The 56,592-nt window shown below is 65.7% G+C and carries 52 protein-coding genes; 27 read left to right on the plus strand and 25 right to left on the minus strand.

Annotation, left to right across the window (positions count from 1 at the left end):
• Positions 1 to 281 precede the first annotated feature (281 nt).
• Positions 282 to 866, plus strand: a complete 585-nt coding sequence (locus HBF26_RS18275) for a hypothetical protein (RefSeq protein ID WP_167129507.1) — start codon at positions 282 to 284, stop codon at positions 864 to 866.
• Between the two features lie 111 nt (positions 867 to 977).
• Here the strand turns inward: HBF26_RS18275 and HBF26_RS18280 are convergent, their stop codons facing one another.
• Both HBF26_RS18280 and HBF26_RS18285 read right to left on the minus strand, forming a co-directional pair.
• Positions 978 to 1,310: a hypothetical protein gene (locus HBF26_RS18280; protein WP_167022930.1), complete on the minus strand. Its 333-nt coding sequence runs from the start codon at positions 1,308 to 1,310 to the stop codon at positions 978 to 980.
• A 69-nt stretch (positions 1,311 to 1,379) separates the two neighbouring features.
• Positions 1,380 to 1,886 carry a hypothetical protein gene (locus HBF26_RS18285; protein WP_167129509.1) on the minus strand — a complete coding sequence of 169 codons (507 nt, stop codon included), beginning with the start codon at positions 1,884 to 1,886 and terminating at the stop codon, positions 1,380 to 1,382.
• Between the two features lie 272 nt (positions 1,887 to 2,158).
• Here HBF26_RS18285 and HBF26_RS18290 point away from each other — a divergent pair, with 272 nt between their 5' ends.
• Positions 2,159 to 2,953 carry an alpha/beta fold hydrolase gene (locus HBF26_RS18290; RefSeq protein ID WP_167129511.1) on the plus strand — a complete coding sequence of 265 codons (795 nt, stop codon included), beginning with the start codon at positions 2,159 to 2,161 and terminating at the stop codon, positions 2,951 to 2,953.
• A 50-nt stretch (positions 2,954 to 3,003) separates the two neighbouring features.
• On the opposite strand, the gene HBF26_RS18295 is transcribed toward HBF26_RS18290, so the two are convergent.
• Positions 3,004 to 3,357 (minus strand): hypothetical protein, encoded by a 354-nt coding sequence (locus tag HBF26_RS18295; protein ID WP_167129512.1) that lies wholly within the window; start codon positions 3,355 to 3,357, stop codon positions 3,004 to 3,006.
• Positions 3,358 to 3,520: 163 nt separating this feature from the next.
• On the opposite strand from HBF26_RS18295, the gene HBF26_RS18300 reads away from it, so the two are divergent.
• The 5 genes from HBF26_RS18300 (at position 3,521) to HBF26_RS18320 (ending at position 10,197) form a co-directional block, all read left to right on the plus strand.
• On the plus strand, positions 3,521 to 4,234 hold the full coding sequence (locus HBF26_RS18300; RefSeq protein WP_338039704.1) for a FadR/GntR family transcriptional regulator: 714 nt from the start codon (positions 3,521 to 3,523) through the stop codon (positions 4,232 to 4,234).
• Positions 4,235 to 4,408: 174 nt separating this feature from the next.
• The gene (locus tag HBF26_RS18305) at positions 4,409 to 5,311 is read left to right on the plus strand and encodes an aldose 1-epimerase (protein WP_193569969.1); all 903 of its coding nucleotides are present in this window, start codon (positions 4,409 to 4,411) and stop codon (positions 5,309 to 5,311) included.
• Positions 5,312 to 5,333: 22 nt separating this feature from the next.
• Complete coding sequence (locus tag HBF26_RS18310; RefSeq protein ID WP_338039705.1) at positions 5,334 to 7,565, plus strand: alpha-galactosidase; 2,232 nt, start codon at positions 5,334 to 5,336, stop codon at positions 7,563 to 7,565.
• A gap of 195 nt (positions 7,566 to 7,760) precedes the next feature.
• A complete protein-coding gene (locus HBF26_RS18315; RefSeq protein WP_205287672.1) occupies positions 7,761 to 9,884 on the plus strand; it encodes a CBM35 domain-containing protein in 2,124 nt (707 codons plus the stop codon).
• Positions 9,885 to 9,987: 103 nt separating this feature from the next.
• A complete protein-coding gene (locus HBF26_RS18320; protein WP_167129516.1) occupies positions 9,988 to 10,197 on the plus strand; it encodes a hypothetical protein in 210 nt (69 codons plus the stop codon).
• A 3-nt stretch (positions 10,198 to 10,200) separates the two neighbouring features.
• Here the strand turns inward: HBF26_RS18320 and HBF26_RS18325 are convergent, their stop codons facing one another.
• Entirely contained in the window at positions 10,201 to 10,344 is a 144-nt protein-coding gene (locus HBF26_RS18325; RefSeq protein ID WP_167129517.1) for a hypothetical protein, read from the minus strand.
• Between the two features lie 84 nt (positions 10,345 to 10,428).
• Complete coding sequence (locus HBF26_RS18330) at positions 10,429 to 10,719, minus strand: hypothetical protein (RefSeq protein ID WP_167129518.1); 291 nt, start codon at positions 10,717 to 10,719, stop codon at positions 10,429 to 10,431.
• Positions 10,720 to 11,043: 324 nt separating this feature from the next.
• On the opposite strand from HBF26_RS18330, the gene HBF26_RS18335 reads away from it, so the two are divergent.
• On the plus strand, positions 11,044 to 11,697 hold the full coding sequence (locus tag HBF26_RS18335) for a response regulator (protein ID WP_167129519.1): 654 nt from the start codon (positions 11,044 to 11,046) through the stop codon (positions 11,695 to 11,697).
• Positions 11,698 to 11,753: 56 nt separating this feature from the next.
• Here the strand turns inward: HBF26_RS18335 and HBF26_RS18340 are convergent, their stop codons facing one another.
• Positions 11,754 to 15,026: a ribonuclease E/G gene (locus HBF26_RS18340; protein ID WP_167129521.1), complete on the minus strand. Its 3,273-nt coding sequence runs from the start codon at positions 15,024 to 15,026 to the stop codon at positions 11,754 to 11,756.
• Positions 15,027 to 15,375: 349 nt separating this feature from the next.
• Here HBF26_RS18340 and HBF26_RS18345 point away from each other — a divergent pair, with 349 nt between their 5' ends.
• A complete protein-coding gene (locus HBF26_RS18345) occupies positions 15,376 to 16,323 on the plus strand; it encodes an RluA family pseudouridine synthase (RefSeq protein ID WP_167129522.1) in 948 nt (315 codons plus the stop codon).
• A 9-nt stretch (positions 16,324 to 16,332) separates the two neighbouring features.
• On the opposite strand, the gene HBF26_RS18350 is transcribed toward HBF26_RS18345, so the two are convergent.
• Both HBF26_RS18350 and HBF26_RS18355 read right to left on the minus strand, forming a co-directional pair.
• Positions 16,333 to 17,742 carry a CPBP family glutamic-type intramembrane protease gene (locus tag HBF26_RS18350; protein WP_167129523.1) on the minus strand — a complete coding sequence of 470 codons (1,410 nt, stop codon included), beginning with the start codon at positions 17,740 to 17,742 and terminating at the stop codon, positions 16,333 to 16,335.
• Between the two features lies 1 nt (position 17,743).
• Entirely contained in the window at positions 17,744 to 18,085 is a 342-nt protein-coding gene (locus HBF26_RS18355; RefSeq protein WP_167129525.1) for a 4a-hydroxytetrahydrobiopterin dehydratase, read from the minus strand.
• Positions 18,086 to 18,225: 140 nt separating this feature from the next.
• On the opposite strand from HBF26_RS18355, the gene HBF26_RS18360 reads away from it, so the two are divergent.
• Positions 18,226 to 18,816 carry an NfuA family Fe-S biogenesis protein gene (locus tag HBF26_RS18360; protein ID WP_167129527.1) on the plus strand — a complete coding sequence of 197 codons (591 nt, stop codon included), beginning with the start codon at positions 18,226 to 18,228 and terminating at the stop codon, positions 18,814 to 18,816.
• A gap of 101 nt (positions 18,817 to 18,917) precedes the next feature.
• On the opposite strand, the gene HBF26_RS18365 is transcribed toward HBF26_RS18360, so the two are convergent.
• From HBF26_RS18365 to HBF26_RS18390, 6 genes are all read right to left on the minus strand, one after another.
• Positions 18,918 to 19,268, minus strand: coding sequence for a c-type cytochrome (locus HBF26_RS18365; RefSeq protein ID WP_167022970.1), 351 nt, complete (start codon positions 19,266 to 19,268; stop codon positions 18,918 to 18,920).
• Positions 19,269 to 19,285: 17 nt separating this feature from the next.
• A complete protein-coding gene (locus HBF26_RS18370; RefSeq protein WP_167129529.1) occupies positions 19,286 to 19,606 on the minus strand; it encodes a c-type cytochrome in 321 nt (106 codons plus the stop codon).
• A gap of 85 nt (positions 19,607 to 19,691) precedes the next feature.
• Positions 19,692 to 20,924, minus strand: coding sequence for a TraB/GumN family protein (locus tag HBF26_RS18375; protein WP_167129530.1), 1,233 nt, complete (start codon positions 20,922 to 20,924; stop codon positions 19,692 to 19,694).
• Between the two features lie 22 nt (positions 20,925 to 20,946).
• Positions 20,947 to 21,837: a carbon-nitrogen hydrolase gene (locus HBF26_RS18380; RefSeq protein ID WP_167129531.1), complete on the minus strand. Its 891-nt coding sequence runs from the start codon at positions 21,835 to 21,837 to the stop codon at positions 20,947 to 20,949.
• 46 nt (positions 21,838 to 21,883) lie between these two features.
• Complete coding sequence (locus HBF26_RS18385; RefSeq protein ID WP_167129533.1) at positions 21,884 to 22,921, minus strand: agmatine deiminase family protein; 1,038 nt, start codon at positions 22,919 to 22,921, stop codon at positions 21,884 to 21,886.
• 80 nt (positions 22,922 to 23,001) lie between these two features.
• Entirely contained in the window at positions 23,002 to 23,343 is a 342-nt protein-coding gene (locus tag HBF26_RS18390; protein WP_167129534.1) for a hypothetical protein, read from the minus strand.
• A gap of 174 nt (positions 23,344 to 23,517) precedes the next feature.
• On the opposite strand from HBF26_RS18390, the gene HBF26_RS18395 reads away from it, so the two are divergent.
• The 6 genes from HBF26_RS18395 (at position 23,518) to HBF26_RS18420 (ending at position 33,019) form a co-directional block, all read left to right on the plus strand.
• Complete coding sequence (locus HBF26_RS18395) at positions 23,518 to 25,407, plus strand: ATP-binding cassette domain-containing protein (protein ID WP_167129535.1); 1,890 nt, start codon at positions 23,518 to 23,520, stop codon at positions 25,405 to 25,407.
• A gap of 2 nt (positions 25,408 to 25,409) precedes the next feature.
• The gene (locus HBF26_RS18400; protein ID WP_167129537.1) at positions 25,410 to 26,357 is read left to right on the plus strand and encodes a phosphoglycerate mutase; all 948 of its coding nucleotides are present in this window, start codon (positions 25,410 to 25,412) and stop codon (positions 26,355 to 26,357) included.
• Positions 26,354 to 28,066: a single-stranded-DNA-specific exonuclease RecJ gene (gene recJ, locus HBF26_RS18405; protein WP_167129538.1), complete on the plus strand. Its 1,713-nt coding sequence runs from the start codon at positions 26,354 to 26,356 to the stop codon at positions 28,064 to 28,066. Before HBF26_RS18400 ends, recJ begins: the two co-directional genes overlap by 4 nt.
• Before the next feature lie 75 nt (positions 28,067 to 28,141).
• Entirely contained in the window at positions 28,142 to 28,597 is a 456-nt protein-coding gene (locus tag HBF26_RS18410; protein WP_167129540.1) for a hypothetical protein, read from the plus strand.
• A 160-nt stretch (positions 28,598 to 28,757) separates the two neighbouring features.
• Positions 28,758 to 31,382 carry a dermonecrotic toxin domain-containing protein gene (locus tag HBF26_RS18415; RefSeq protein WP_167129541.1) on the plus strand — a complete coding sequence of 875 codons (2,625 nt, stop codon included), beginning with the start codon at positions 28,758 to 28,760 and terminating at the stop codon, positions 31,380 to 31,382.
• Between the two features lie 104 nt (positions 31,383 to 31,486).
• Positions 31,487 to 33,019: an MFS transporter gene (locus HBF26_RS18420; protein ID WP_167129543.1), complete on the plus strand. Its 1,533-nt coding sequence runs from the start codon at positions 31,487 to 31,489 to the stop codon at positions 33,017 to 33,019.
• A 7-nt stretch (positions 33,020 to 33,026) separates the two neighbouring features.
• Here HBF26_RS18420 and tesB read toward each other — a convergent pair whose 3' ends face one another.
• On the minus strand, positions 33,027 to 33,893 hold the full coding sequence (gene tesB / locus HBF26_RS18425; protein ID WP_167129545.1) for an acyl-CoA thioesterase II: 867 nt from the start codon (positions 33,891 to 33,893) through the stop codon (positions 33,027 to 33,029).
• A 49-nt stretch (positions 33,894 to 33,942) separates the two neighbouring features.
• Positions 33,943 to 34,497 (minus strand): N-acetylmuramoyl-L-alanine amidase, encoded by a 555-nt coding sequence (locus HBF26_RS18430; protein WP_167129546.1) that lies wholly within the window; start codon positions 34,495 to 34,497, stop codon positions 33,943 to 33,945.
• A 45-nt stretch (positions 34,498 to 34,542) separates the two neighbouring features.
• Here HBF26_RS18430 and HBF26_RS18435 point away from each other — a divergent pair, with 45 nt between their 5' ends.
• The 3 genes from HBF26_RS18435 (at position 34,543) to HBF26_RS18445 (ending at position 37,687) form a co-directional block, all read left to right on the plus strand.
• Positions 34,543 to 35,061 (plus strand): alpha/beta hydrolase, encoded by a 519-nt coding sequence (locus HBF26_RS18435; protein WP_167129547.1) that lies wholly within the window; start codon positions 34,543 to 34,545, stop codon positions 35,059 to 35,061.
• Entirely contained in the window at positions 35,058 to 37,202 is a 2,145-nt protein-coding gene (rlmKL, locus tag HBF26_RS18440) for a bifunctional 23S rRNA (guanine(2069)-N(7))-methyltransferase RlmK/23S rRNA (guanine(2445)-N(2))-methyltransferase RlmL (RefSeq protein WP_167129548.1), read from the plus strand. Before HBF26_RS18435 ends, rlmKL begins: the two co-directional genes overlap by 4 nt.
• A gap of 77 nt (positions 37,203 to 37,279) precedes the next feature.
• Positions 37,280 to 37,687 (plus strand): hypothetical protein, encoded by a 408-nt coding sequence (locus HBF26_RS18445; RefSeq protein WP_167129550.1) that lies wholly within the window; start codon positions 37,280 to 37,282, stop codon positions 37,685 to 37,687.
• Positions 37,688 to 38,322: 635 nt separating this feature from the next.
• On the opposite strand, the gene pdxR is transcribed toward HBF26_RS18445, so the two are convergent.
• A complete protein-coding gene (gene pdxR / locus HBF26_RS18450; RefSeq protein WP_167129551.1) occupies positions 38,323 to 39,753 on the minus strand; it encodes a MocR-like pyridoxine biosynthesis transcription factor PdxR in 1,431 nt (476 codons plus the stop codon).
• Positions 39,754 to 39,826: 73 nt separating this feature from the next.
• On the opposite strand from pdxR, the gene HBF26_RS18455 reads away from it, so the two are divergent.
• Together HBF26_RS18455 and HBF26_RS18460 are read left to right on the plus strand one after the other, a co-directional pair.
• Positions 39,827 to 40,507 carry a pyridoxamine 5'-phosphate oxidase family protein gene (locus HBF26_RS18455; protein WP_167129552.1) on the plus strand — a complete coding sequence of 227 codons (681 nt, stop codon included), beginning with the start codon at positions 39,827 to 39,829 and terminating at the stop codon, positions 40,505 to 40,507.
• Positions 40,504 to 41,067, plus strand: coding sequence for a hypothetical protein (locus HBF26_RS18460; protein ID WP_338039706.1), 564 nt, complete (start codon positions 40,504 to 40,506; stop codon positions 41,065 to 41,067). The genes HBF26_RS18455 and HBF26_RS18460 overlap by 4 nt, the downstream gene beginning before the upstream one ends.
• A 6-nt stretch (positions 41,068 to 41,073) precedes the next feature.
• Here HBF26_RS18460 and HBF26_RS18465 read toward each other — a convergent pair whose 3' ends face one another.
• A complete protein-coding gene (locus HBF26_RS18465; protein WP_167129554.1) occupies positions 41,074 to 41,508 on the minus strand; it encodes a DUF6491 family protein in 435 nt (144 codons plus the stop codon).
• 181 nt (positions 41,509 to 41,689) lie between these two features.
• On the opposite strand from HBF26_RS18465, the gene egtB reads away from it, so the two are divergent.
• Together egtB and egtD are read left to right on the plus strand one after the other, a co-directional pair.
• Complete coding sequence (gene egtB / locus HBF26_RS18470; protein WP_167129555.1) at positions 41,690 to 42,958, plus strand: ergothioneine biosynthesis protein EgtB; 1,269 nt, start codon at positions 41,690 to 41,692, stop codon at positions 42,956 to 42,958.
• On the plus strand, positions 42,955 to 43,938 hold the full coding sequence (egtD, locus tag HBF26_RS18475) for an L-histidine N(alpha)-methyltransferase (RefSeq protein ID WP_167129556.1): 984 nt from the start codon (positions 42,955 to 42,957) through the stop codon (positions 43,936 to 43,938). Before egtB ends, egtD begins: the two co-directional genes overlap by 4 nt.
• A gap of 105 nt (positions 43,939 to 44,043) precedes the next feature.
• Here egtD and mfd read toward each other — a convergent pair whose 3' ends face one another.
• The 5 genes from mfd to HBF26_RS18500 all read right to left on the minus strand — a co-directional run bounded on the left by mfd (position 44,044) and on the right by HBF26_RS18500 (position 50,653).
• Positions 44,044 to 47,493 carry a transcription-repair coupling factor gene (gene mfd / locus HBF26_RS18480; protein ID WP_167129558.1) on the minus strand — a complete coding sequence of 1,150 codons (3,450 nt, stop codon included), beginning with the start codon at positions 47,491 to 47,493 and terminating at the stop codon, positions 44,044 to 44,046.
• 69 nt (positions 47,494 to 47,562) lie between these two features.
• Positions 47,563 to 48,471, minus strand: coding sequence for a cation diffusion facilitator family transporter (locus tag HBF26_RS18485; protein ID WP_167129559.1), 909 nt, complete (start codon positions 48,469 to 48,471; stop codon positions 47,563 to 47,565).
• A gap of 71 nt (positions 48,472 to 48,542) precedes the next feature.
• Entirely contained in the window at positions 48,543 to 49,046 is a 504-nt protein-coding gene (locus tag HBF26_RS18490; protein WP_167129561.1) for a Slp family lipoprotein, read from the minus strand.
• A 29-nt stretch (positions 49,047 to 49,075) separates the two neighbouring features.
• Complete coding sequence (locus HBF26_RS18495; protein ID WP_167129563.1) at positions 49,076 to 49,978, minus strand: 23S rRNA (adenine(2030)-N(6))-methyltransferase RlmJ; 903 nt, start codon at positions 49,976 to 49,978, stop codon at positions 49,076 to 49,078.
• 57 nt (positions 49,979 to 50,035) lie between these two features.
• A complete protein-coding gene (locus tag HBF26_RS18500; protein WP_167129565.1) occupies positions 50,036 to 50,653 on the minus strand; it encodes an NAD(P)-dependent oxidoreductase in 618 nt (205 codons plus the stop codon).
• A 116-nt stretch (positions 50,654 to 50,769) separates the two neighbouring features.
• On the opposite strand from HBF26_RS18500, the gene HBF26_RS18505 reads away from it, so the two are divergent.
• Positions 50,770 to 51,708, plus strand: coding sequence for a LysR family transcriptional regulator (locus tag HBF26_RS18505; RefSeq protein WP_167129567.1), 939 nt, complete (start codon positions 50,770 to 50,772; stop codon positions 51,706 to 51,708).
• Here the strand turns inward: HBF26_RS18505 and HBF26_RS18510 are convergent.
• The gene (locus HBF26_RS18510; RefSeq protein WP_167129569.1) at positions 51,677 to 52,210 is read right to left on the minus strand and encodes a DUF6630 family protein; all 534 of its coding nucleotides are present in this window, start codon (positions 52,208 to 52,210) and stop codon (positions 51,677 to 51,679) included. The genes HBF26_RS18505 and HBF26_RS18510 overlap by 32 nt on opposite strands.
• A gap of 187 nt (positions 52,211 to 52,397) precedes the next feature.
• Between HBF26_RS18510 and HBF26_RS18515 the strand changes: the two genes are divergently transcribed.
• From HBF26_RS18515 to HBF26_RS18525, 3 genes are all read left to right on the plus strand, one after another.
• A complete protein-coding gene (locus HBF26_RS18515; RefSeq protein WP_167129570.1) occupies positions 52,398 to 52,817 on the plus strand; it encodes a hypothetical protein in 420 nt (139 codons plus the stop codon).
• A 94-nt stretch (positions 52,818 to 52,911) separates the two neighbouring features.
• The gene (locus HBF26_RS18520; protein WP_240151421.1) at positions 52,912 to 55,146 is read left to right on the plus strand and encodes a M1 family metallopeptidase; all 2,235 of its coding nucleotides are present in this window, start codon (positions 52,912 to 52,914) and stop codon (positions 55,144 to 55,146) included.
• The gene (locus HBF26_RS18525) at positions 55,143 to 56,051 is read left to right on the plus strand and encodes a hypothetical protein (RefSeq protein WP_167129572.1); all 909 of its coding nucleotides are present in this window, start codon (positions 55,143 to 55,145) and stop codon (positions 56,049 to 56,051) included. The genes HBF26_RS18520 and HBF26_RS18525 overlap by 4 nt, the downstream gene beginning before the upstream one ends.
• Before the next feature lie 3 nt (positions 56,052 to 56,054).
• On the opposite strand, the gene HBF26_RS18530 is transcribed toward HBF26_RS18525, so the two are convergent.
• On the minus strand, positions 56,055 to 56,591 hold the full coding sequence (locus tag HBF26_RS18530) for a GNAT family N-acetyltransferase (RefSeq protein WP_167023051.1): 537 nt from the start codon (positions 56,589 to 56,591) through the stop codon (positions 56,055 to 56,057).
• Position 56,592 lies beyond the last annotated feature (1 nt).

Below are 56,592 nucleotides of genomic sequence, written 5' to 3' on the forward strand. Positions count from 1 at the left end.
AATACAACGAGGAGCGGCCGAAGAAGGCGTTGGGCGGACTGACTCCCGCCGCCTACGCCGAGCAGCTAAAGTAACCCCCCGGACTCTAATTCGCTCCGCTACTGAAAGCGGGGGGACGTCGGCGACAATCGCCGCGTTGATATCCAGAAACTTGCCGATCGAGTGCTGGATTTGTGGGATGGATTTTTCGATCAGCACGGGCTTTAGGCCACGTAACAATTAGTTCAAGGCGGGCGATTTGCCGCCGCCTAAATCTAGCGCTAGGCCAGAGAACCAATCACATGGAACTTCCGACTCTCATCTCCACATGCATTGCACTCGCAGCACTGCTGGCAGTCGCCGCGACGATGTATACAGCAAGAAAGCAACGCGCCGCTGAGCTGCAAATTGCCTCTCGCCAAATCGAATCGTCGTTCCGGATTCTCTCGGAGCAGCTAAACAGTCAGAGCGCGCTGGCGTTTTCTCAAATATCTGCCGCCAGAGCTCAGGCACTCGATGAGATAAAGGCGCAAGTATTAACCAAGAATCGTCAGGAATGGATCAACGATTTAAGAAATACCTTGGCGCAATTCATTGTCGGCATACATAAGTGCCGAAACAATCTGACTATTTCGCCAGAGAGAAGGGATCCGAATAGGATCCACTCCAACGTCGGCGACGCTTGGTTACATCTGACACGCCTTAGACTTCTCATCAATCCGAATGAGGATGATCATAAGGATCTTCTCGCAACCGCAAATCTGATGTTTGAACTGATTAAATCAAGCGAAGAAGGTCTACGGTTAAAGGATGTTGAGAAATCTCTGCTAATTATGGGCCAAGCAATCCTTAAGCGTGAATGGGAGCGAGTAAAGTCACTGGCTTGACAACTTCATTCTCGAAAAGATGCGAGAGCATCGAGAGATACTCTCGCCTTAGGTGGCGCCATGCCGTTGTAATCATGCTGTCACATGACGCTCGCCGTCGCCTACGCTCTATTACGAGCGATTCAGCGTGATACCGATCAGGCGAGGCCTTGCGCCTTCGCACACGGTATTGCTCACCACGAGAAGAACGGGCGTGTCGTTTGCCATGGCCGTGAGTGCCGCGGCGTAGAAGGTCTTGTAGCCAGGATTATTGATGGTCGTCCCGGCAAGATCCGTAGCCCCGCATCCTGCCGGATTGGGCATGGCGGTACCGGCGTTGACGGAGAACGCCTCGGAGTTCCAGCCCGTGACGACCTGTTGAAGGTGGACGGGACCGACGGTCGTCTGTGCGAACGATGCCGAGCTAGCGAGCACCAGTGCTGTGCCAATGATGATGTTCTTCATGTGTGTTCCTTTTCCATATGGGTCCGACGCGTCTCACTCGGTAGTCGGTGAGAAGCGATCGAGGTGGCATTAGTCGAGGACGGCGTCGATGATTCCCGCCATCGCACCCGGGTGCACCGGGGTGAGCGTTTGCGGTGCGGCATCCGAGCTGTGCGAGTCGGAGTCACCGGTATATCGGGCACCGATCGTATACGTGGCGACACCCTTGGGAAGGGTGACCGGGAACGTGACGTCGGTCTGGGTAGCCGTGTACTTGTAGGTGATGCAATACGTGAAGCTGGGATCGGGAATGCATTGTGCCGATCCGATTCCAGTGGAGTTGTGCGCGTCGGCTTCAACGCTCAGAACGATCTCCCCATTGAGAGTGATCTGCACATTTCCCCCACGTACCGCAGTGGGTGGCACAAATACCAGGTGTTTGCCGGTTACCACCACGTGGACGTTTACCTGGCGTCCGGGAACAGGCTTGCCGGTGACCGAAAATGAAGTTCCGGTGGTGCTGTCCGCACTGGCGGTAGTGGCTACGACCAGGAGGAGGGCGCACAGCCCTGTGCGAAGTGAGGTGGCATGGTTCATGCCGACCTCACCTTGTTTGCTGTTGCATTGGTTTTCCCCTTTAGGCATGCCCTTCGTCAGGGCGGGGTTATGTTCGGTCGGGGCCGGGAAATCGTCTGTCAGATATCACCGACGTCGCGTGTAAGGAAAACCTCACAGATGCAGCGGCTATCCGGTAGCTTTTTCACGACTCTTCACCGGGGCCGAGGATGTTTCGATGGTGATCACTTCCTGCAAGCCGAAGCTCCTTCGGAGGGTGAATACTTTTCGCCAAAACCTGTCCGGAGACTGCCGTGAACCGTCGCGAGTTTTCGTCCCACTTGCTCCTCGGCCTGTCCGCTGTCGCTTTTTCGGCAAGAATCGCCGCTCGATCCGGACCTGGCGGGGTGGAGCAGGGTAACCGGCTCCCTCTGACCAAAGCCCGGAATGTGGTGATGGTTCACGGCCTCTTTGCCGACGGATCGTCGTGGTCGGAAGTGATTCCGAGACTCCAGGCCAAGGGTCTGAATGTCACATCGGTGCAGAACCCGCTGACGACATTACCCGAGGCAGTGGACGCCTGTCGCCGCGTATTGGATCGGCAGGATGGTCCGACCGTCCTCGTAGGCCATTCCTTCTCCGGGATGATCGTTACCGAGGCCGGCGTGCATCCCAAGGTGTCTGCCCTGGTGTATGTTGCGGCGCGCGCGCCCGACGCCGGTGAGGACTACACCGCGCTGGCCAAGAAGTATCCGACGCCGCCCGCGTCCAAAGGCATCGTGTTCGATGGAGATGAAGGCCGGCTTACGGAAGAGGCCTTCCTTCGGGATTTCGCCGGCGACTTGCCGAGGGAGCGCGCGCTGGCTCTCTACGCGGTCCAGGAGCCCTTCAAGAAGGCGCTGTTGACCGGTAAGACGACGAACGCCGCGTGGCGGCAAAAGCCCAGCTTCTACGCGGTATCGACTCAGGACCGCACGATCGATCCGGATCTGGAACGCTTCATGGCGAAGCGCATGAACGCGCAGACCATCGAGCTTGCCTCGAGCCATGTTTCCACGATTTCCCACTCGCAGGAGATCGCAGAGCTCATCCTGCGTGCCGCCGGTTGACGTCTCGGTAAGGAGTCGCTTGCTCTGCGGAATGGAGGAGCTCCGGGACCTCAATCGCTACGAACGAGCCATGCGTTCGGCAGGTGCAGGCTCTCGCACCCATGTTGGCAGACCAGCGCGCTGCGCGGACCGGAAAACTCCAGATGGGTGCCGTCGGCCAACGCGAGGGTGAGCTGCGCGGGCTTGCTGGCGCCCGACGCCTTGGACAAGGTGCTCTTTACCACGGTGACTTCGACCGTGAAGCTGTCCGGGCCCCACGACCAGGTAGCCTCGCCCTCGTCGCCGTCGATGCGGATCTCGGCGGCGTCGCCCTTCTCGCCGCTGACCAGGTGCCAGGATTCCTGCGAGCAGGCGGCGGTCAGGCAGGCGAGGCAGGACAGGGCCACGATGTATATTCGATTCATCTGTCCGCTCCAGCTCGAGTTGCCACGTTATCGGCCGGTCGGAGCGGTTCTTTAGCCGCACCCGGCGGGTGCCGGCAGGCATTCCATTGACGCCCGGCGACACCGCTGTGTAGCGTTGCCGCCCGAGATTGCACATCGCACTCACCGAAGGAGCGACACCATCGTGAAGCCTGTGGCGGCACGTAATCTGCACAGCCAGGTGGTCCGGGAACTGGGTCAACTCATCGTCAGCGGCAAGCTGGCGCCCGGTGAGGGCCTGCCGCGCGAGGAAACGCTCGCGGAGCAGATGCAGGTGAGCCGCACCGCATTGCGCGAAGCCATGAAGGTGCTCGTCGCCAAGGGGTTGATCGAGTCCCGGCAGCGCACCGGCGCCCGCGTGCGCGACGTCGTGCATTGGAAGCAACTCGACCCCGATGTGCTCGCATGGCGCTGCGCCCTCATGCCGACCGAAAGCTTCGTCGAGAAGCTGGTGGAGATGCGCGAGGTGATCGAGCCTGCGGCCGCGGCAGCGGCGGCAAGGCGACGAACGCCGGAGCAGCTGGCCGACTTGAAGCGAGCCTATGGGGCCATGGCAGCCGCAGTGGACCTCGATGCCTGGGCCGAGGCCGACCTGGCATTCCACGAGACCCTCTTGCGCGCGACGAACAATGAACTGATCGCCTCGCTCTTTTCCGTGATCGAAACCGCGCTCGGCACTTATTTCCTGCTATCTGCACGGAAAGCGGCGAACTTCAAGGCCGCGCTCCCGCACCATGAAAAGGTGTACGAGGCGGTGCGCAAGCGTCAGCCCGAGAATGCGCGGCAGGCCATGCTGAGCATGGTTGCACTGTCGCGCAACAACATGCGCACTGGCCTGCGGCGGACCAAGGCTGTCTGAAGGGATCTGCTCGCCTTGCGGCGGGAATGCTGCATCGCAGCTTGTGGTCCTATATTCATTAAATACTACAATTCGACCTCGGTGCCCCGGGGAGGGTCAGCGTTGCACTTCGCAAGGAATCGTTCCACGGGGGAGTCGAAATGCCTTTGAACTGTCGCGGATCCTTCTGACCGCATGACCGAATCCTCTCCGCTCGAGATCGGTAACGATGACCTCAGGCTTCGCGTGTTGCCGCGCCTGGGTGGCGGCATCGCCGCTTTCGACTGGATCGGGCATGGCGACAGTGTGCCGCTCATGAGGCCGTGGATAGAGGGCGGAGCGGCAGACCCGAACCGCCTGGCGTGTTACCCCCTGCTGCCGTGGAGCAACCGAGTTGCCCACGGCGGTTTTTTTTACGGGGAAAGGCGCGTCGCACTCGAGCGAAACCGCACCGACGAGCCCTGGCCGATCCATGGTCATGGCTGGCAGCGCGAATGGACCGTTGCGAACCACGAGGACCAGGTCCTGGTGCTGACGATGGAAGAAGCGTCGCATGAGGGCTACAGCTATCGGGCCCTGCTCGGCTATCGGCTCGACGGGGACGCGCTGCGCGTGCGCCTCCGGGTGACGAACACGGGCGCGGTGTCGCTGCCGTTCGGGCTCGGACTGCACCCGTTCTTTCCACTGCACGGTGGGGCAAGGCTGCATGCGCCGGCTACCTCGGTGTGGTTGAACGACGGGGACAGCCCACTGCCCGTGGAACGCGTGGTGCCACCTGAAACCTGGGACTTCAGCCGGCCGCGCGCGTTGCCCGCCGGCGGTCTCAATCACGCGTTCCAGGGTTGGACGGGCGACGCCACGATCGAGTGGCCGGGCGTGGGGCTGCGTCTGGGCATCCACGCCGACCTCGACACCTACGTGCTTTATGTTCCGTCCGGCGAAGCGTTCTTCTGTTTCGAGCCCGTCGATCATCCGATCAACGCCTTCCACCTTCCCGGTGGGCCGGTCGCGAACGGCATGACGAACCTCGCACCGGGCACGAGTCTCGAGCGATCGTTTGCTTTCCGGGTGGAAAACCTCCATGGCTGCATGTCGTAGCGACGAAGAGGAAGAGTTAGCAGTGAATCGTCCGTCTCCCATTGTCCGTTTGCTCATCGCTTTCGCTTCGTGCGTGCTCGCTGCCACCGCCGTGGCGCGCACCGAGAATGCGACACCCCGCTACGATGCCGCGCATCGCGTCTTCCGTATCGATGCGGGCGACGTCACTTACGCCATGGGCGTCAACGCCGACGGCTTTCTGCAAACGCTGTACTGGGGCGCGCGGCTCGCACCGGACGATCCGCTCGGGCCGGCCGTTCCCGCGGCGGAGCGTTCGTCGTTCGACCCGGCCGGCAGCCTTACGCCGCAGGAATACGCTGGATGGGGCGGCGCGATGACGGCCACGCCCGCCTTGAAGCTGCGCCTGGACGATGGCAACCGCGATGTCGTGCTGCGCTACGACAGCTATCGCATCGACAAGGGCACGCTTTCGATCCGTCTGCGGGATGCGCAGGCCGGCGTGGCGGTGGACCTGCGCTACACGGCGGATGCTGCCACCGGCGTCGTGGGACGTTCGGCTCGGATCGAGAACACGGGGGCCCAGGCGCTCACCATAGATGCCGCCGCGGCTGCCACCTGGAACCTGCCGCGCGGCGATTACTCCCTTCGCTATCTCACGGGAACGTGGGCCGGCGAGTGGCATCTGCAGACGCGTGCCGTCACGCCGGGCGCCACCGTGCTGGAAAGTCGCCGTGGCAGCACGGGCGACGAGAACAATCCGTGGTTCGCGATCGGCAGGGGCGACGCCTGGAACGAAGAGCACGGCGACGTGTGGTTCGGCGCCCTCGCCTGGAGCGGAAGCTGGCGTATCCAGGTCGATGAGGACATCCTCGGCCAGGTTCGCGTGACGGGCGGATATAACCCCTTCGATTTCGCCTATCGGTTACCGCCCGGGCAGGCGCTGGAGACGCCGGTGTTCTATGCCGGCTATACGGGGCAGGGTATCGGCGCGGCGTCTCGCCTGCTGCATCGCTTCGAGCGGGAACGTGTGCTGCCCGGCGGCACCGCCGCCAAGCTTCGGCCCGTCTTGTACAACTCATGGGAGGCCACCGAATTCAAGGTGGACGAGGCGGGGCAGGAACGGTTGGCCGAGAAGGCGGCCGCGCTCGGTGTCGAACGTTTCGTCGTCGACGACGGCTGGTTCGGCGCCCGCGACAACGATCACGCCGGCCTGGGCGACTGGGTGGTGAACCGGCGCAAGTTCCCCAACGGTCTGAAGCCACTGATCGACAAGGTGCACGGCCTTGGCATGAGTTTCGGTCTATGGGTCGAGCCCGAGATGGTGAATCCGGATAGCGATCTCTATCGCGCCCATCCGGATTGGGTTCTGCATTTTCCAGGACGCCAGCGTAGCGAGGGGCGCCACCAGCTCGTGCTGAACCTTGCGCGCGAGGACGTGAAAGCCCACGTGCTGGCCGTGCTCGACGGACTGCTCAAGGACAACGACATCCAGTTCCTCAAATGGGATTACAACCGCAACTGGTCGGAGCCGGGCTGGCCGCAGATGTCACCGGACGAGCAGCAGAAGGTGTACGTCGCTTACGTGCGCAATCTCTACGACATCCTGCGCGAACTGCGTGCAAGGCATCCGGGTGTGGAGATCGAATCCTGTTCCGGCGGCGGTGCGCGCGTCGATCTCGGCATCATGGCGCTCACCGACGAAGTGTGGCCATCAGACAACACGGACCCTTCGGACCGCCTGTCGATCCAGGACGGCTTTTCCTACGCGTATGCACCCGCCACGATGATGGCCTGGGTCACGGGCTCGCCGAACTGGGTGAATGCGCGCAGCAGCTCGCTGGACTTCCGCTTCCTTTCCGCCATGCAGGGCGGCCTCGGCATCGGTGCGAACCTGCTGGAATGGTCGCCCGCGGAAGAGGCAACGGCGCGCAACTACGTTGCCGCGTATAAGACGATACGCGCCACGGTGCAGCGCGGTGCGCTCTACCGGCTTCTGTCGCCGCAGGACCGCGCACCCTGGTCCGCCACCGAATCGGTCGCCGGCGACGGCAAGCAGGCCGTGCTTTTCGCTTTCCAACGGCAAGGCGAGGAAGCGCGGCCGTTCCCGACGTTGCGCCTGCGCGGCCTGGATGAGAAGGCGCGCTATCGCTATCGCGTCATCCACGGACAGGTAGCGGCCGGAACGCCCGACGTGGCCAGCGGCGCCTATTGGATGCAGCGTGGCCTCGACCTCGTGATGAAGGGCGACCTGCAAGCCGCCGGAGTGATCTTCGAGCGCACCGACGCTCGCTGACGAATCGTGCCCTCTTGGGGCACGCGCATGTCTTCGTTTCCATGGGTCCATCGATCGGCGCCCGGCATCGGACGCCTCTACCTTCGGAGTCGCGCCATGAACGTTCGCCATGACTTGTCCGTTGTTTCCGCTCCCTCACCCGCAAAGCGCGCGCCGCTTCCAGCGCGCTCACGTCTGGCCCTGGCTTGCGGGTTGATGCTTCTTGCCTCGACCGGCATGGCGCAGGTGAATGGCGCCGGCCATGCGCCGTATCTGGGCTGGAGCAGTTTCAGTCAGCAGACGATCGATCCTGGTTTTCTCACCCAGGAAAACATGCGCAGGCAGTCCGATGCATTGGCGGCGTCAGGCCTTCAGGAGCATGGGTATACCTACATCAATCTCGATTCCGGCTGGCAGGGTGGCTTCGATGCCAATGGACGCCCGACACCGGACCCCGCCACGTTTCCCGACATCAAGGCGCTGATCGATCACATCCATGACAACGGGCAAAAGGCGGGCATTTACTGGATACCCGGCGTGGAAGAGCCTGCGGTGCAAGCCAATTCGCCCATTCTCGGCACGGCATTGCATATCCAGGACATCCTGGCGGTGCCGCATCGCGCGGGCAATGCGTTCGGCGGACCCGGCGAGTCGCCTTACCACTACAAGATCGACTTCAGTAAACCCGGCGCGCAGGAATACATCGATTCCGTCGTGGCATTGTTCGCATCGTGGGGCGTGGATTTCATCAAGCTCGACGGAGTGACGCCGGGCTCCTATAGCGACGACTTGCGCATCGACAATCGCGACGACGTGGCCGCCTGGTCCAAAGCCATCGCGCGTACCGGCAAACCCATCTGGTTGACGGTGTCGTGGGCCGTGGACAAGGACTACCTGAACGTATGGCAGGCATATTCGAACGCGCGTCGCATCGACGACGACGTCGAATGCGAGAGCCGCTGCGCCACTCTTACGAACTGGCCTCGCATCGAAAAGCGCTTTCGCGATCTGCCGGCCTGGCAAGACGCGGCGGGTCCGACGAAAGGATGGAACGACCTCGATTCGCTGGACATCGGCGACGGGGAGGGCGACGGCTTGAGCGTGGACGAAAAGCGTTCGGCGGTCACCCTGTGGGCGATGGCGAACGCGCCGCTCTACCTCGGGGGCGACCTCACGCGCCTTGACGACACAGGCAAGCAATTAGCCGGGAACGATGAAGTGATCGCGGTCGATCAGTCCGGCAGGCCTGCGACGCAGGTCGTGGGTGGCGATTTGCCCGTATGGGTAAGCGATCTCGGCGGCGGTCGCTTCTACGTCGCGATGTTCAACATGAACGCGACCCCGGCAGTCGTCGAGTTGCCCTGGCGTGTGCTGCGCGTCAACGGTGCCCGCCGCCTCCGCGATCTTTGGCGTCATCGCGAGTTGGGGCCCTCGCTTGGCGCGTATCGGGCGGAGCTTCCTGGCCATGGCACGCAGCTGCTCCTGGTCGAAGCACTGCCAGGTTCCGTGCCGACGTCGCCCAGCAGCGCGTACGAGGCGGAGCAGGCCTCCCTGTCCGGAACGGCGGGGGTGGCGTCGTGTGTCGGCTGCTCGGATGGCCTCAAGGTAGGCGGCCTTGGGCTGGGTGCCGACAATGCGGTGGCTTTCGATCGGGTATTCGCACCGCGGGACGGCGTCTACTTCATGCAGGTCGATTCGCTTACGTTGGGCCTGCGCTCCTATGTGTACCAGATCAACGATGGACCGCTGCGCACGTTCAACAGTGGCGGCGGTAGTTTCCAACTGCCATCCAGCAGCAACCTTCCTGTATGCCTGCGCCGGGGGTTCAATCGCATCCGCTTCGGCAATGCGGTGAGCTATCCACCGGATCTCGATCGCATCGTGGTGCACGGTCGGGGTGATGCGGCACTTCCGGCCGCGGTCACCTACGAGGCGGAGACGGCGACGCTCGGTGGTGCCGTCACCTCCGGTTTCAGCAATTACTACTCCGGCCTCGCGAAGGCAGGCAACGTCGGCGGCGGCGCCGCCAACAGCGTGACGTTCTCGTCGGTACGCGTACCTGTTACGGGTAGGTATCAACTGGAGATCGACTACGCCACCAGCGGCCCACGCTCGCTCTTCCTCACCATCAACGGCGGAACGCCGCGCAGGCTCGATCTGGACGGAAGCAGTTTCGACGATCCGGTGGCGAAGGTGCTCGAGGTTTCGCTCAAGGCGGGCATGAACACCATCGCACTGGGCAATCCGGATTCGCCTGCCCCGGACCTGGACCGCATCGTCGTCGCGCCGTTGGTGAAGTACGCGTGGCTCGGTGCGTCGGTGGACGAGTGCCCGCGCTAGCGAATGCCTCTGTGGAGACGATCTAGCTGAGGGCTTCACGTCGCCCCGATGCGGACGGGGCGACGCTGCCGGCATCGGAGGCGATCACGCGGGGAGTACGCTCATGGCCACGGTTGCATCAGGTTCGCATACCAGCACCATCGGTGCGCTCGCGGCGGGCAAGTTGCTTGCCAAGGCGACAGGTGGACGGTGGGGGCCGGCCATTCTCATTCTCACCGGCATCATCCTGCTCCGGAAACGCGCCGCCGCACGGGCGGCGCGCCGGGTTCGCTCCGATGTCGGGGACGTCGACGAACTCGACGCACCGCGGTAGCGATTACTTCTTCTGGTTATCCTCGCCCGTATCGTCCAGCGGGTCGCCGCTGGCGTCCGTTGGCGGCTGCTCCGTAGGACCACGCCGGTCTTTGGGCGGCATATCCTGGCCTGGCTGCTGCGGTGGGCGATTTTTCTCATTGGCCATGTCGGGCTCTCCGTCTCGTGGAGGGGCCACCATGACCTGCCGCGACTCACGATGACGTGCGTGGCCCGTGATTGATTTGTCGCGTCAGTGCGCTGTGTCTTTACGTAAGGGAGCGACTACAGACCTCACCGGAAGGCCGACGCGAACTGGCGCTTCGGCATCGCTCGCCTGTTCGGTCAGGAGGGGCGTGACGACCGTCATCCATCCCTCGGCGAACGAGCGGACGTCGTTCGGCCACTCGTCCGGCGTATAACTGGACATGGCCTGCGACAAGGCGGCAACGAGCGCGGCGGGCTCGGGATGGGTGGAAATGGCGGCTTCGAGCGCCGATTCGAGTGCCGCCAGCTTCCCGAGAAGGTAGGTGTGGTCGTCCATGGATGGATCTCCTTGCATGATCCTGGGAGCGGCGGTGGCCCTTGGCGACCGCGGTTCCCTTGTGCGTCGTTGTCCGTGGGCTGCGCGCGCAGTCCGGCAGCAGGCCTTGGCGAATGCCTACATGCTACTGCGTCGAACGATGACACGATCATCAGGTCGTGTCACGTCGCGCGGCGTTGTGATACCGCTACATAAAGCGGCGCCAGGTCACGATCATACCGTCACGCTGGTTGTCTCGCCTGCACATCTGGCATTGTATGCATTCGCAGGCGGCGTCCGGACCGGGTCCGGCGTCTAGAACAGTCGGCCCAGGGAGGGCTCTAAATGATTAACGTTGTTTTGGTCGACGACCACGAACTGGTCAGGACCGGCTTTCGCATGATCCTGCAACAGCAGGCGGATATTCGGATCAGGGGGGAGGCCAGTTCGGCGGAGGAGGGCCTGCGGCTCATCCGATCGCATTCACCGGACATCGCGCTGGTCGATGTCCACATGCCCGGCATGAGCGGTGTGGAACTCACGGAGCGCATCATCCGTGCCAAGTTGCGCACGAATGTCGTCATTCTTACCGTGGTGGACGATGCACGGTTTCCGAAGCGGCTTCTCGACGCCGGCGCGCTCGGCTACCTCACCAAGGGCTGTTCGTCGGACGAGTTGCTCAGCGCCGTGCGCCAGGTCGCCTCGGGGCGTCGCTACCTGGCGCCCACCGTGGCGCAACAGCTGGCGCTGGCCACGTTGGACGGCTCGGATTCCCCGTTCGACACGCTGTCCACCCGCGAAATGGAGGTGTCCATGATGCTTGTACGTGGCATGCCTCTCACGTCGATCGGCGAGCGTCTGAACCTGAGTCCGAAAACCGTTTCGACGTACAAGCAGCGCCTGATGGAAAAGTTGCACGTCGAACATGTAGTGGGCCTGGCCCACCTGATGACGGTGCACGGGCTGCTCGACACACACAACCACCAGGTCGGAAGCTGATTCCTTCCGTCATGCATAAAAAAACGCCGGGCTTGCCCGGCGTTTTTTGTTTCACATCATGGCTCGCCGTGTGGTTCCTGCCGCGGACGGGTAAGCAGGTCGCCTTGCGCCGGCGGTGTCCAGCCGGGGGTTGGGGCCGGTGCCGGGTGCGAGACCGCCGACACGTTCGAGGCCTCGGGCGCCTTCGGAGTGGCCGGGGCGGCCGACGCGGTTGACGCTGCGCTGTCTTCCTCGTCGTCTGCTGGCGGCGTCGTGTCGCTCGCCGTCTCCGCGGCGTCAGCGGAACTGGCCGGGCTCGGGGCTTCGGAGCGCGCGGGCGTGGCCGGTGCAGCCGCCGGAGCCGGAGCCGGAGCCGGAGCCGCGCGCGGCTCGTCGGTCGAGGCCGCAGCGGTGGACACCTTGGCAGAGGCACCGTTCTCGTCGCCTGCCGGCGCCTTCGTCTCGTCGTCCGGCAGCAGCCCGCGCGCGGGAGCGTCCAGGCCCACGCCCGTCGCGGAAGGGGCGGCAGCGACGATGTCTTCCACAGCCGGTGGCTCGTGCTTCATCGGCGCGGCGGCCGGCACAGGTGCGGAGCCGGTCACGGGAGCAGTCTTCAGGGGCGCGTCCGATTCGGTCTGCCGACGCTCGGTGGTGCGCGTCTGGGCCGAGTCCGCAGGCGTGGCGGCGTCGGTCACGTGCGCCGCCGGCTCGCCCGCCGCGGCGCTGCCCGGAATGGGCGGCAGCTTAGGCAAGGTGGGCAGGGTCAGCGCGGACGGAACGGTCTCGTCGTCGGACGACTGGGCAACGGCGTTGCCGATGGCTTCCACCGCGAAGGCGTTCTTCGCGGCGGCAGCCGTATCGAGTACCGGCGGTACGCTCGAGCTGGAACGGGCCGTCTCAGTCTGTGCCTCGTCGTCGCCGTCCTCGTCGTCGAGGTCGTCGGCGGCGTTCGCGCCTTCGATTGCGCCGGCCTGAGCACCATCTTCCTGGCGACGGCGGCGACGGCCACCGCGACGGCCGCGGCGGCGGCGCTGCCCGCCCTCGGTTTCCTTGCCGCCCTCGGCAGCCGCCGGCGCAGCGGTATCGGCCGCGATCGTGGCCTCGACATCGCTGGTCGGAACGTCGGCGAGTGCCTGAGTGGACTTCTCGTCAGCCTTGGTCGCCGGTGTGGCTGCCTTCTCGGCGGCCGGCGGGCGCTGGGCCGGTGTCTGTGCTGTTGCCGGCGTCGGAACGGTCGCGGCAGTGGTCACTGCCTTTTCGGCCTTCTCCGCCTGCGGCTGGCGCTCGCCGCGCGGCTGGCGACGGCCCTCGCCGGTCGCGGCCTGATCCTGGCGACCCTGCCGGCCCTGCTGCTGTCCGTCCTTCTGGCGGCCCTGCTTTTCTTCGCCCTGGCGCTGCTGTGCCTGATCGCCGCGGCCGGGCTTGTTGCCCTTGGCCTGCTGTTGACCGCGCCCCTGTTGCTGGGCGTTGTCCTTGCGCTGGCCTTGCTGACCGCGCTGTTCGCCGCCCTTGCCGCGACCCTCGTTACCACGGCGCTCGTCGCGACGGTTGTTGCGATCGTTGCGACCGCCCTGGCGGGAATCCTCGCGCCGCGCCGGTGTGGCCGGCTGCGCCGCGGGTGCCGCGGGCGCGCCGCCGCCGAAGAGGCTGCCGAACAGGCGGGAGAAGAAGCCGCCGGCGGGGGCGGTGGGAGCGGCCGGCTTCGCGGCGGGAGCCGGAGCGCTGGCCACGATTTCTTCGTCGCGAAGCGGGGCGGGCGTGGAGGGCACGACACCGGTGACCAACGGCTGCTCGCCGCTGCCCAGCGCCTGGCCCATCTTCGGCAGGGCCGTGGCCACGGTGGGCGTGGTGCGCTCGTAGCTAGGCTTGCTGTGCTCGCCCATGTCCGCCTCGCGGATACGGGTGATCTCGAGGTGCGGGGTTTCCAGCTTCTCGTCGGCAACGACCACCACGTGCACGCTGTGGCGGAGCTCGATCTCGACGATGCTGGCACGCTTCTCGTTGAGCATGAAGTTGGCGACCGACGGCGGCGCCTGCACCAGGACCTGCCCGGTGTTTTCCTTCATGGCATGTTCTTCGATCAGGCGCAGGGTGGACAGCGCCAGGGACTCCACGCTACGGATGTGGCCGTGGCCCTCGCAGCGCGGGCAGACGATCTGCGTGGCCTCGCCGAGGCTGGGGCGCAGGCGCTGGCGTGACATTTCCAGAAGGCCGAAGCGCGAGATGCGGCCGATCTGCACGCGGGCGCGGTCGGCCTTCAGGGCGTCCTTCAGGCGTTCTTCCACCTCGCGCTGGTGGCGCGGGCTGTCCATGTCGATGAAGTCGATGACGATGAGACCGCCGGCGTCGCGAATGCGGAGCTGGCGGGCGATCTCGGTGGCGGCTTCGAGGTTGGTGTTGAACGCCGTTTCCTCGATGTCGCTGCCCTTCGTGGCCTTCGACGAGTTGATGTCGATGGCGGTGAGGGCTTCCGTCTGGTCGATGACGATCGACCCGCCCGACGGCAGGCGCACGTTACGCTCGAAGATGCTCTCGATCTGCGTTTCGATCTGGTAGCGCGAGAACAGCGGGGTGGGGTCCTGGTAGAGCTTCAGCTTGCGCAGGTTGTTCGGCATCACCTGCTGCACGAAATCGCGGGCATCGTTGAACAGCGATTCCTCGTCGATCAGGATCTCGCCGATGTCGTTGCGCAGGTAGTCGCGCAGGGCGCGGATGAACAGCTTGGATTCCTGGTAGATCAGGAACGGGGCCTTCTGCGAGTTGGCGGCGGCCGAGATCGACTTCCACAGCTGCAGGAGGTAGTCGAGGTCCCACTGGAGTTCCTCGGCGTCGCGCCCCATGCCGGCCGTGCGCACGATGAGGCCCATTTCGTCGGGCACCGAGAGGTGCTCCATGGCTTCCTTCAGCGCCTGCCGGTCTTCGCCCTCGATGCGGCGCGATACGCCGCCCGCGCGGGGATTGTTCGGCATCAGCACCATGTAGCGGCCGGCCAGGCTGATGAACGTGGTAAGCGCGGCGCCCTTGTTGCCGCGCTCCTCCTTTTCGACCTGGACGATGATTTCCTGGCCTTCCTTGAGGAGTTCGCGGATGTTCGACTTACCTTCCGCGTTCGGATTGAAGTATTCGCGGGCGACTTCCTTCAGCGGAAGGAAACCGTGGCGCTCGGCGCCGTAGTCGACGAAACAGGCTTCGAGGGAGGGTTCGACGCGGGTGATGCGGCCCTTGTAGATATTGGCCTTTTTCTGTTCCCGGGACGGGATTTCGATGTCGAGATCGTAAAGGTTCTGGCCATCGACGATGGCCACACGCAACTCTTCGCGCTGAGTCGCGTTGATCAACATACGCTTCATTGTAGGTTCCTCGGCCTTGCCGCGCGGCCGCGCGCCGCGGTGGCGCCTAGTGGCGGCCTGCCGGGGATCGCGCCGCAGCGGTGAGGCTTCAAGCGGCATGGGATCCGGGACCGATACCTGGACCCGGCGTGATTCGTGAATAAGCGCCTTGCAACCGGTCCGCGTCCCTACGGATTAGCCGGACAACCGCAACCCGAACCGCTACGATGTGGGGTGTTCTCGCCTTCCGACCCCTCGGCCGGAACGGCGTCACACTCGCCTTACGCGGCGGCACCGGCACCCCGCGAGAGATGAGTCTTCAGCGGAGCCTGGCGCTCGCCGAGTATCCTATCAATTTCGAGTTTTATCAATGCAGACGGCAACTTCCCTCGACGGCGGCCAAGGTGTGCGCCAGGTCGAAATCGGTCCCGAACGGGACGGTCAGCGGGTGGACAATGCCCTGATGACCCTCCTCAAGGGGGTGCCGCGCAGCCTGGTCTACCGCCTGCTGAGAACGGGCCAGGTCCGGATCAACGGCAAGCGCGCGAAGCCGGAGACCCGGCTGGCGCTAGGCGACATGCTTCGCATCCCGCCCGTGCGGGTGGCCGAACGCGAGGAAGGCGTCGCGCCGTCGGGCATGATGAAGGCCGTGGCCGACGCGGTCATCTTCGAGGACAAGCACTTCCTCGTCATCGACAAGCCGGTGGGCATCGCCGCCCACGGGGGAAGCGGCGTGAGCCACGGCGCGATTGAGCTGCTGCGCGCCGCCCGGCCGAACGAGCACCTGGAGCTGGTGCACCGCCTCGACCGCGACACCAGCGGCGTCCTGGTCCTGGCGCGATCCCGCCCCGGGCTGACCGGCCTCCAGGCCCTGATCCGCGACAATGCCGTGACGAAGCAGTACCTCTGCCTCATGACGGGGACCCCGCGGAAGGCGAAGTTCGACGTCAATGCGCCCCTCCTGAAGTCCGTTCTGCATGGCGGCGAGCGCATGGTTCGGGTCGACGATGCCGGCAAGCCGTCGCTCACCTTCTTCCAGGAACTGGAGCAGTACCCCGGCTCCCGCCTTATGCAGGCCACCCTGGGCACCGGCCGCACCCACCAGATCCGCGTGCATGCCCAGTACATCGGGCATCCCCTGGCCGGCGACCCGAAGTACGGCGACGAGGAGGCGAACAAGCGCTTCCGGGCCAAGGGGCTGAAGCGCATGTTTCTGCATGCGTCGAGGATGAGTTTCGACCTCGGCGGCAAGAACTACGATTTTTCGGCCCCGTTGCCCGACGATTTGAAGACGTTCCTGGACAATCTGCGCGGTTGAACTCTTCGATCACTGCAGGAACCGCGCGCTGACCTCCAGGGAGCGCAACATGCCGCCCGCCAGCCCGGCTTGCAGCACCACCGCGCTTGCCGCGTGCGCGATCGCCACCGGCAACAGCGCGCGGCGGCGGAAATACCACCACGCCCAGCCCAGCTCGGCCACGAAGCACAGTTGCATCAACAGCCCATTCGGCGTGTGCAGCAGGGCGAATGCCAGCGCCGTCAGCAGCACTGCCGCGGGGCGCGGCAGGGCTCGCGCCAGCAGGGCGCCGGCCACGGCCAGCACCAGCCATTGCTGGAAGATCGCCCAGCCGAGATAGATCGCTATCCGCCCGGCCGGCGGCCATTGCAGCGTATGGCCGAAGACGTGAACGAGGGCGAGCGCCGTCGGGATGGCGAGGAGCGGCCAGCCGGCGTGGCGCCAGTCGCCGAGCCCTCGCCAGCCGGGCAGGTTTCGCCCGAGCGCGAGGAGAAGCGCGTAGACGACCCCCGTCGCGAACATGGTCACCCCGGATGAGGACGGGCTCGTCCCAAGGCCCATGCCCGCGATGAACCACAGCGGGCCGACCAGCACGAGCCCCGCGTCCAGCAGATCGGACATCGGAGTGGCCCGCCAGCCGCCCCGTCTCCGTTTCCTGGCAGCGGATGCGCCGAGCATGAGCATGTAGATGGCAGGGGCAAGCCAGGCCCCCCAGGGGGGCGCTCGCTCGGGGGCGGACGCGGTGCCGAACGTCAGCAGGGGATCCTTGTCGCGTTGACGGTCGCGCCACGCGAGCAGTTCCTCGGCCGAGAGGCCGGCTGGCAGTCCGGCGGTGCGCGGCGCGAGGACGCCATGACCTGGAAGGAGCGCGGCGCTGTCGAGCACGAGGGTCGCCCCAGGAGGCAGGGTCGCTTGCAGGCGCAACATGGCCGCCCGCGCCGGCGGCCCAACACGGCGTCCGCCGGTATCGGTCCAGGCCAACGCGCGCAGATCGATGGCGCGGGGCAGCCCTGCAGGCGGCAGCGTCCCCAGGCTGGCCTGAAGGAGCGGCCCGTCGAGGCTCTCGCGAGCGGCAACGCCGTATTGACCCGGTGCCGACGCGGAGGCATGCCATTCCAGGGTACCGAGTCGGGTCAGGTCCACGGGGCGGGGTAACGGCAGGCCGACTTCAGCGGTACCGGCCCGGTCCGCCCGCAAGGTCAGGCCGCCCGGGCTTGTCTCCAAGGTGCCGCTGCCGAAGGCCCGCCCTGCCACCACGTCGTCGGGTCGGCGGAAGTGCCAGGACCATGGGGAGCCGCCGGTCGCGTAGCTTGCCCGCTCGGCGGCGCTCTGCGACTCGATGGCCGCGCGGACCACGGCGGCCGCGACATACGGCAGGGCCGACAGGAGCGCCGTGGCGACGAGACCCGCCGTCAGCCAGCGAAGGCCCGGATGGCGCACGTCAGCGATCCAGGAGGGCCTCGACGCGTGCTGCGCAGATGAAATCGTTCAACGAGAGGCCACCGACGTCGTGCGTCGACCAGAGCACCTGGCAATGGCCATAGCCGGCTTCGAGGTCCGGATGGTGGTCTTCCTGGTTCGCCATGAAGCCCACGGCATTGATGAAGCCCAGCGTATGGTGGAAGTCGGGGAAGCGGAAGTCCTTCACGATCGCCTTGCCATCCGCGCTCAAGGTCCATCCCGGCAGGCCGGCGAGGTAGTTGTCGACGGCTGCCCGATCCAGCGCGTGCGCCGCGCCCTTGCGCGGCTGGCAGTGCTGGGCGGCAAGAGGGGAGAGGGTCATGAGAGTGCGTCCGTTACGGGAAAGCGCGAAGGTTGGCGCGGGGCCGGTTGAATTGTCAAAAGGCGGCGTCCACCTCAAAAGCGTACTAAAATGGTGCTGTTTTCCGGCGTTCCTGGCCGGGCCCTCCCTTCGGAGCCGTCATGATCGATATCTCGGAACGCGCGCAAGCGCATTTCCTGCGCCTTCTCGCGCAACAGGGCGAAGATGGCCTTGGCATCCGCCTGCGCGTGGTTGCGGCCGGCACGCCATCAGCCCAGTGCGAACTGGAATTCTGCACCCCGTCGGAATTGCAGGGCGACGAATGGACCGTGGAGTGCGCGGGCTTCAATCTTTACGTCGACACGGAAAGCATGCGCTGGCTCGACCCGGCCCAGATCGACTACGAGACCACGCCCACCGGTAGCCAGCTCAACATTCGCGCACCGCGCATCAAGGGCGACGCCCCGGGCGAAGGCGCGGGGCTCGTCGAGCGCGTGCAGTTCGTGCTGGAGACCGAAATCGCGCCGCAGATTGCCTCGCACGGCGGGCGCATCTCCCTGGTGGAGGTCACGGCCGAAGGCGTCGTGGTGCTGCGTTTCGGCGGCGGTTGCCACGGCTGCGGCATGGTCGACGTCACGTTGAAGAACGGCGTGGAGAAGACCTTGCGCGAGCGGATTCCCGAGGTCACCGAAGTCCGCGACGCCACCGACCACGATACGGGCGAGAAACCCTATTTCGCAAAGGCCGTTTGAGCGATCTGGCGGCTTGATGTGGGAGCCGCTTCAGCGGCGATGGGTGCTCGCGGCAAGCGTGCCCGCTGTCGCGGGATCGCCGGCGGAGCCGGCTCCCACAGTTAATCGCCCTGGATATGGTTCTCGAGGCCCTGCAGCTTCGACGGCAGCGTCGAGAAGTACGCCGAGACATCCTGGATGTCCTGGTCCGACAGGGTGGCGGCGAAGCCCTTCATGATCGCGTTGTTGCGCTGGCCGTCCTTGTACTCGTGCAGCGCCTGCGCGAGATAGTCGGCGTACTGGCCGGCCAGACGCGGATACTGCGGATCGACCGAGTTGCCGTCCTGCCCGTGGCAGGCCACGCAGGTGGCGATCTTGGTCTTGCCGCGGGCCGGATCACCGGCGGCGAAAGTCTGGGTGGCGGTCAGCGCGAGGAGCGCGCCGATGGCAATCAGGGAAAACCCACGGGTCATCGTTCGTCCTCGGCGACTTACTTGGCGATGCTGGAAAGATAGGCGGCGATATCCGAGATGTCCTGGTCGGACAGGCTCTGCGCCTGGGCGCCCATCGTCGGATGCTTGCGTTCCCCGCTCTTGTACGCCTTCAGCGCGTTGACGATGTACTGCTCGTTCTGCCCCGCGATATGCGGCACGTGGTAGTCCGGGTACGCGTTCGCATAGCCCGGCACGCCATGGCAGCCGTTGCAGGTGTAGACGAGTTCCCGCCCCTTGGCTTTGTCCCCTTCGGCATGCGCGGCGGATGCGGCGCACAGAGCTACAGCAATCAGACCAACCAGTTGCAGACGCTTCATTAAGAGTTCCCTGGGTGCCGGGCGGGGCCGGGGTTGAATAGCCCCGGAAGTATAGAGGCCAGCCGCAACGGGGGACAACTCGGGCTCAGAAGAGGCTGCGGATGATGTGAATGCCGGCGATGTACTCGCCCGCAATCGTGCCGATGCTTACCAGGAAGAAATTGAGCAGGGTGCGTGCGACGCGATTCTTCCACCATCCGGTCCAGTGGGTGATGTCGTCGCGCAGCTGCTCGAAGTCGAGCACACGGGGTTTGCGCACCCATGCCTCGGCCATGGCACTGACGGCGCCCGAGGGAATGCCCGGGCGGAACGGCTTCAAGGGCGCCGCGACGAAGGCAGCCACGATGGACAGCGGATGCGCACCCGCGATAAGCGCCCCCAATGCCGACAATCCGCCCGTGAGCAGGATCCAGTTCTTCAGGGCATCGGCGCCGAGGCTTGGATTGCGATAGAAGGCAAAGCCGATGGCCGCGAAGATCGCCAGCACCACGCCGACCGCAAGATATTTCGGCCACGTCGCCGGCGGCGGGGTGACGGCCAGTTCGTCGGCCACGGCGCGCGCGTCGCCATGTTGTTCCGCGAGCTGAGCGCTCATGCCCTTCAGATGGCCCGCGCCGATCACGACGAGCACCTTGCGGCTCGGTGCTTCGACGTCCATTGCCGCGGCGTTCTCCCGCAGTTTCGCGGCCATGAATTCGTCGCGTTCCGCGATCAGCGCCCGGTACAACTGCGCGGACCCGGCGGCGAAGTCGCTGAAGGCGCTTTCAAGGAGGTCGGACTGCTTCAGTTTCTCGATGTCTTCCTCGGCGATGTCCTCGCGTTCGAACACGCTGCCGAGCATACCGGCCATCAGGCCGAAGCGCTGGAAGAAGCCCACGCTGCGCCACGCGCGCTTGAGGGTGGTGCCGACTTCGCGGTCGACCAGCCACACGGGGATGCCGCGAGCGTCGGCACCGTCCATGGCCGCCTTCATCTCTGCTCCGGGCTCGATGCCGTACTGCGCGGCCAGGCGCTTCTGGAACGAACCGAGCACCAGGCTCGCCGCGACCATGCCGGCCTTGCCCTGACGGATCACCTGGAACAGATCCATCTGCTTGAACGCTTCCGGGTCGCGGATGCCGTGCGCGCGGCTGGGGCAGAGCTCCACTGCCACGGCATCGAAAGGCTCCGTTTCCAGCAGGGCTTCGACGGCCTGTACGCTCGCCCGCGACACGTGGGCCGTGCCGAGGATGACGTACTCGACGCCGTCGCGCGTCATGCGCTCGATGGGTTGCCCTTCCAGGGCGGCGGGTGGCGCGAGGTTCTCGGCGGGAATCATGCGGTGGCTCGTCCGGGCGGGTTCAGTCGCGGAAGCGTTTGGTGAGGTCGCCGTACGCGTCGATGCGGCGGTCGCGCAGGAAGGGCCAGATCCGCCGCACGTGCTCGCTGCGCTCCATGTCCACGTCGCAGATCAGCAGTTCGCGGCCGTCGGTGCCCGCCTGGGCAAGGAACTCGCCTTGAGGCCCGGCAACGAAGCTGGAACCCCAGAACTGGATGCCGCTTCCCACGTTCGACGGATCGGCCTCGAAGCCGGTGCGGTTGCACGCAAGCAGGGGCAGACCGTTGGCGACCGCGTGACCACGCTGCACGGTGATCCACGCCTCGCGCTGACGTGCTTTCTCATCGTCGGAATCGTTCGGGTCCCAGCCGATGGCGGTGGGATAGAACAGCAGATCCGCCCCGGCCAGCGCCATCATGCGAGCGCCTTCCGGATACCACTGGTCCCAGCACACGAGCACGCCCAGCTTGCCGACCGAGGTGCTGATCGGCTCGAAGCCGAGATCGCCCGGCGTGAAGTAGAACTTCTCGTAAAACGCCGGGTCGTCAGGGATGTGCATCTTGCGGTATTTGCCCGCGATCTCGCGCGAACGATCGAACACCACCGCCGTGTTGTGATACAGGCCCGTAGCGCGCTTTTCGAAGATCGACGCGATCACGACGAGCTTCAGTTCCTCGGCCAGCTTGCCGATGCGGTCGGTGCCCGGACCGGGAATGGTTTCGGCCAGGTCGAACACTTCGACACTCTCGCGCTGGCAGAAATACGGGCCGTTGTGCAGTTCCTGCAACAACACGAGCTCGACGCCGGCCTTCGCGGCTTCGCGCAGGCCCGCCTCGATCGCATCGAGGTTGGCGTCGCGGCTTCCGCGGTCGGTTTCCTGGAGCAGGGCGACCTTGAGGGTCTTGCGGGTCATGGGCGGACAGTCCTCGCGCGGCACGCGCCGCGCTTGCAATGGTGAATCAGGCGGCGATCGCCGCCGGCAGCTGCATGGTGATGCAATGCAGGCTGCCGTTCTGCCAGATCAACGGACGGCACGGCACCTGGACCACTTCGCGGCCCGGGTGGGCCAGTCCGATGATCCGCGCCGCCGCGGCGTCCACCCGGTCGCCGTAGGCCGGTACGAGCACCGCGCCGTTGACGATCAGGTAGTTCGCATACGACGCCGCGAGCCGCCGTCCCTCGTCGAGGATCGGCTGGGCCCAGGGCAGCGGATGGAGCACATACGGTTTGTCTTCCGGCGAACGCAGTTCGGCAAGTTCCGATGCCATGCGGCCCAGTTCTTCGAAGTGCGGGTCGCTGGCGTCGTCGCACGCCTGGTAGACGATGCCGCCATCTTCGGAGAAACGCGCCAGCGTATCGATATGGGCGTCGGTGTCGTCGCCTTCAAGGTAACCATGTTCCAGCCACAGTACGCGGTCGGCGTGCAGCGTTTCGACCAGCGTATCGGTCATCGTCTCGCGGGAGAGGTCGGGATGGCGTTGGTTGAGGCATTTCCAGGTGGTGAGGATCGTGCCGCGGCCATCGCTCTCGATGCCGCCGCCTTCCAGTGCCCAGTCGATGCGGCGGTGGGGCAGTCCGGAGAGCACGCCACGCTGGAGCAATCCCGCGATGAGGGCGTCGTCCCGGTCGGCGCCGAACTTGCCGCCCCAACCGGTGAAGCGGTAGTCGTTGAGCAGCACGCCGTCCCGGCCGGTGAGCGTGATGGGGCCGGAGTCGCGCAACCAGGTGTCGTCGTAGGGAAGCTCAATGAAATGAACGCGGGACATCTCCGCGCCGGCAGCCGCGATGGCGGCGCGCGCGTGCTCGCGAAGGGCGGCATCGGCTACCACCACGTGCAGGGGTTCGAAGCGAGTCACTGCCGCCGCGAGCGCCACGTAGGTGGTCTCCACCTCCGCCAGACGCTCCGCCCAGTCGGTTCCGGCATGCGGCCATGCGATGAGTACGCCGGCCTGCGGCTCCCATTCGGCGGGCAGGCGGTAGGAGTTGCGGTCGGTCATGGCGGGCGAGGGGCGGCTAGGGGGAAGCCGCCTATTGTAAGGCTTCCTGCTTACCGATGCCGATGCCCCAGGGCGCGCTCCTACTTCGGAACGGCGGGGTTGGTGTTGTTCCCCGCCGGCGTGTTGAGCACGGTGTGAATGACGTGGCTGCGCTCGAAATAGACGATGTAGCCCGGGTACATCCAGCGGTTGATCACGGGCTGCTTGCGGCTGCCGCCGCCGCGGGCGTCGAGCTTCGAGGTCGGGGCGCCGAATTGGCGTTCCACCTCCGCCATGCTCATGCCTTTCTTCGGCAGGTTCATGGCCTGCTCCTGCTTCACGCGTTGCATGAGCAGGGTATCGCCGGCGTAAGCGGGCGCAGCCGCGGCGGCGGACGCCAGAACCAGCGCGATGGCGGTGGACACAGCTTTGAAGGTGTTCATGATGACTCCGTCGCGCTCCCCATGCGGCGCAGGACGCCGTTGTAACAGATCGCCCCGGGGCACGCCATGGGCGGCGCGCGGCGGTTCGCGCGCCTGTGTGCTGTGTCGCGTTTCGGGGACGTGGGCGCCCGGGGCCGCTATCATGCGCAGTCGCCCGTTTCCCTCGTGTTCGCCATGATCTCGTTTCGCAATCTCGCCCTGCGCCGGGGCAGCCGCACCCTGCTGTCGCGGATGGATCTCACCATCCAGACCGGCTGGAGCCTGGGCGTCATCGGCCGCAACGGTTGCGGCAAGTCCACCCTGTTCGCCGCCCTGAAGGGCGAACTCGAGCCGGAGGTGGGCGACCTGGACATGCCCTCGAAGGTACGTCAGGCCTCCGTCGCCCAGGAAACGCCGGCCTTGCCCGACCCGGCGATCGACTACGTGCTGGGGGGCGACATCGAAGTGGCTGCCGCCCTCAAGGCCGAGTCGGATGCGCTGGACGCCGGCGACCTCGAAGCCGTGGCCGCCGCGCACCTGCGCATCGAAGAGGTGAACGGCTACGACGCCCGCGCGAGGGCAGGGCGTCTGATGCACGGCCTGGGTTTCGCCCCGGAAACGCACGAACAACCGGTGGCGTCGTTCTCCGGCGGCTGGCGCGTCCGGCTCAACCTCGCCCGCGCGCTCATGGCGCCGTCGGACCTGCTGCTGCTCGACGAGCCCACCAACCATCTCGACCTCGACGCCGTGTTGTGGCTCGAAGAATGGCTGCGTCGTTACCAGGGCACGTTGCTCATCATTTCGCACGACCGCGAGTTTCTCGACGGCGTGATCTCGCACACGTTGCACCTGCACGATGGCACGGCGAAGCTTTACACCGGCAATTACACCGCGTTCGAGCGACAGCGCGCAGAGCACCTGCGCCAGCAGCAGATCGCGCATGAGCGCGAGCAGGCCGAACGCGCCCACCTGCAATCGTTCATCGACCGCTTCAAGGCGAAGGCGAGCAAGGCCAAGCAAGCGCAGTCGCGCATGAAGCGACTGGAAAAGATGGCCGGCACCGAGGCCGTGCGCGCGGAGCGTTCCTTCAGCTTCTCGTTTCCCGCGCCGGAGCGTCTGCCGACGTCGATGCTGCAACTGGACCACGTCGATGCGGGTTACGGCGAGCATGTCGTGTTGCGCGACATAGCGTTCGGCCTCGAAGCCGGCGATCGCATCGGCCTGCTGGGCCCGAACGGCGCGGGCAAGTCCACCATGGTGAAGTCGCTCGTCGGCGAACTTGCGCCGCTGCGTGGCGAGCGCGGTATCCACAAGGACACGCGCATCGGCTACTTCGCGCAGCACACCGTGGAGAGCCTGCGCGAGGGCGCGAGTCCGTTCGACCACCTGCAGGAAAAGGCACCGAACGCGGGCGCGCAGGTGTTGCGCGACTACCTCGGTACATGGAACTTCCCGGCCGACCGGGCCTTCGAACCCGTCGACGCTTTCTCCGGTGGCGAACGCGCGCGCCTCGCGCTGGCACTGATCGCCTGGGACAAGCCCAACCTGTTGCTGCTCGACGAACCCACCAACCATCTCGACCTCGACATGCGCGAAGCGCTGGCCGACGCGCTCGCCGCATTCGACGGGGCACTGGTGCTCGTCTCGCACGACCGCCACCTCTTGGGCATGGTCTGCGACGAGTTCTGGCGCGTGGCCGACGGTAAGGTGGAACCCTTCGACGGCGATCTGGACGATTACGCGAAGTGGCTGCGCAGCCGGGCCACCACGCGCAAGACGGCGGCCGTGGCGTCCGCGCCAGCCGATGCGCCGGTACAGGGCTCGGCGAAGGAACGGCGCAAACAGAGCGCCGAAGAACGCGAGAAGGAAAAGCCTCTGCGCGCGCGCGTGAAGAAAATCGAATCCCTCATCGAATCCATGGACAAGGAACTCGTGGCCATCGAGGTCAAGCTTGCCGATCCGGCGGTCTATGAAGGCTCGACCGCCGAACTGATGAAGCTGGGCCAGCGCCAGGCGGCACTGCGCGAAGAGAAGGAATCCCTCGAACTTGAATGGCTCGGGATCCTCGAGCAGATCGAGGCCTGAGCATGGGCAGCGTTCTCCATGTGCTGTTGCCCGGGCGCGCGAAGCTTGCCGGCACGGCCGGGTTCGCGGACTGGCTGGCTCGCGGCAGCCGCTTGCCCGCGGGGATGCCGGGTTACCTCGCGGCGCTTGCGGAGCACTTTCGCTGGCCGCGGGGACCACTGCCGGCTGCGGCGTTGATCCGCCAGTCGGTGGCCGGCGACGCAGGTACATCGCTTTGGCTTTCAGCCGACCCGGCCTGGGTGCAACCCGAGCTCAACGGCGCACGTCTCCTGGCGTGCGGCAACCTCGGCTTGAGCATGGCGGATGCGGATAGCCTCGTGGCCGCATTGGCGGAAACCTTCGAAGCAGAAGGCATGCAACTCGTCGTCGGCGATGCGCAGCATTGGCAGCTCCGCGTCCCTGCGTATGTGGACGTGCCCTCGTTTCCCGAGCCCGAGGATGCCCTGGGCGCCGATCTGTTCGAGCACTTGCCGAAGGGCGAGGAAGGGCGGCGCTGGCGTGCGTTGATCAACGAAGCGCAGATCGTGCTGCACAACCACCCGGTGAATCGGACACGTGTTGCACAAGGGCTGCCGCCGGTGAACAGTGTGTGGCTGTGGGGGCCGGGCGCGCTGCCGGACTGGGTGGAAACCGGCTTGACCAGGATCTACAGCGACGACCTGCTCGAGTGGGCCCTCGCGCATCGCGCCGGCGTCGACATCCAGCCTCGCGGCCCCCTTGTAGGAGCCGCCATGGCGGCAAGCAAACCTCGCGATATCGCCTTCGAAGCGGCTGCCGCCGTTGGTTTACTGGATCTGCAAGACGTCCAGCCGTCCGATTTCGCCAGTGATTGGTGGCCCTTCATCGAAGCCCGCCTGCTCGCAGGCACCGAAATTCGCCTCGCTTTCGCCGACGGCACGCGCACGGTGTTGCACAAGCGGCACCGTCTGCGTTTCTGGCGCAAGGCATGAGAACCAAGGTCTGGCGCCAGCGCGTCGTTCCAGTCGCGCCGAGCGGCTGGCCTGCCCATGTACACCCGGTCATCCAGCGCGTGTACGCGGCGCGCGGCGTCTGCACCCCCGACGGCGTCGAGCATCGGCTTGCACGCATGCTGCCGCCCGCCATGCTGGGCGGCATGGATCGCGCGGTCGGCCTGCTGATGCGCGCGATCCTCGACGGTCGCCGCATCGTCATCGCCGGCGACTACGATTGCGACGGAGCCACCGGCACGGCGGTGGCCGAGCGCGGCCTTCGCCTGCTCGGTGCACGCCACGTGGGGCATGTGGTGCCCAACCGCTTCGTGCATGGCTACGGTTTGAGCGAGGCGCTGGTCGCATCGCTCGACCCCGCTCCCGATCTCATCGTGACGGTGGACAACGGCGTCGCCAGCGTGGCCGGTGTCGCTGCCGCGCGCGCCCGGGGTATCCAGGTGTTGATCACCGACCACCATCTTCCGGGCGACGTGCTTCCCGAGGCCGATGCCATCGTGAATCCGAACCTCGCAGGCGACGGTTTTCCCAGCAAGTCGCTGGCCGGTGTGGGCGTGATGTTCTACCTGCTGCTCGGCTTGCGCGCCGCCATGCGCGAAGCCGGGCACTTTGCTGCCGGCGAACCGGATCTGGCATCGCTGCTGGATCTTGTCGCCCTGGGTACGGTCGCCGATCTCGTTCCGCTCGATTTCAACAATCGTGTCCTGGTGGAGGCCGGCCTGAAGCGCATGCGTGCCGGGAAGGCCTGCGCCGGCATTGCCGCACTGGTGGAAGCGAGCGGGCGCTCGCTCGCCACCGTGGGGGCCACCGATCTTGCCTTTGCGGTCGGGCCCCGCCTGAACGCCGCCGGGCGACTCGAAGACATGTCTCTGGGTGTGGCCTGTCTGCTCACCGACGACGACGGCATGGCGCGCCGCTATGCCGAGCAGCTTTCCGCGATCAACCAGGAACGGCGCGACATGCAGGCGGGCATGGTGGAGGAGGCCGAGACGATGGCCGCGCAAGCGGCGCACATCGACGCGGTGGGTGTCGCCCTGTTCGACGCGGGGTGGCATCCCGGCGTCGTCGGACTGGTCGCTTCCAAACTCAAGGAAAAGCTCCATCGCCCGGTGGTTGCATTCGCCCCAGCCGGCGACGACAGCGACGAGCTTCGCGGGTCCGCGCGCTCGATTCCCGGGTTCCATATCCGCGACGCGCTGGCCGCGGTGGACGCGAAGCATCCGGGGATGATCCTGCGCTTCGGCGGTCACGCCATGGCGGCGGGGCTCAGCCTTCGTGCGGGCGATTTCGATCGCTTCGCTACCGCCTTCGATGCGACGGCCAGGGCGCTCATCGACGACGAGCGGTTGCAGGCACTTGTGCAGACCGACGGCGAACTGGATTACGGCGACCACACACTCGACCTGGCGCGGCAGCTTCGTCACGCGGGCCCGTGGGGACAAGGCTTTCCGCCGCCGGTCTTCGAGGGACGTTTCGAGTGCGTCTCGTGGAAACCGATGGGCAGCCGACACCTGCGTCTGCAGTTGCGCCACGGGCAGGCCGGTGCGCCGCTCGACGCCGTGATGTTCAACGCCTTCGACGGGTCGCCACCTCCCTCGCGGCTGCGCGCCGCGTACGAGCTTTCGGTCAACGACTGGCAGGGCAGGGAGACCCTGCGGCTGCTGCTCGTGCACATGGAGCCTGTGGCGTAGCGGAGCGGGCTGCCGCCTTGATGCTTTCGCGACACATACGCAGTAGGCTGGACGGCAGTTCGTGGAGGAGTTGCCATGAAGACCGTCGCCCTTGCCTTGATGCTCGGCGTTTCCCCTGTCCCCCAGGTGCCGCCGGTGGAGGGCGTCCATCGCGCCGATGCGCCCGTGCCAGAGCCCATGAAGCGGTTCGCCTGGCGCGACGAGGCAGCCGGATATACCTTCGTCGCCCCTCCACGGTGGGCAGGCAAGGTGCGCGTGGTCCCGCTGACCTCGGAAGAGCTTTCCCGGTGCGGGGCCGTCAGCGGCGTTCGCTTCGTCGAAGGGGCGAAGACCCTGCTTGTCCTGCTCTCGTCGGAGGAGACGCGTCTTCACAGCTTGACGAGCGCCGGAGCCACGGAGATCTCGCGCCATGGTGGGCACATCGTGGCGGTGAAGGTCGGTACGGCAGATGACGAACTAGCCTTGACTGATGAAGAGCTGGGCTCGGCCATACAGTGGGACGGTGAAGCGAAGGGCGCCGCCTCGCGTTGATTCCCGGCAGAGATCGAGCATGATCTGATATTCCCCATCGACAGCAGCGCACAGGGACATGCGCCGCGCACCCGCCATCTTTCGTCGCGTGGCGACAGAGTGGTTGCAGGGGTGCGAACTATCGTGACGGCTTCATGCCCACGAACACAGGGAAGACATCATGCAGCATCTCTCCTTCATGGTACGTCGCGGACTCGCGGCGGGACTGCTGGCGGCCGCGCTCGCGCAGCCCGTCCACGCGACGACGATGCAGACGACAGGCGCGCAAGGCGACGGGAACACTCAGGGCAACAGCGTGAGTACCACCGCCGCACCCATCGGCGGCCCGACTCAGGACGGTACGGTATCTCCGTTCAGCCCAGGCTCGACGATGACCGCACCCGCCTTTGCGCCGCTGTTCGTTACGGCGCAGGACGCCCGCGCATACTGGGGCATGCTCGTCCGGAGCCGGGGGTGGTCCGCACTCGATCCGAGGGCGGTAGCCCGGTCGTTCATCAAGGAGCGGTTGGGTATCGACGGCGACATGTACGTGGTCGCGCATTTTGCGACGGCGCAGAAACTCATGGAGGGAAGCGCGGACAATGTCGTGGCGCTGACCGATGCGCTGATGAACGCGTTTCCGGATCATTCCCGGCACAGTTTCTTCGGGGTGCTGTCCGATAGTGTGTCTGGACTGACGGGCGGCGGGCAAAGTCCAACAGTGCTTGATTTTCTGCGGGGCGTGATCACCTGCAGAAACGGAGGGCAATGCTTCTCAATGGTCGGAAGGTTCCTCTGGAGCCGCACGGGGCCCGGGTACATCTACAACACCTTCATTGGCACGGGGAATGTCATCGACACGGTCAGCGAGGACGCCCGCGCCCTGGATCTCTCGTTTGGGATCTTTCCGCGCTCCTCCACGTTCCTGCCGGAAAACCGGAGTTCTCTCAAGCTGTCGCAGGTCATCGACACATTCAAGGAAGAGGGGCTTTTTTCCGAACTGCCGTACATCAAACGGCTCAAGGAAGAATTCGACGAGTACTGGGCACACGGAAAGGACGAGTGGCCGCTCCTGGCCCGGTATCACTTCGTCCATGAAGCGCGCCGGGCGCTTGCACGCCGCACACTGACAAGACAGCAGTACGAACTGGTCATGAAGGGCGGTGCGCCACAGGTACCGTTGCATGGCCCGATCGCGCTGTGGCAGTTGGAGAACACCCCGGCGGATGCTTCCGTCGCAGTCAGGCGATTCGACATCAACGGCTACGCGGCCAGCGACATCCTGCGTTTCGTCGCCAGCGATGGCAGTGAGGTCATGTATATCCCGGGCGCGTCGTCGCCCTTTGTCACCTTCAGCAACGAAGGCGAACTTCGCGACTGGGTGGTTCGGCAGGCAGAAAATCGTGCGTCGCTCGATGAGATCCTGTCGCACTTCTCGATCTACAACGGCCAGGACGGTGCGTTCCGGACGGGCGTAAGCCAGGGGCTGGTTCATCTCGCCTCCGGACTTTGGACCGCGGACGGCCGCGCGATCGATGTCCAGAATGCGTCGATTGCCGGCGATGTCTTCGAGGACATGCGCGTCCAGGTAGAAGCGCGGCTGCGTGACGATGCACGGATGAGAACCAGTACGGCGTGGGACGCATGGCGTACCACGCTCAACCGGACAGTCGCGGTGCTGGGGCCGGTGGGCTATGTGCCGGCGCTGGCCCTCCCTGTTCAGGCGGGCACTGCGCTCATGGCGCTTGGCATGGGGATCGACGAAGGCATCAACGGAAGGACCACCGCCAATAGGAACAGCGCCCTCGAAGGTGCGGTGATGACGGCCGTCACCAACTTGAGCACGAGCGCCGCCTTGCATGGGTTCGCATCGACAGGGCGCCCTGCTGCGCCGTCCACCACCTCGGTCGAGCTCGAGCTACAGGCACTACCTGCTTTGCCCTCCGTGAGCACGGGCGGCGTCGTGTCGGAACCGGGTGGGCGGCCCGCGGTGGGCGCGGAGGCAGTGGACCCGAGGATTGCCTATTCCATGGGCCCGGTGTCGTCCGAACCCCCGTTGGACATGAGTGCCCTCCAGAGCGAACCCGGTACGCTGGGCTACCTTGTCCAGCGGATATCGAACGATGCCGAGGATTGGACTCGCAGGATCATCGATCTGAAGAAGGTCGGCATCGAAATGCAGCGACGTCGGCTGGACGACTCCAGAACGCAACCATTGGCCGTTAATCGGGCCGGGTACCGGCAGTCCTTCGGCCGTTCGCTCGTCTTCCGGGTCGATTCGAGGCGCCCGGCGGAGCTCTTGCGCAACGGCGGCTTCGGGCCGTCTTCGGACTTCCACGATCTTGAGCCTATGCTCAGGCAGCCGACCACGATCGGTAGCGGTTCGCTCCGGGCGAACAATCGGGTGCTTGAGGACTGGCAGCTGGGTTTTTCGTGTATGGCCTGTCGGCCGAGCTTCCATCAATACGCCATCCGGACGGAGCGCCGTCCCGTCGCCGCCGCATCCGACAATCACGACCCGCGCACTTACGACCTTCCACTCGACGAAGTCCACTTCCCGGCGGATGTCTCGCCGGAGAACATCTTCATCATCGATTCGACTGACCGGGCGATTGCACGAAAGCTGGCCGACATCTACCGGTCGTCCTATGTGTCGACGCCCTACGGCGTTCCTCTGAACGCCTTTCAGGAATACGTCAGCGGTCAACTGGATATCAACGCGCCGAACAAATACACCGAACGGCGCTCGGCCGGTGTCCGGGATCCAGCGTCCGTGGTCGACCGGCGGCGACTTGGCTTCCGATAACTTCAGAACGCTCCTTTTCTCAAACGTGCCCGAACGGAAACGGATATAACTCCCATCGCCCGGCGGCGGACATCCGACCGGGTCTTCATCGAAAGGAGTTTGATGTGCGGCGATGGATCGTTCTGGGCACGTTGTGCCTGTGCATGCTCATGGTTGCCATGGATGCCAACATATTGCACACGGTGATGCCGACGCTGATCCGCGAGCTACGCCCGACGCCCATCGAGCAGCTTTGGATCGTGAACGCTTATGCGCTCATGCTCGCCGGCCTGTTGATCACGATGGGCGCACTCAGCGACCGTTACGGCCGCCGCCGGATGCTCCTTTGCGGCCTCGCCGTCTTCGGCCTGGCCTCGCTCCTGGCGGAGTGGGTGCGGCAACCATGGCAGGCCATCGCATGCAGGGCCATCCTGGGCGTCGGTGGCGCGATGATCATGCCCACGCTCCTTTCGCTGATTCGCGAAACATTCGACGATGCGAAGGAGCGCACCATTGCCCTCTCGGCATGCGGCATGGCCGGATGCGCGGGAGCCGCCGTGGGGCCCGTGCTTGGCGGTGCCCTGGTACATGCGTTCGACTGGCAAGCCGCCTTCCTCGTCAATGTGGCGATCGTGCTGGTCGCCGTGCCGCTTGTGGCAGTCACGGTGCGCGAGTCTGTCACGCGGCGTGCCGGCATGTGGGACTGGACGAGTGTGGCTCTTTCGTTCCTGGGCATGACGGCATTGGTGCAAGGGATCAAGCTGCTCGGCAAGCCTGACGCGGTGACCACCGAGTCGGTGGCGATGGTCGCTGTCGGCATCGCGACCATGGCGTGGTTCGTGCGCCGTCAGTGGCGGTCGGACGATCCCTTACTCGACATCCGCCTCTTTGGCGTACGCAGCTTTACCGCAGGCGTCGCCGTCTATGCGGTGGTCATGTTCTCCCTGAGTTCCACGATCTTTCTTGCGTCGCAGTGGCTTCAGTTCGTGCACCGCCAGAGTCCCCTTGAGGCAGGGCTTTGGCTTTTGCCGGCAACGCTTTCCGCGTTGCTCGCCGTCCTGGCAGTTCCTTATTCCCTGGCCCGTTGGCACGTGCGCGACGTGATGCTGGCCGGCATGGCATCGATCTCGGTGGCCTTGTTCATCCCGGCGCTCAACGCCGGTGGCTCGCTGATCCCGTTTGCCGTATCCCTGGCGTGCCTTGGCGCGGGAGTGAGTCTTGCCCTGTCGAGCGCCACCACCGTGGTGGTGATGGCTGCCCCGGCGGAACGGGCCGGCAGCGCGGCAGCGTTGCAATCCACGGCCTACGAGGTGGGCAACGTTCTCGGCATCGCCGTGGTGGGCAGCTTCGCGGCAGGCTTGTATACCCACACCGTCCAAGTGCCAGACGCGCTGGCTGCCTCCGTGGCACGGGCCGTGCGCCTGTCCGTGGGCGAGGCAGAGGTGGCAGCGGCAGCCTTGCCCCAGGCGGTGGCTGTCCCGTTGCAACAGGCCGCGCGCATCGCTTTCGATAAGGCGTTCTCGGTGTCCTGTCTTTTGGTTGGTTGCGCGATGCTGGTGTCCACGATATCGATCTTCGCGCTCATGCGAAGAAGCCGCTCTCGCGCTCCTGAGGATGCTTGCCGATCAGGAGCCGCCGCGCCCAGCGCTCTCGACTAACGTGCCATCAATCCGGGCGCACGCGGATCAGGCCTTCCTGCGCCGTCGAAGCGATGAGAACGCCGTCGCGCGTGTAGATGGAGCCACGTGCGAGGCCGCGAGCGCCTTGCGAGGTCGGACTGTCGAACGAGTACAGCAACCACTCGTCGATGCGAAACGGACGATGGAACCACAGCGCATGGTCCAGGCTGGCCATTTGCATGTTCCGCGTGAGGTAGGAAATGCCGTGCGGCAGCGTGGCGGTACCGATCAGGTGGAAGTCGGACGCATACGCAAGCAGCGCCTGGTGCATCGACGGCGTGTCGTCGATGGGTGCCGTGAGACGGAACCAAATGTGCTGGTAAGGGGGCCGCTTTGCCGGGCGGAGTTCGTCCCTGGGCCATACGTGACGGAACTCGAAGGGGCCGTCGACGCCGAGCCAGCGCTGGGTCTTTTCAGGCAGCCGGCCGAGTTGCTCGGCGGAAACCGCGGGCATCGGCTCCACGTCTTCCGGTGCCGGCACTTCGGGCATGGAAATCTGGTGCTCGTAGCCCGTTTCCGGTACCTGGAACGAAACGGAACTGTTGAGGATGGGCTGGCCGTGCTGGATGGCGACCACGCGTCGGGACGAGAACGAGCCGCCGTCGCGGGTGCGCTCCACGCTGTAGACGATGGGCGCGTTGATGTCGCCGGCGCGCAGGAAATACGCATGCAGCGAATGGGCCTCGCGATGCGGGTCCACGGTACGCTGCGCGGCCGATAGCGCCTGGCCAAGCACCTGGCCGCCGAAGACGAAGCGCGTGCCGATGTCGCGGCTCTGGCCCCGGAACAGGTTGTCCTCCAGTCGTTCGAGTTCGAGCAGTTCGACGAGTTCGCCGACGTGGTTGTCCGACATGAGGTCCCCTGGATATGGCGGTGATGCTGGGAGCGGAAGTATACCGGGGCTAGGCCGTGAGCCGGCCCAGCCGGGCGGTGTCGTAAGCGCGAGCCCAGGGGAACTGCGGACCGGGATCGCGTTTGCGTGGCACTTCGTTCTCCGGGTCGTCGCTCGCGGGCACCATGGCCGTGTCCAGGTCCTCGTGCCCCGCGATGTGGCGCAGCGAGGGGAAGCGCTCCACGAGGTGTTCGAGCAGGGCGCGCAAGGCCGCAATCTGGCGCTCCGGGTAAGGCTCGGTCATGGTCTGCCGCGCCGAATGGAACCAGTCTGGATAACGGCCCGTGTTCACCAGTTCGATGCCGATCGAGCGCGGGTTGTAGCCGCGGGTGTGATGGGCCACACGCAGCGGGTCGACATAGCAGAGCACCGAGCCGTCGCGGTCGATGTAGTAGTGGCCGCTGTTGCCGGCGCCCGAATCGTAGAGCACGCGCTCCCCGTATTCGCGGGCCATGGCCAGATCGGGCAGTTCGGTGCAATGGATGACGACAAGGTCGATCTCGTCCGGACGACGCTCGGGCAGGCGGGATTCGTAGGGCAGGGGGGCATGGAGAATGTCGATCATGCCGCTTTGATAACATAGCCGGTCATTCCGCGTACGGAGACCGCCATGCGCGGCCATATCATCCTTTCCCACGGTTCCGATTCCGGCCCCGACGCCACCAAGGTGAGTGCCCTTGCCGCCGTCGCCGAATCGCTCGGCTGGAGCACGGCGCGGCCGGATTACCGCGAGGACGATGCCCGGGGCCACGCGGGGTCCATCGATCCGCGCCTGACGCGCCTGGCCGCCGCGATCTCGGCATCGCCGACACCCCCCGTCCTGGTCGGGTCGAGCATGGGCGCCTTCGTGTCAGGCCTTGCCTCGCTGGAAGCGCCGGTGGCCGGCCTTTTCCTGCTCGCCCTGCCCACGCGCATCCCGGGGTATCCGCGCCCCTTCGCCGTGCGGCCCGGCGTGCCGTCCTTCCTTGTGCACGGTTACGCCGACGACGTATGCCCGCTCGACGAGGCGGTGGCGTTTGCCCGCGGCCACGCCATGCCCGCTTTGCTGGTGCAGGATGACCACCGCCTTGGCGCGAGCCTTCCCGACATCGAGGCGGCCTTCCGCCGCTTCCTGGACATGCTGGCATGACGGCTTTCTTCGCCACCTGCCCGAAAGGCCTGGAATACCTTCTCAAGGACGAGCTGGTCGCGCTCGGCGCCGGCGACGTACGTGAGGCGTTGGCGGGCGTGTCCTTCACGGGGACCATCGAAACGGCCTACCGGGCCTGCCTCTGGTCGCGCATGGCCAGCCGCGTGCTGTTGCCCCTGGCCGAGTTCGATGCCGCCGACCCCGACGCTCTATATGCCGGCGTGCAGGCCATCGACTGGGCGGAACACCTCGCCGCGCACGGCACGCTGGCTGTGGACGCCAACACGGCCCAGAGCAAGCTCACCCATAGCCAGTTCATCGCACTGAAGACCAAGGACGCCATCGTCGACCAGTTCCGCGCCGCCAGCGGCGCCCGGCCTGACGTCGACCCGGAAGAACCGGACCTGCGGATCAACGTGCGCCTCCGTCGTGACCGCGCCACCGTCTCGATCGATCTCTCCGGCTCGCCGCTGCATCGCCGTGGCTGGCGCGAGCAACAGGGCGAAGCCCCGCTGAAGGAAAACCTCGCCGCCGCAATGCTCGTCCGCGCGCAGTGGCCGCGCATCTATGCGGAGGGCGGCGCGCTTGTCGACCCGATGTGCGGCTCCGGCACCCTGCTGATCGAAGGGGCGCTCATGGCTGCCGGCGTGGCGCCCGGCCTGCGCCGGGACTATTACGGGTTCCTGGGCTGGCTGAAACACGATTACGCGCTCTGGCGTACGATCTACGACGAAGCGAAGGCGCTCGCCGACGAGGGGATGCGCGGCTTGCGGCCAGTGTTCTTCGGCAGCGATTCGGACCCGCACATGGTTCAGACGGCGAAGCACAACGCGCAGAGCGCGGGCGTGGCCGGTTTCGTCCATCTGGACCGTCGCGATGCGGTTCACGTAGAGCCGCCGCCGGAAACCCCGCTGGGTCTGGTCATCACCAATCCGCCCTACGGCGAGCGCCTGGGCGATCGGGCCGAACTGCCGGTGCTGTATCGCGAACTGGGACAGGCGCTGAAGGACCGCTTCGCCGGTTGGCGCGCGGCGGTGCTGGCGGGTGATGAAGAACTCGGCCGCGCGCTTCGCCTCAGTCCGGACAAGCGCTACGCGCTGTACAACGGCGCCCTGGAAACCCCGCTCCTCACCTTCTCGCTCCGTGCTCGCAACGAGGCTCCGCGCGAAGCGAAGCCGCTCTCCGCCGGCGCGCAGATGCTGAAGAACCGGCTGGAAAAAAACGTCCGTCACCTGCGCAAGCGGCTGGCTCGCGAAGGCATCACCTGCTGGCGGGCCTACGACCAGGATCTGCCGGAATACGCCGCCGCGATCGACGTGTACGAGGGCTGGCTGCACATCCAGGAGTACAAGGCGCCGCAGGACGTGCCGGCCGACGTTGCCCGCATCCGTCTGCGCGAGATCGTGCGCGTGGCTGGCGAGGTGTTCGGCACGCCGCGCGAGCGGATCGCGGTGAAGACGCGCGAACGCGGCAAGGGCGGTTCCAAGTACGGCCAGTTCGACCAGAAAGGCGAGTTCGTCGAGGTGCACGAGGGCGGGCTCACCTTCCTCATCAACCCCACCGATTACCTGGACACAGGACTTTTCCTGGATCACCGGCTCGTTCGGGCGCGCATCCGGGAACTGGCCGCGGGCAAGCATTTCCTGAACCTCTTCGCGTACACGGGCACAGCCAGTGTCTACGCGGCGGCGGGCGATGCGCGGGACACCACCACGGTCGACCTTTCGGGCACCTACCTCGACTGGGCGTCGCGCAACCTCGCGCTGAACGGCTTCACGGGGAACCGTCACCGCCTGGTGCAGGAAGACGCGTTCACGTTCCTGCGCAATCGCTCGATGCAGTACGGGCTGATCTATGTGGACCCGCCCACCTTTTCGAACTCCAAGAAGGCGGACGATTTCGACGTCCAGCGCGACCACGCGGAACTTCTGTTGCTGTGCGCGGAGCGCCTGTTGCCCGACGGCGTGATCGTATTCTCGAACAATTTCCGCCGTTTCCAGCTTGATCGCGCCGCGCTGGAGCCCCATCTTTCCGTTGAGGACTGGAGCGCCGCGAGCATTCCGTTCGACTTCGCCAGACGCCACGACATCCACGGTTGCTGGCTCCTTCGCAAGCCGTTCGTTAACCCGTGGAAAACGTGAAGGGAAGGTCGAGAAAACTTCAGTCCGGATTCAGCGCCGGAGCGCGAATCTGCGCTCGACACCCGGAGGTAACTGTCATGAAAGGTAAGTTCGTCAAGTCGAGTCTGGCCCTCGCCGCTGCCGGTCTAATGGCTTTTGCGCCCGGCGCATTCGCCCGCGGGCACGGCTACTACGGCGGCGGCTACCATGGCGGCTACGGCTACCACGGTGGGTACTATCGCGGCGGCTATGGCTACCACGGCCACGGCCACTACGACAGCGCGGGCCGCTGGATCGCCGGTGCGATCGTCGCCGGCGCCGTGGTCGGCCTGGTCGCCAATGCGACCGCGCCTCGCACGGTCGTCTACGACCGGCCCGTTTACTACAGCCGTCCGGCCACCGTGGTCTATGAAGACGCACCGGTGGTCACCCGCCGCGTGACAACGACGACGACCTATGTCGACGACGGCTACGGCACGCGCTACGTCCGCGACGACGGTTATTGATAGATCTCTCGGAAGAACGACAAGCCCGGCTTCATGCCGGGCTTTTTTTTGGTTCATCGCAGAAGTCCGGGGACGCATGCCGCATGCCGCATGCATCGGTTCATTCGCCAAGGCGAATGCATGTGGCCAGCGGCTGGCGCCGCCGCTGCTCGGACGGTAGGGCCAGAGCCTTCGGTGCCCACCCTCGCTGCTCAGACAGGTCCTCCGCGTTCGTAAAGGTGGGGCCGCTGGCGCGGCCCGTTTACCTATCTGGCCTTCGGCCGCTCACTTGTGCGGAACTCGCCTCGAGGGTGGACACCGAAGACTCTTCCGACACATGAGGCGGCGTGTCGGGAGAGCAGCACCGCACAAGCCCGCAGCCGCTGCTCGTGACAGCATCGCATCGCCTCGGTCCGGTACGCCGGTCACCCAGCGCCTTGGTCAGCGACGATGCGAGAGCACACCATCGGCTCTTGCCCTGGCTCTCCCCACAACAACCCGCACCGTCGGCTGGCTCCCAGACACCGGCACAGGCGCCGATGCGAGGACGAACAGGCGAGCCCACGCTACGAAGCGAACCCCATACCGACTCCATATACGCAGTCCCGCCACGAAAATACGAGATGAACTTTTTTTCGTTCATAGCGCGAGAGCGTTTATCTCGACGTGAGGGACGCGGCGAGCCTGCGAATCCCTTCGCGGATGTCGGGAAGAGTCATCTGGGCATAACCGAGCAGCAGGCCCGGGCGGGCGTGGCGAAGGAAATAGCCTGAAACGGGGTATACGCCTACGTCATGGCTCGCAGCGGTGTCGATGGCTCGACGCTCGTCGGAACCGGTTGGCAGCCACAGCACGACGTGCGCGCCTGCACCCTCGCCAGTAGTGCGCAACGTGCTTCCCCACGCCGTGGCCATGGCGTCGAGCAGTGCGTCGCGGCGTGTCGCCAGGCTGCGGCGAACGCGGCGGAGATGGAGTTCGTAGCTTCCCGAGTCGATGAACTCCGCGAGCACACGTTGTTCGAGCCCCGCCGTATGGCGGTCGGCAAGCCACTTCGCGGCTTCGAATACACCGACGAGGGCCTTGGGCACGATCAGGTAACCGATGCGCAGCGCCGCGAACACCGTTCGCGAGAACGTGCCGACGTAGATGACCCTGCCGCCCCCGTCGAGGCCTTGTAGCGATTCAAGCGGCTGTCCGTCATAGCGGAATTCGCCGTCGTAGTCGTCTTCCACCACCACGGCACCGCACCGGTTTGCCCAGTCGAGAATCGCGAGCCGGCGTGCCATCGTGAGCACGCCGCCGGTGGGGAACTGGTGGGAAGGGGTAAGGAACAAGGCGCGAGCCGACGGCGGCAGATTGCTTGGGTCGAGCCCTGCCTCGTCGACGTCCACCGGACAAAGCCGGGCGCCGGACGCCGCGAGGATCGCCCGGGTGCCCTGGTAGTGAGGGTTCTCGATGGCGACCGCGTCCCCGGGATCGACCAGCACGCGGGCGACAAGGTCGATGGCTTGCTGCGAACCGTTCACCACGATGACTTGCGACGGCTCGCAGGACACGCCCCGGGAGCGTCTGACATGGGTGCAGATCGCCTCCCGCAGGCTCGGATGGCCGGCGGCCGGGCCATAGTCGAGTTCGCGCGCCGAGGCCTGTCTTGCGTGCTTCGTCAGAAGCCGCCGCCAGCGCGCGAACGGGAAGTCGGCGACGTCGCCGCGACCATAGGCGAAATCGTAGCGCCGCCCAGGGCGGGTTGCCGGAAAAACGAAGCCTGCGGAAGGCGCGCCCGACAGGTGCCGGCCGTACCTCGAGAGGTCGATGGCGGCAGCGGGACGCTCGGGCTTCTTTACCGCGACCTCGGGCGAAACGAAACATCCCGAACCGCGACGGGTGGCGATGTAGCCCTCGGCCTGGAGTTGTTCGAAAGCGGTGACCACGACAGAGCGCGAGACACCCCACTGCTCGGCGAGGTCCCTCGTGGAGGGAAGCCGGTCACCCGCGCGCAGGCGACCCGAGCGTATGGCATGGCGAACGCCCTCGAAGATCTGGCGGCCAAGGGGGCTCCCCGGCTGGAGTGGTATGGAGAATTCCATGAAAAGTGGCTATTCAAAGAGACCACTATAGCGGCCATCATCACCGTGTCCACAATGAGACTGGGGGTGGGTCTTGAAGCACACGTCGCGCTCGACGTTGAGGCAGCTCGCTGCCCGCGGTACGCACGATTGGGCGGCCATCGCCGCGATCCTTGATGCGGGCTTCATGGCCAGCATCGCCTTCGCAAGCGAGGGACAGCCCTTCGTCCTGCCCATGTTGTACGGTCGCGACGGCCGCACGTTGTTCCTTCACGGCGCGGCCAGTGCGCGCATCATGAGGGAGCTCGGCGGCGCCGTGCCCGTCTGTGTCTCGGTCACCCTGGTGGATGGCCTGGTGCTTGCGCGCTCCGCGTTCAATCACTCGCTGAACTACCGCTCCGTGGTGGCGTTCGGTGGCGCCCGGCCTGTCGAAGAACCCCGCGCGAAGCTCCGCGCACTACGCATCCTTTCCGATCACCTGCTGGCGGGTCGTTGGGAAGATGTGCGCGGTCCGACACGGGCCGAACTCGCGCAGACAACCGTCCTGCAGCTCGATATCGAAGAGGCGTCCGCGAAGGTGCGTACGGGGCCGCCGGTCGACGACGACGCGGACCTCGGTCGCGCGGTCTGGGCCGGCGTGCTGCCGCTCTCCATGTCGGCGGCGGCTCCGGTTGCCGATCCGTTGCTGGACCCAGCCATCGGCGCACCGGCCTATCTTGGCCGCACCGGCGAGTTCGCAGCGGTGCGCGCATCGGCAGGGGAGGCTGCCTCGTGACGCCCCGGGGTCTTGTCGCGGCGCTGTGCCTCGTGTTGGCGGGCTCCGCGGTCGCCGCGGTGGATCAGGGTTTGCCGACGCCTGAGCCGGACGGGCAGAGCGATTTCGATTGGGAATGGGGGCAGTGGCTGACGAAAGTGCGCGTGCGGCAAAACCCGCTTTCGGGCGAATCCGCCAGATGGGCCGAATTTTCAGGCACGAGCATCGTCAAGCCACTGCTCGACGGCACCATGAACTTCGTCGAGCTCAAGGTGAAGGGCACCGGCGGAGCGATCGAAGGCGGCTCGCTACGTCTCTACAGCCCGCGTTCCCGACAGTGGAGCCTCAATTTCGCGAATGCTCGCGACGGCCTGCTCACGGCCGCGGTCTATGGCCGATTCGACAAGAAAGGCGTCGGCACCTTCGTCGGCACGGACACGGTCGACGGCAGGGCCATCCTGGTGCGTTTCGTCGTCACGCGCCTGTCCGCCGATGTGGCCCGGTTCGAGCAGGCCTATTCGGCGGACGGCGGAGCAACATGGGAACTCAACTGGATCGCGACAGACACCCGTGTACGGTAGGAGAGATCAGCGCACCATGCCGTTCGGCTCCGCGCCCGACCCCTTGCGCTGGGCGTTCTTTTCCAGGCGCTTGTAGGTTTCCTTGTCGATCTTCTCGACGGTGCCGATCTGGCACGGCGGATCGTCGCGGCGCACGATCTGTTCGTTGATGCTGCCGCAGATGCGCATGGGGGCGACGGCCTTGATGTTCTCGGCGGCGCGGAAACGAATGCCACCGCCGAGGTCCATGCGGGGGCAGTCGGCGGTGGTCGTGATCTTGAAGAAATTGGGGCCGTTCGCGACGACCACCGTGCGGTTGTCCACCATGGCCCAGTTGCTGATGCGGTCCGTGCGCATGCAGTCGGCCACCGGAAGTTCCTTGCGTGCCTGGGGGCGGGCGTCCTGTGCCTGCACGGCGCAGGAGACGAGCAGCGAAGCAGCGAGAAGGTAACGGACGTTCATGGCGCATCCTCCGGGGCGAGTGGCTCACGTTAAGCCCGAATGGGCCGTGAGGCGAGAGTGCACGCGGTCTGAGTGCACCGGTCGTTAAGCTGGCGGCAGGCTGCGCTCACGTTAGTTGAACGTTTCCTAGGGCATCGTCTCGGGGCATCGCCGTCCCCACCGGCCGTCTCGGAACCGTCGCATGTCCGTCCGCCCGCTAGGCATTTCCTCGACCTCGCCTGCCCGCGTGGACCTCGCCCGACGCTTTCTCAGCATCCGCCATCGCTCCGAGGCACTGGCCGCCCCGCTGCGGCCTGAAGACACGGTCATCCAGTCGATGCCGGATGCCAGCCCGACGAAGTGGCACCTGGCCCACACCACCTGGTTCTTCGAACAGTTCGTGCTCGGCCGGGATCCGGATTACGTGCCGGCGAATCCCGAATGGCATTTTCTCTTCAACTCCTACTACCAGTCCGTAGGCCCGATGCACGCACGTCCCCGACGCGGCATGCTGACGCGCCCCGCGCTGGACGAAGTGCTCGCGTATCGCATGCGCGTCAACGATGCCGTGGCCGAGCGCATCGAGCGCGGCGATGACGATGAATTGCCGGCGCTTGTCGAATTGGGGCTGCAGCATGAGCAGCAGCACCAGGAGCTGCTGCTCACCGACATCAAACACGCGTTCGCGCAGAATCCCTTGCAGCCCGTCTATCGCTCCGATGCGACGCCGGCTGTTTCGGTCGCACCGCGCCCGCTCGAATACGTGACGTTCGACGAAGGCGTGGTGACGATCGGACACGACGGCATCGGTTTTGCTTTCGACAACGAGGGGCCGCGTCACCGCACCTACAGGCAGGCGGGCGCCATCGCCAACCGTCCGGTCACGAATGCGGAATTCATGGCGTTCGTGAATGACGGCGGATACCGGGAACCGACGCTGTGGCTCTCCGACGGATGGGCCACGGTGCAGAGCGAAGGATGGGAAAGGCCGTTGTACTGGGACGACGCACTGGAAACGGAATTCACCCTGCAAGGTCGCCGCGCCATCGATCCGCACGCGCCCGTGTGCCACGTCAGCTATTTCGAGGCCGATGCGTTCGCTCGCTGGGCCGGCGCGCGCCTGCCCACCGAAGTGGAATGGGAGACGATGGCGGATGGCGTTCCCGTGCAAGGGAACCTTCAGGACAGCGGCATGTTCCAACCCGTGGCTTCGACATCCGAGGGCGGTCTTGCGCAGATGTTCGGCGATGTTTGGGAATGGACGATGAGCCCCTATATCAGTTATCCGGGCTTCCGGCCGTTGGCCGGCGCGCTGGGTGAGTACAACGGCAAGTTCATGAACGGGCAGTGGGTCCTGCGCGGCGGCTCCTGCGCCACACCCGCCGACCATGTTCGTGCCACCTACCGAAATTTCTTTCCTCCCCATGCCCGCTGGCAGTTTTCGGGGATACGACTGGGAACCGATCGATGAGCGCTCAACCCAAGGACATCCGCGTAGACGACCGTCATCCGGATGTAGAGGACACCCTGGAGGTCGTGCGGCGCGGACTCTCCGCCAAACAGAAAAAACTCCCCTCACGGCTCTTCTACGACGAGCGCGGTTCCGCGCTCTTCGAGCGGATCTGCGAGCAGCCGGAGTATTACCTCACACGCACCGAGATCGCGATCATGCGCGATCATGCCGCGGATATCGCGCAGGTACTGGGCCCCGATGTGCGCCTGGTCGAATACGGCAGCGGCAGCGGCATCAAGACGCGCATGTTGCTGGAACACCTGCACACGCCGGCCGCCTACGTGCCGGTGGAAATCTCGCGCAGTGCGCTGATGGAGAGCGTGGCCGGGCTGGCCTCCCGCTTCCCCGACGTGCCCATGCAGCCGGTGTGCGCCGACTTCACCCAACCGCTGCGTCTGCCTGTGGCCATCCGGCCGCCGCGCCGCACGGTCATCTATTTCCCCGGCTCCACGATCGGCAACTTCGAAGCGAAGGACGCCGTCCGCATCCTTCGGCAGATGCGCGCGGAGATGAGCATGGGTGGTGGGGTGCTGGTCGGTGTCGACCTCAAGAAGGATCCGGCGCAGATCGAAGCGGCCTATAACGATGCGGCCGGCGTCACGCGCGAATTCACCTTGAACATGCTCGTGCGCCTGAACAACGAGGTGGGCACCGACTTCGACGTCTCCGCTTTCCGTCACCGCGCGCGTTACAACGCGCTGGCAGGGCGCATCGAAACCGATCTCGTGAGCATGAAGCGCCAGGAGGTGCATGTGGGTGGCGACACCTTCGCGTTTCGCGAAGACGAAGCCATGCACGTGGAATACAGCTGCAAGTATTCGCTCGACGACTTCGCCCAGATGGCGGCGAAGGCGGGTCTTTCGGTGGCACAGGTCTGGATGGACGACGAGCGGCGTTTCAGCGTGCAGTATCTGGTCCGGGCAGACCCCGCCGGCTAGAACCGTTGGCTTCGCCGACAGGGTCGGCTCCTACCGGGGGAAGGAACCAAGCCGTGGGTTTCCTTCGTTAACCTGGTGGGAGCCGACCCTGTCGGCGATCCATCGTCAGCCCGGACGCGGCGCGCCCAGCACAACCAGGAGATCCTGCGCAGCGCGGATGCGCTCGGTCGAACCGGGCAATTCCATAAGCACGCGCAGCTTGTCCTGCCCGTCCATCTTGTAGATCCGCGGTTGCTGCTGGATCAGCTTGATCAAGGCCATCGGATCGATATCGGGCTTCTCGCGGAAGGTGACACGCCCCCCGTTCGGACCGAAGTCGAGCTTGCGCACTCCCAGCGGCGTGGCCATCAGTTTCAATTGCGCCACGGCGAAAAGACATTTCGTTTGGTCAGGCAACAACCCGAAACGGTCGATCATCTCCACTTGCAGTTCGCGAAGGCCGTCCTCGTTGCGCGCGCTGGCGATGCGCTTGTACAGCGTCAGGCGCGTATGCACGTCGGGCAGGTAGTCTTCCGGAATAAGCGCCGGCAGATGCAGTTCCACTTCCGTTTCGTGTTCGGAGGTGAGGTCGAAATCGGGCACCTTGCCCGACTTCAACGCGCGAACCGCGCGGTCGAGCAATTCCGTGTACAGCCCGAAGCCGATTTCCTGGATCTGGCCCGACTGTTCCTCGCCCAGCATCTCGCCGGCACCGCGGATTTCGAGATCGTGCGTGGCCAGGGTGAAGCCGGCGCCCAGTTCTTCCAGTGACGCAAGGGCCTCCAGGCGCTTCTCCGCGTCCGCGGTCATGGCCTTCCTGTCCGGCACGATCAGGTAGGCGTATGCGCGGTGGTGCGAACGGCCCACGCGCCCGCGCAACTGGTGCAGCTGGGCCAGCCCGAAGCGGTCCGCCCGGTTGACGACGATCGTGTTGGCGGTGGGAATGTCGATGCCGGATTCGATGATCGTGGTGGAAACGAGCACGTTGAAGCGCTGGCGATGGAAATCGGCCATCACTTCCTCGAGTTCGCGCTCGGGCATCTGCCCATGCGCCACGCGAATGCGCGCCTCCGGCACCAGTTCGCCCAGTTCGCGTGCGGTGCGCTCGATCGATTGCACTTCGTTGTGGAGGAAATAGACCTGGCCGCCGCGCGCCAGTTCGCGCTGGATCGCCTCGCGGATCAACGCGGGCTGGTAGGTCGAGATCAGCGTGCGCACGGCCGTACGATGCGCGGGTGGGGTAGCGATGATGGACAGGTCGCGCAGGCCGCTCATGGCCATGTTCAGCGTGCGCGGGATCGGTGTGGCGGTGAGTGTCAGCAGGTCCACTTCCGCCCGCAGCTTTTTCAGCTGTTCCTTCTGACGTACACCGAAACGCTGTTCTTCGTCGACGATGACGAGCCCGAGGTTCTTGAAGCGGATGTCCGCCTGCAGCAGCTTGTGCGTGCCCACCATCACGTCGATCTGGCCCTCGGCCAGGCGTTCCAGGGCCGCGTCCACTTCCTTCTTCGACTTGAAGCGCGATAGGACTTCGACCCGCACCGGCCAGTCGGCGAAACGATCGGCGAAATTGCGATAGTGCTGCTGCGCGAGCAGGGTGGTGGGCACGAGCACGGCCACCTGTTTTCCGGCCGTTGCGGCTGCGAACGCCGCGCGTAACGCCACTTCCGTCTTGCCGAAGCCGACGTCGCCGCAAACCACGCGATCCATGGCACGCGGCGCGGCGAGATCGACGATCACCGCGTCGATCGCCGCCTGCTGGTCGGGTGTTTCCTCGAACGGGAACGTGGCCGCGAATTCCTCGATCATCTGGCGGTCGACCGGCAAGGCTTCGCCCTGGCGGGCTTCACGCTGCGCGTAAATCGCCAGCAGTTCCGCCGCCACGTCGCGCACTTTCTCCGCGGCCTTCTTGCGCGCGCGCTCCCAGGCGTCGCCGCCGAGCGAATGCAGGGGCGCCAGCTCGGGCGCGGTGCCCGTGTAACGGCTGACAAGACCGAGCTGGGCCACAGGCACGTAGAGCTTGTCGCCCTTCGCGTATTCGATGGTGAGGAACTCGCCGGGCATGTCGCCGACGTCGAGCGAGACGAGACCCTGGTAACGGCCCACGCCGTGATCGATGTGCACGATGGGCGAGCCGATCGACAGCTCCGTGAGGTCCTTGATGATGCTTTCCGGATCGCGCGCGGCGCCGGCGCGGCGCTTGCGATCCGTGCGCACGCGTTCGCCGAACAGTTCGCGTTCGGTGAGCACGGTGAGCGCAGGCTCCTTCAGCGCAAAGCCCTGTTCCAGCGACGCGGCCGTGATCGCCAGCGGTTCGCCGCGGGCGAGGAAGTCCTTCCAGCCATCCACGTTCACCGGTTTGAGACCGGCGCCGGCAAGCTGTTCGATCAATGCTTCGCGACGGCCAGCGGAATCGGCGGCGACCAGCACACGGCCCGGATAGTTCTTCAGGAAGTGCCGCAGCGCGGTGCCCGGCTCCTCGCCCTTGCGGTTCAGGGGCACCTCCGGCGCGGGCAGGGTGCCGAGGTCCACGGCGTGTTCGTGGCCTTTTCCGACGACATCGACACGGACCTGGCGGTTGAGACGCTCGCGCAGCTGTTCCGGCGGCAGGTAGATGTCCGCCGGCGGGAGCACCGGGCGTTCGATGTCGTGCGCGCGCTGTTCGTAGCGTTCGCCGACCTGGGCCCAGAACTGCTCGGAGGATTCCAGCACGCCCTCGCCGAGAACGAACAGCGCGTCGCCGGCGATGTAATCGAACAGGGTTTCCGTGGTCTTGAAGAACAGCGGCAGGTAGTACTCGATACCGCCGGGCGTGACGCCTTCCTTCATGTCCTGGTAGAGCGGACAGCGCCGGATGTCGATGGGGAAGCGTTCGCGCAGGTTTGTCCGGAAATCCTTGGCGGCTTCCTCGGTGACCGGGAATTCGCGGGCGGGAAGGAGATCCACGCCTTCGACCTGGTGCTGGGAACGCTGTGTCTCGGTGTCGAACGTGCGGATCGACTCGATCTCGTCGTCGAACAGCTCCACCCGGTAGGGCTCGCTGGCGCCCATGGCGTAGATGTCGATCAGCGCGCCACGCACGGCGAAGTCGCCGGGCTCGCTGACCTGGGGCACGTTGCGGTAACCGGCGGCTTCGAGGCGACGCTGCTCCGAGGCGAGGTCGAGCTTCTGACCCTTGCGCAGCACCAGGCCGGAGCCCGTGATGTGGGTGCGCGGCGCGATCCGCTGCATGAGCGTGGCCACGGGCACGACCAGCACGCCGCGCCGGGTCGATGGAAGGCGGTACAGGGTGGCGATACGCTGCGAAACCACCTCTGGGTGCGGACTGAAGACGTCGTACGGCAGGGTTTCCCAATCCGGAAAATGCAGCACGGCGAGATCGCCGGCGAACACTGCCAGTTCGCTTTCCAGGTTGTCCGCACTGCGAGTGTCGCGCACCACTACCACGAGCAGGCCCGCGTGAGCGCGCGCGGCCTCGGCTACCTCCAGCGCCCAGGACGAACCGTGCGGAGCGGTCCAGTAACGGCGGGTCTTGGCGTTGACGGGAAGCGGCGGGCTGGGAAGCGTGGCGGGCATGGAATCGGGCTTGGACCTTGCGGACAAGCGTTCGATTGTACTACCGCCCCGGGGTCGCCACGGCGTGAATCAGTCGGTGTGGTCGGGCTCGAAGAAGCTCCAGCGCACGTCCTTGAACTCGGCCTTGAAGTCGGCCTCGACGATGTTGATGGCTTCCACCATGGCCCGGGCGGTGGGCGTCTGGGCCATTCGCGCCTTGATGGCCACCATCACGTCCGTACCCATCTGGAGGGTGAGCAGGTTGTAGACATGGTCGATCTCCGGGCGTGCTTCCAGGAACGCGACCATGGCGGCACGTTGCTTCGGTTCCACGCCCTGGCCGATCAGCAGGGCCTTCACCTCGCGGGCCACGGCCACGGCGACCACGATCAGCAGCACACCGATGGCGATGGTGCCGATGGCGTCGAAGATCAGGTTGCCGGTGAGCATCGTGAGCAGCACGGCGATCAACGCGAAGGAGAGGCCCAGAAGCGCAGCCAGGTCTTCGCCGAAGATCACCAGCAGCTCGCTGGCGCGGGTCTCCCGGAACCACTGCCACAACGGCCGTCCCTCGCGGGCCTTGTTCACTTCCTGCATGCAGCCATGCATGGAAACGCCTTCGGTGACTATGGAGAAGGCCAGCACGCCCACGGCGAGCCACGGCCAGCGCAACGGCTCCGGGTCGGTCAGCTTGTGGACGCCTTCGTACACGGAGAACATGCCGCCGACGCTGAACAGGAGAATCGCCACGAGGAACGACCAGAAGTACAGCGCGCGTCCCCAGCCCAGCGGATACTCCGATGACGGAGGCCGCTTGGCCTGGCGCATGCCGAGGAGCAGGAGGCCCTGGTTGCCGCAATCGGCGAGCGAATGCACGGCTTCCGCCAGCATCGCACCCGAACCAGTGAAGATGGCCGCCACGAGCTTGGCGATGAAAATGGCGAAATTGGCTCCGAGCGCGAGGAAGATCGCGCGCTTCGAATCGGCGTGTCCCGACATGTAGTCCCCGTTCCTTGCTTATCGCAAGATCTTACCAAAGCGGCGCCACAAGGGCGCCGCGCGGGGAGGAATCAGCGGATGACGCCGACGCCCACACCGAAGCTCACATTCGGATGGCCGCCGGACATTTCCTTGGCCGTCCACACATGGGATTGGTTCACCGATACGAGCGGGAAGGTGTATTGCGCCTGGCCGACATTGCCGGTGCGCGTGCCATTGAGGCGCCCGGCAATAGTCACCAGCCCCCCCGAGGGATAGTCGAGGCTTTCGACGTATCCGGGCATGGCGGCGATGAAGCGGCCATTGCCCGTGTCGTTGGCCTGAGGCCGCTGCGAGCCGTCCAGGGGATAGGCCAGTACTTCGATCTCGCTGTGGTCGGCGAAGTTGCGAACGTTGACGATGCGCCCGCCCCAGATCACGTCGGCGCTGCCGTAGCGTTCGGGTTCGCGCGCCACCTGGCTCGGCGGTACGGCGACGTTGTTCGCGGTGGGCTTGTAGATCGGGGCCGGCGCGCAGGCCGAGAGGGCCAGCACGAGCAGGGAAACGGGCAGGGCGAGTCGGACGGTGGGACGCATGGGTCGGCTCCTTCGCAGGTGGCCCAACTTTAGCGCCGCCGGGGTGAACGTTGGGCGGAAGGCGCGGCCGGCGATGGCGCCTCGTTGGCCTCGTCGTTCACCAACCAGCTAAGGCGGTACTCCGATTCGCCCGCGGTTCCCAGAAGGCGAGGCAACAGGCGCAGCGAATCGCGCAGGGTTTCATCGAGCTTCCACGGCGCGTTGACGATCACCATGCCGCTGCCGTTGAGGCGCAGCGGGGAATCGTCCGGCCGCAGGAGCACCTCGGCCACCAGCACACGCTTCGCCCCGCACCGGGTCAGCCAGCGATGAAACGGCTGCACATGGCTGCGCAGCTTGATCGGATACCACACGGCGTACATGCCGGTCGGCCACTTCTCCATGGCGGCCTTGAGGGCCTTCTCGATCACCCGGAACTCCGCTTCCTGCGCCTCGAACGGCGGGTCGATCAACACGAGGCCGCGTTTTTCCTTCGGCGGCAGCAGGCCCTTCATCGCTTCGTACCCGTCGCGCTCGTGCACGTGCACGCGGCGGTCGTGGTGGAATACCTGGCGCAGCGCGGCGGCTTCTTCCGGATGCAGTTCGCAGAGCTGGGCGCTGTCGCCCTCGCGCATGAGGTGGGCGGCGAACCAGGGCGAGCCCGGGTAGTAGCGCATGTCGTCCCCGTCGTTGCAGGCGCGGACGGTTTCGAGCCACTTCCACAGCAGCGGCGGCAGGCCGGTGGCGGTGCGCAGCACGCCGAAGCCTTCGTCGGCCTCGGCGGTCTTGCGGGCTTCGACGCTGCGAAGGTCGTAGCGACCGCGGCCGGCATGCGTGTCGACGTAGCAGAAGGGCGTGGCCTTCTGCTTGAGCGCGTCGAGCAGGGCCACGAGCACCATGTGTTTGAGGACGTCGGCAAAGTTGCCGGCGTGGTAGGCGTGGCGATAGTTCATCGCGGGATTATAGGCGGTCCCCCCGCGGGCAGGGGCACGAATGACGCGGGCCGGCGATCAATACCCGAAGGTGACACGCTTCCTCGGTGCGTCACCTTTTTCGACGCGATCCAGTACGCCGATGGCGAAATCGGCCGTCGAGATGAAGCTCTCGCCGTTCGCGTCCTGCAGTACCTGGTCGCCGCCGACGCGGAACACGCCCTTGCGCTCGCCGGGAGCGATCAACTTCGAGGGGCTGGCGTAGGTCCAGTCGACGTTCGCCTTGCTGGCGCGAAACGCCTCGTAGGCTGCGATCTGCGCCTGGGCGATGCCTTTCCATGCCTCGGGGAAGGCGGGATCGTCGATGACCCGCACGCCCGGCGCGGTTTCCAGGCCACCCGCACCGCCGACCCAGACGAAGCGGCGCACGCCGGCCGAGTCGAGGGCGGACAGCAGGGACTGCGCCTGCGAGCGCGTATCGCCGCTGAGGCTGGCGATGGCGGCCTCGGCACCGGCCAGCGCCGAGGCCAGCGACGCAGGATCGTTCACATCGCCCTTCACCACGCGCAAGCCGCCACGGGCGGCGATCCGGGAAGGGTCGCGGGCCACCGCGGTCACCTCGTGACCACGGGAAAGAGCCTCGTCGAGGATGACCTGGCCGATGTTGCCGGTGGCGCCGAAGAGCACGATCTTCATGTCGTATGTCCTTGGATGGGAAGCGATCGGCGACAGCATGGACCCCTCGTCGTTGCGGAAAAATGTGCTTTTGGGCGATTCATCGTAAAGTAGTGCTTTACAATCGGATGCCTTCCATGGCCCTGGCGAACATCAACCTCAACCGCTTCGCCGTGTTCGTCGCCCTGGTGAGGGCCGGCTCGTTCACCGCCGCGTCCGAGCAACTGGGCATGACCAAGGCCATGGTCAGCCAGCACATCGCGAAGCTGGAGGAGGAGCTGGGCGTGACCCTGCTCGTGCGCAGCACGCGACGGATGTCTCTCACAGAGGCTGGCGAGCGGTTCCACGAAGATTGCGTGCGGGTCATGGCCGACGCCGAGGCGGCGGTCAGCCGGCTCGACGAACGCCGCGATACCCCCATGGGTGTATTGCGCGTGGCCGCCGCCGGCGACCATGGCCCGGCCATCGTTGCGCCCGCGCTCGCCGCCTTCGCCTCGCTGCATCCGCAGGTGAGCGTGGAACTGGTGGTGAGCGACGAGATCGCCGACCTCATCGCCGAGCGTTTCGACCTGTCCATCCGCATCGGCTGGCTGCGCGACTCGAGCCTGCGCGCCGCGCGGCTGTCCACGTTCCGCCAGTGCCTGGTCGCTTCCCCCGCTTATGTCGCGCGGCGAGGCGCGCCCTCGGTTCCCGACGAGCTCGCCGCGCATGACTGGGTTTCGCTCAGCGTGCTGTCGTCGCCCACGCGATGGACGTTCACCGATGGCGCGGGCGTGGAGCACACGGTGCGCACGCGTCCGGTCGCCAGCGCCAACAGCACGCTGGCTGCACATGCGTTCGTCGTGGCGGGCCTTGGCATCTCCGTACTGCCGGACTACGTCGTGGATGCGGATCTCGCGACGGGGCGGCTTGTGCCGCTGCTGGACGGCTACCGTTTGCCCGACGGCGGAGTGCATGCCGTGTATCCCGGCAAGCAGACGTCGGTGAAGGTGCGAGCGTTCATCGATCTGTTGCGGGAGCGAATGTCGCGCGGGCGGAAGGCGATCAGGACACCTGACTGCCCAGGCGCAGGTTGATGCCCAGTTCCGTCGCGACGACGCGCATCGCCTCGTCGTCGCGCGACTGCGTGATCCACCCGGCGTAGACGTCGTCCTCGTCCGCCTCGCGGGCCCATAGCGTGTATCCGTGCTGGTTCAACTGGTCGAACGCGCGGGAGAAGATTTCAGGGCCGTCGACCTCTTCGTGGAACTCGTCGTCGTCCGGGTCGCCGTCCCAGTCGATGGAAAGGTTCCAGCGGCTCGCCAGTTCGTTGATCGCCTCGACCAGCGTGCGCGTGTCGTCGGCGTCCACTTCGAATCCGGAGCGCCAGTCGGTGACCTGGGCCACGATCCGTACCGGATCGTCGTCGCCTTCTTCTTCCACGGTGTCGCGGTAGGCGGAGAACTGCTGCATCGCGCTGTCCTCGTCGCCTGGATTGATCAGCATCAGAAGGCGCCAGACCTGCGATTCGGTCGACTCGTTGTCGTCCTCGTCCTCATAGCCGTCGTCCTGGTCGAAATCGTCGTCGTAGGAAGCCATGGGTGGGTTCTCGATGGGGGAGTGCAGTATCGCCCATCCCCGGCCGTCGGTCTAAGTGGTTGATCCGAATCCGCCCGCTGCGGATATGCCGAAATTTCTTATTGACCCGAATCGGCAAACGCGTTGTGCTTCGTTTAGCCGTCCAATCGGCTCGGCCGTGACGGCCGGCATCAAAGGGGGAATACCTATGAACGCCATTGTTTTCGTTCGGGCGGCGGGGGCCGCCGCCATGCTCTTGCTTGCCGCCGGCTCCGCTGCCGCCCGATCGGACGAGCCGCCGCCGGACACGATCTGCACGGTGCTGGGAACCGCGGCGCGCTATGTGGGAACCACGGTCACGGTGCGCGGCGTCGCCACCACCGAGGGAAAGGTCACCACGCTGACGGATGCGCAGTGCAAGGGCGTCGTGAACCTCACCATGGACGATGCCGCCGGACGCAAGCGTGACGTCGTGTCGTTCCGCCGTACGGTCTCCGAGAAGGGCGTGCGCGCCGACGCCACGATCTTCGGCCGTTTCGAGGCGACCGGCGACGCGCGCGTGCCCTACGCGATCGACGTGTACAGCGTGCGCGACGTGAACGAACTGCCCGCCGCCGAGGGTGGCTGAGCCCGAATGGCGACTTGCCGGTCGTGACTTTCGGCCTATATCGGGCCCGCTCACGGAGACGCAATCTCGTGCGCTTCCAGGGGAGGGTGGATCGATGCGCCGCGAGGCAGCCAGAATCGTTCGTTGGACCGTTGCAGGCGCGCTCCTGTTTGCCGGTGGCGTATCGGCCCAGGTGCCCCCAGGGCAGCTACCGGCCGCGGCTTCCACCACGGCGGCTCCTGTCAGCGTAGCGCCCCCGGCGGAGATTCCCTTCGCCTCGGCCCATGCGGCCTTCGTTCGCACGCCGAGCGCACCGCAAGCGTGGGGCGGACCCCGTTCGGGGAACGAAGCCACCCTTTCCGATCGTGTGGTGTCCTACCGCATCCAGGCCCGGCTGGACCCGGACAAGCACACCGTCGATGGCAGGCAGCAGCTGACCTGGCGCAACCGCAGCGACCGGCCGGTTTCGGCGGTATTCCTGCATCTGTACCTCAATGCCTTCGAGGGCGAAGGCAGCACCTTCTTCACCGAGCGCCGCCTGTTGGCCGCGCATGGTGGATCGCGCGGCATCGCGCCGGTCAAGAAGGGCGAATGGGGTTACATCGACCTCGGCCATGTCGAGCAAGATGGTGCCACGCTGGCATGGCGCTACGTGCATCCGGACGGTGGACCGGAAACGGACCATACCGTCGTGCGCGTGGACCTCGCTCAGCCGGTGCCGGCGGGCGGCAGCGTCACGCTGGACATGAGCTTCCACAGCCAGTTGCCACGCGTGATCCTGCGCACGGGCTACGTCGGCAAGTTCCACCTGGTGGGCCAGTGGTTCCCGAAGATCGGCGTATTGGAACTGGCAGGTGAGCGTGGGGCCACCGAGCCACGCTGGAACGTTCACGAGTTCCACTTCAACAGCGAGTTCTACGCCGACTTCGGCGAGTACGACGTGCGGCTGAGTGCACCGAAGGATTACGTCGTGGCCGCCGTCGGCGAACAGCAGGGCGCTCCCGTGCAGGAAGGCCAGGATCTGACCTGGCATTTCATCCAGGGCGACGTGCACGACTTCGCCTGGATGGCCGCGCCGGGATACCGGACGCTGGACGGCGAATACACGGGGCCGGGGAGCCCCAAGGTCAAGGTGCGGGTGGTCTATCCGCCCGAATACGAAGCCAGCGCGAAGCCGGTGCTCAAGGCGTCGCTCGACTCGCTGGCATACTTCTCCCAGACCCTCGGCCCGTATCCGTACAAGACACTCACGGCCGTCGTGCCCCCGTTCAACGCGGCGGAGGCGGGCGGCATGGAATACCCCACGTTCTTCACGGCCGACAGCTTTCGCGAGATAAAGCCGAAAACGCTGGACGAGTACCTGCTGGATTTCGTCACCATCCACGAGTTCGGGCACGGCTACTTCTACGGCCTGCTCGCGTCCAACGAGTTCGAGGAGCCCATGCTCGACGAGGGCCTGAACGAGTACTGGGACGACCGCATGCTGCGCGAACGCGGGCAGAAGGTGTACCTCACCAGGCCGCTCTGGCAGTTTTTCGGCGTGGAGCCGCCACTCGATGCGTTCGAGCTGGAGCGCATGGTCGCGCGATTGCGCCATCCGTCCGATCCGCTGGGCGAGAACGCCTGGGACCGCCTGTCGAGCGCCGACTACGGCACCGTCTACTCGCGCACGGCCACGGCCATGCACGATCTGGAAGAGCGCCTCGGGAAAGGCGTGACCGAAAAGGCCTTCCGCCAGTACTACGCGAACTGGCACTTCCGTCATCCGGGGACGGGCGATCTGCAGGCCACGCTCGCCGATGTCTCCGGCAAGCCGGAGGTGGTGGCGCAGGTGTTCGATCGATATGTCTACGGCACCGAACGCATCGACGACAGCGTCGGCGACATCGTGAGCGAAGAGGTGTTGCCGCTCGCCGGCACGCGCATCAAGGACGGCCGTCGCGAGGAAGTCACCACCGACGCCAACGACGAGGCGATCCGGAAGCAACGCGACGCCTGGGACAAGGCGCATCCGCATGCCGGGCCCGGCACAGGCCCGTTTCCATGGAAGACGATCGTCACGGTGCGTCGGGACGCCTCGCCGGTACCCCAGACCCTCAAGGTCACCTTTGCCGACGGCTCCTCGGAATCCGTGCGTTGGAACGACGACCGCCGCTGGGCGCGCTTCGTGTTCGTGAAACCGGTGAAAGGTGCGTCGGCCGAACTCGATCCAGAGCGAAAGATCTACCTCGATTCCGACAAGCTCAACGACAGCCGAACGGTAGACGCCAATCACGCGGCATCGAAACGTTGGGGAGCCGACATCGCCGCACTTCTGCAGGGCCTCTATTCGCTCCTGGGGACGCTATGAACACCCGTCAACGACGCTCCTCCATCGCGGCCATCGGTGGCGCCAGCGTCGCGGGATTGCAGTGGCGCCTTATGCTCCTGTGGATCTTCGTGACCCTTCTTCCGACGATGGTGGTGGCACTGCCGGTGTGGCGTGTGCTCGACGACCTTCTGGGGCATTCCGTGCATGCCGACGCGTGGGCCCGGCATTTCGACGGCCTCATGTTCGGCGACGTCATAGCGGCCTTCCGGAACGATCATGGCTGGACCGGCATGGCGTTCGTCGCAGGCATGCTGCTGACATGGCTCACCGCGCCGTTCCTCGCCGGCATGATCGTGGCGGGTGGACGCGCTCATCGCGCCCTGGACTTCGGTGCGCTGCTGCAAGGCGGGGCGGCCCAATACGGGCGCATGCTGCGCCTGTCGTTCCTGGCTCTGATTCCGTACGGCCTCTCGGTCGCCGCGGCTCTGGGCGCATCGTCGTTTGCGGACGACAGGATTGACGCCGCCGTTCTGGCTTCCAGTGCCGACTGGTACCGGCATGGTGCGTCGGCCGTGGCGCTACTGTCCTTCGTCATCGCGCAGGCCATCGTGGAATCGGCGCGAGCGCAGTTCATTGCCGACTTCGGGCTTCGCTCCGCGTTCCTGGCGCTGGGACGCGGCTTCATGCAATTCGTTCGCCGCCCGCTCGCGACATTGTTCGTCTATCTGGCGATCACGCTGGTCGGCGGCGTCCTGCTGGTGGCGATCGCGTTCTGGCGCGGCCATACGACCGCCACCGGTAGCGGGCTGCCACTCGGCATGCTCATCGTGCAACTGGGTGTGATCGTGGTCGCCTGGATGCGTACCGCACGGCTGCTGGCACTGGCCGGCCTTGCGACGGCGAATCCCCGTCGCCGCCGCAGCGACTTCGCTCCGGCGCTTTAGGGCTTAGCCGACGCGGCGCACGGCGCGGTGCGGCGGGTAGTACGCGAACAGGTGCGTCGCGCCGCCGAGGAAGTCGATGTTGTCGATGTGTTCGCCGCCAAGGCGCTCAGCGACGTGGTCGGAGGCCTCGTTGCCGATGCGGACCAGGCTGATCACACGCTGTGCGTGCATCTGATTCCAGGCAAAGTCGAGAATGGCCTCGCCGGCTTCCGTGGCGTAACCGTGATGGCGGTGCTCGGGCTTCAGCATCCAGCCCAGTTCGAGGTCGGGCCAGCCTTCGGGTTTCATGAGGCCGGCGCGGCCGATGAATTCGCCCGTTTCCTTCAGCTCGATGGCCCACATGCCGCAGCCGCGCAGCGCCCAGTGGCCCAGCAACATGGCCATGGACCGCCATGCGTTCATGCGGTCGAGCGGTTGGCCGTCGCCGATCCAGCGCGTGCTATCGGCGTCCGCGAGCATGGCCGCGTAATCGTCGAAGTGGCGTTCGGTGAGGGCGGTGAGCCGCAGGCGCGGTGTTTCCAGAACGGGGATGTCTGCTATT

It is taken from the genome of Luteibacter jiangsuensis (assembly GCF_011742555.1).
Taxonomy (GTDB): Bacteria; Pseudomonadota; Gammaproteobacteria; order Xanthomonadales; family Rhodanobacteraceae; genus Luteibacter; species Luteibacter jiangsuensis.

Coding starts and splice junctions, on each gene's coding strand:
- HBF26_RS18510 (WP_167129569.1), bottom strand. CDS start 52,210: ATGGCTTCCTACGACGACGATTTCGACCAGGACGACGGCTATGAGGAC.
- HBF26_RS18305 (WP_193569969.1), top strand. CDS start 4,409: ATGACCGAATCCTCTCCGCTCGAGATCGGTAACGATGACCTCAGGCTT.
- rlmKL (WP_167129548.1), top strand. CDS start 35,058: ATGACGGCTTTCTTCGCCACCTGCCCGAAAGGCCTGGAATACCTTCTC.
- HBF26_RS18400 (WP_167129537.1), top strand. CDS start 25,410: ATGGGCAGCGTTCTCCATGTGCTGTTGCCCGGGCGCGCGAAGCTTGCC.
- HBF26_RS18495 (WP_167129563.1), bottom strand. CDS start 49,978: ATGAACTATCGCCACGCCTACCACGCCGGCAACTTTGCCGACGTCCTC.
- HBF26_RS18280 (WP_167022930.1), bottom strand. CDS start 1,310: ATGAAGAACATCATCATTGGCACAGCACTGGTGCTCGCTAGCTCGGCA.
- HBF26_RS18500 (WP_167129565.1), bottom strand. CDS start 50,653: ATGAAGATCGTGCTCTTCGGCGCCACCGGCAACATCGGCCAGGTCATC.
- HBF26_RS18320 (WP_167129516.1), top strand. CDS start 9,988: ATGGCCACGGTTGCATCAGGTTCGCATACCAGCACCATCGGTGCGCTC.
- pdxR (WP_167129551.1), bottom strand. CDS start 39,753: ATGGAATTCTCCATACCACTCCAGCCGGGGAGCCCCCTTGGCCGCCAG.
- HBF26_RS18345 (WP_167129522.1), top strand. CDS start 15,376: ATGCAGACGGCAACTTCCCTCGACGGCGGCCAAGGTGTGCGCCAGGTC.
- HBF26_RS18375 (WP_167129530.1), bottom strand. CDS start 20,924: ATGATTCCCGCCGAGAACCTCGCGCCACCCGCCGCCCTGGAAGGGCAA.
- HBF26_RS18365 (WP_167022970.1), bottom strand. CDS start 19,268: ATGACCCGTGGGTTTTCCCTGATTGCCATCGGCGCGCTCCTCGCGCTG.
- HBF26_RS18430 (WP_167129546.1), bottom strand. CDS start 34,497: ATGATCGACATTCTCCATGCCCCCCTGCCCTACGAATCCCGCCTGCCC.
- HBF26_RS18330 (WP_167129518.1), bottom strand. CDS start 10,719: ATGGACGACCACACCTACCTTCTCGGGAAGCTGGCGGCACTCGAATCG.
- HBF26_RS18370 (WP_167129529.1), bottom strand. CDS start 19,606: ATGAAGCGTCTGCAACTGGTTGGTCTGATTGCTGTAGCTCTGTGCGCC.
- HBF26_RS18410 (WP_167129540.1), top strand. CDS start 28,142: ATGAAGACCGTCGCCCTTGCCTTGATGCTCGGCGTTTCCCCTGTCCCC.
- HBF26_RS18340 (WP_167129521.1), bottom strand. CDS start 15,026: ATGAAGCGTATGTTGATCAACGCGACTCAGCGCGAAGAGTTGCGTGTG.
- HBF26_RS18490 (WP_167129561.1), bottom strand. CDS start 49,046: ATGCGTCCCACCGTCCGACTCGCCCTGCCCGTTTCCCTGCTCGTGCTG.
- HBF26_RS18485 (WP_167129559.1), bottom strand. CDS start 48,471: ATGTCGGGACACGCCGATTCGAAGCGCGCGATCTTCCTCGCGCTCGGA.
- HBF26_RS18335 (WP_167129519.1), top strand. CDS start 11,044: ATGATTAACGTTGTTTTGGTCGACGACCACGAACTGGTCAGGACCGGC.
- mfd (WP_167129558.1), bottom strand. CDS start 47,493: ATGCCCGCCACGCTTCCCAGCCCGCCGCTTCCCGTCAACGCCAAGACC.
- HBF26_RS18390 (WP_167129534.1), bottom strand. CDS start 23,343: ATGAACACCTTCAAAGCTGTGTCCACCGCCATCGCGCTGGTTCTGGCG.
- HBF26_RS18295 (WP_167129512.1), bottom strand. CDS start 3,357: ATGAATCGAATATACATCGTGGCCCTGTCCTGCCTCGCCTGCCTGACC.
- HBF26_RS18315 (WP_205287672.1), top strand. CDS start 7,761: ATGCTTCTTGCCTCGACCGGCATGGCGCAGGTGAATGGCGCCGGCCAT.
- egtB (WP_167129555.1), top strand. CDS start 41,690: ATGTCCGTCCGCCCGCTAGGCATTTCCTCGACCTCGCCTGCCCGCGTG.
- recJ (WP_167129538.1), top strand. CDS start 26,354: ATGAGAACCAAGGTCTGGCGCCAGCGCGTCGTTCCAGTCGCGCCGAGC.
- HBF26_RS18520 (WP_240151421.1), top strand. CDS start 52,912: ATGCGCCGCGAGGCAGCCAGAATCGTTCGTTGGACCGTTGCAGGCGCG.
- HBF26_RS18525 (WP_167129572.1), top strand. CDS start 55,143: ATGAACACCCGTCAACGACGCTCCTCCATCGCGGCCATCGGTGGCGCC.
- HBF26_RS18275 (WP_167129507.1), top strand. CDS start 282: ATGGAACTTCCGACTCTCATCTCCACATGCATTGCACTCGCAGCACTG.
- egtD (WP_167129556.1), top strand. CDS start 42,955: ATGAGCGCTCAACCCAAGGACATCCGCGTAGACGACCGTCATCCGGAT.
- HBF26_RS18505 (WP_167129567.1), top strand. CDS start 50,770: ATGGCCCTGGCGAACATCAACCTCAACCGCTTCGCCGTGTTCGTCGCC.
- HBF26_RS18435 (WP_167129547.1), top strand. CDS start 34,543: ATGCGCGGCCATATCATCCTTTCCCACGGTTCCGATTCCGGCCCCGAC.
- HBF26_RS18355 (WP_167129525.1), bottom strand. CDS start 18,085: ATGACCCTCTCCCCTCTTGCCGCCCAGCACTGCCAGCCGCGCAAGGGC.
- HBF26_RS18325 (WP_167129517.1), bottom strand. CDS start 10,344: ATGGCCAATGAGAAAAATCGCCCACCGCAGCAGCCAGGCCAGGATATG.
- HBF26_RS18515 (WP_167129570.1), top strand. CDS start 52,398: ATGAACGCCATTGTTTTCGTTCGGGCGGCGGGGGCCGCCGCCATGCTC.
- HBF26_RS18395 (WP_167129535.1), top strand. CDS start 23,518: ATGATCTCGTTTCGCAATCTCGCCCTGCGCCGGGGCAGCCGCACCCTG.
- HBF26_RS18360 (WP_167129527.1), top strand. CDS start 18,226: ATGATCGATATCTCGGAACGCGCGCAAGCGCATTTCCTGCGCCTTCTC.
- HBF26_RS18415 (WP_167129541.1), top strand. CDS start 28,758: ATGCAGCATCTCTCCTTCATGGTACGTCGCGGACTCGCGGCGGGACTG.
- tesB (WP_167129545.1), bottom strand. CDS start 33,893: ATGTCGGACAACCACGTCGGCGAACTCGTCGAACTGCTCGAACTCGAA.
- HBF26_RS18285 (WP_167129509.1), bottom strand. CDS start 1,886: ATGAACCATGCCACCTCACTTCGCACAGGGCTGTGCGCCCTCCTCCTG.
- HBF26_RS18380 (WP_167129531.1), bottom strand. CDS start 21,837: ATGACCCGCAAGACCCTCAAGGTCGCCCTGCTCCAGGAAACCGACCGC.
- HBF26_RS18445 (WP_167129550.1), top strand. CDS start 37,280: ATGAAAGGTAAGTTCGTCAAGTCGAGTCTGGCCCTCGCCGCTGCCGGT.
- HBF26_RS18385 (WP_167129533.1), bottom strand. CDS start 22,921: ATGACCGACCGCAACTCCTACCGCCTGCCCGCCGAATGGGAGCCGCAG.
- HBF26_RS18465 (WP_167129554.1), bottom strand. CDS start 41,508: ATGAACGTCCGTTACCTTCTCGCTGCTTCGCTGCTCGTCTCCTGCGCC.